This is a genomic window from Calothrix sp. NIES-2100, from assembly GCF_963875285.1.
In the GTDB taxonomy this organism is placed as follows: Bacteria; Cyanobacteriota; Cyanobacteriia; order Cyanobacteriales; family Nostocaceae; genus Aulosira.
This window is the reverse complement of record NZ_CAWNLA010000001.1, coordinates 6,962,375-7,020,045: the sequence shown is the minus strand read 5'-3', so window position 1 is coordinate 7,020,045 and position 57,671 is coordinate 6,962,375. Positions and strand designations below refer to the sequence as shown.

Annotated in this window: 53 protein-coding genes (2 of these 53 running past the window's edge); 33 read left to right on the top strand and 20 right to left on the bottom strand. The window is 41.5% G+C overall.

All coding sequences use genetic code 11. The features are described from left to right. Together AACU32_RS28585 and AACU32_RS28580 are read left to right on the top strand one after the other, a co-directional pair. A protein-coding gene (locus AACU32_RS28585; protein ID WP_096604646.1) for a pilus assembly protein PilO crosses the window boundary here: on the top strand, positions 1–310 show its final stretch. It extends 449 nt beyond the left edge of the window; the window shows 310 of its 759 coding nt (coding positions 450–759); its start codon lies off the left edge, out of view; its stop codon occupies positions 308–310. Between the two features lie 182 nt (positions 311–492). Continuing rightward, positions 493–2,838 carry a type IV pilus secretin family protein gene (locus AACU32_RS28580; RefSeq protein WP_096604644.1) on the top strand — a complete coding sequence of 782 codons (2,346 nt, stop codon included), beginning with the start codon at positions 493–495 and terminating at the stop codon, positions 2,836–2,838. Positions 2,839–2,954: 116 nt separating this feature from the next. Here AACU32_RS28580 and AACU32_RS28575 read toward each other — a convergent pair whose 3' ends face one another. After that, positions 2,955–3,305 carry a DUF760 domain-containing protein gene (locus tag AACU32_RS28575; RefSeq protein ID WP_096604642.1) on the bottom strand — a complete coding sequence of 117 codons (351 nt, stop codon included), beginning with the start codon at positions 3,303–3,305 and terminating at the stop codon, positions 2,955–2,957. 241 nt (positions 3,306–3,546) lie between these two features. Next, a complete protein-coding gene (locus AACU32_RS28570; RefSeq protein WP_339378345.1) occupies positions 3,547–3,855 on the bottom strand; it encodes a hypothetical protein in 309 nt (102 codons plus the stop codon). Between the two features lie 158 nt (positions 3,856–4,013). Between AACU32_RS28570 and AACU32_RS28565 the strand changes: the two genes are divergently transcribed. From AACU32_RS28565 to AACU32_RS28555, 3 genes are read left to right on the top strand one after another with little or no spacing between them, the layout of a single operon-like run. After that, positions 4,014–5,579, top strand: coding sequence for an NACHT domain-containing protein (locus AACU32_RS28565; RefSeq protein WP_096604640.1), 1,566 nt, complete (start codon positions 4,014–4,016; stop codon positions 5,577–5,579). A gap of 1 nt (position 5,580) precedes the next feature. Then, positions 5,581–5,745: a hypothetical protein gene (locus AACU32_RS28560; RefSeq protein ID WP_339378344.1), complete on the top strand. Its 165-nt coding sequence runs from the start codon at positions 5,581–5,583 to the stop codon at positions 5,743–5,745. 1 nt (position 5,746) lies between these two features. After that, positions 5,747–7,768 carry a WD40 repeat domain-containing protein gene (locus AACU32_RS28555; RefSeq protein ID WP_096604638.1) on the top strand — a complete coding sequence of 674 codons (2,022 nt, stop codon included), beginning with the start codon at positions 5,747–5,749 and terminating at the stop codon, positions 7,766–7,768. Positions 7,769–7,809: 41 nt separating this feature from the next. On the opposite strand, the gene AACU32_RS28550 is transcribed toward AACU32_RS28555, so the two are convergent. Beyond that, on the bottom strand, positions 7,810–8,373 hold the full coding sequence (locus tag AACU32_RS28550; RefSeq protein WP_096604636.1) for a Uma2 family endonuclease: 564 nt from the start codon (positions 8,371–8,373) through the stop codon (positions 7,810–7,812). Positions 8,374–8,574: 201 nt separating this feature from the next. On the opposite strand from AACU32_RS28550, the gene AACU32_RS28545 reads away from it, so the two are divergent. The 10 genes from AACU32_RS28545 (at position 8,575) to AACU32_RS28500 (ending at position 20,104) form a co-directional block, all read left to right on the top strand. Next, a complete protein-coding gene (locus AACU32_RS28545; RefSeq protein WP_096604634.1) occupies positions 8,575–9,759 on the top strand; it encodes an ATP-binding protein in 1,185 nt (394 codons plus the stop codon). Positions 9,760–10,274: 515 nt separating this feature from the next. Beyond that, a complete protein-coding gene (locus AACU32_RS28540) occupies positions 10,275–11,492 on the top strand; it encodes a hypothetical protein (RefSeq protein ID WP_096604632.1) in 1,218 nt (405 codons plus the stop codon). Positions 11,493–11,738: 246 nt separating this feature from the next. Then, positions 11,739–11,936, top strand: a complete 198-nt coding sequence (locus tag AACU32_RS28535; protein ID WP_339378343.1) for a hypothetical protein — start codon at positions 11,739–11,741, stop codon at positions 11,934–11,936. A 73-nt stretch (positions 11,937–12,009) separates the two neighbouring features. Continuing rightward, entirely contained in the window at positions 12,010–14,190 is a 2,181-nt protein-coding gene (locus AACU32_RS28530) for a serine/threonine-protein kinase (protein ID WP_096604630.1), read from the top strand. A gap of 84 nt (positions 14,191–14,274) precedes the next feature. Next, positions 14,275–15,243, top strand: coding sequence for a PP2C family serine/threonine-protein phosphatase (locus tag AACU32_RS28525; protein ID WP_339378342.1), 969 nt, complete (start codon positions 14,275–14,277; stop codon positions 15,241–15,243). Between the two features lie 162 nt (positions 15,244–15,405). Then, positions 15,406–16,689, top strand: a complete 1,284-nt coding sequence (locus tag AACU32_RS28520; protein ID WP_096604628.1) for a vWA domain-containing protein — start codon at positions 15,406–15,408, stop codon at positions 16,687–16,689. Between the two features lie 72 nt (positions 16,690–16,761). After that, positions 16,762–17,460 (top strand): FHA domain-containing protein, encoded by a 699-nt coding sequence (locus AACU32_RS28515; RefSeq protein ID WP_096604626.1) that lies wholly within the window; start codon positions 16,762–16,764, stop codon positions 17,458–17,460. Between the two features lie 48 nt (positions 17,461–17,508). Then, positions 17,509–17,823: a hypothetical protein gene (locus tag AACU32_RS28510; protein WP_096604624.1), complete on the top strand. Its 315-nt coding sequence runs from the start codon at positions 17,509–17,511 to the stop codon at positions 17,821–17,823. A gap of 47 nt (positions 17,824–17,870) precedes the next feature. Then, entirely contained in the window at positions 17,871–19,250 is a 1,380-nt protein-coding gene (locus AACU32_RS28505) for a hypothetical protein (RefSeq protein ID WP_096604622.1), read from the top strand. Positions 19,251–19,300: 50 nt separating this feature from the next. Then, positions 19,301–20,104 (top strand): DUF4058 family protein, encoded by an 804-nt coding sequence (locus tag AACU32_RS28500; protein WP_445223196.1) that lies wholly within the window; start codon positions 19,301–19,303, stop codon positions 20,102–20,104. 83 nt (positions 20,105–20,187) lie between these two features. On the opposite strand, the gene AACU32_RS28495 is transcribed toward AACU32_RS28500, so the two are convergent. The 5 genes from AACU32_RS28495 to AACU32_RS28475 form a co-directional block, all read right to left on the bottom strand. Beyond that, positions 20,188–23,226, bottom strand: a complete 3,039-nt coding sequence (locus AACU32_RS28495) for a PAS domain S-box protein (protein WP_096604618.1) — start codon at positions 23,224–23,226, stop codon at positions 20,188–20,190. Positions 23,227–23,589: 363 nt separating this feature from the next. Further along, positions 23,590–25,317 carry a succinate dehydrogenase/fumarate reductase flavoprotein subunit gene (locus AACU32_RS28490; protein WP_096604616.1) on the bottom strand — a complete coding sequence of 576 codons (1,728 nt, stop codon included), beginning with the start codon at positions 25,315–25,317 and terminating at the stop codon, positions 23,590–23,592. A gap of 179 nt (positions 25,318–25,496) precedes the next feature. Further along, positions 25,497–25,814, bottom strand: a complete 318-nt coding sequence (locus tag AACU32_RS28485) for a hypothetical protein (RefSeq protein ID WP_096604614.1) — start codon at positions 25,812–25,814, stop codon at positions 25,497–25,499. 206 nt (positions 25,815–26,020) lie between these two features. Then, positions 26,021–27,814 (bottom strand): WD40 repeat domain-containing protein, encoded by a 1,794-nt coding sequence (locus tag AACU32_RS28480; protein WP_096604612.1) that lies wholly within the window; start codon positions 27,812–27,814, stop codon positions 26,021–26,023. A 411-nt stretch (positions 27,815–28,225) separates the two neighbouring features. After that, positions 28,226–28,591: a hypothetical protein gene (locus AACU32_RS28475; RefSeq protein WP_096604610.1), complete on the bottom strand. Its 366-nt coding sequence runs from the start codon at positions 28,589–28,591 to the stop codon at positions 28,226–28,228. 488 nt (positions 28,592–29,079) lie between these two features. On the opposite strand from AACU32_RS28475, the gene AACU32_RS28470 reads away from it, so the two are divergent. Next, positions 29,080–34,701 carry an ATP-binding sensor histidine kinase gene (locus tag AACU32_RS28470; RefSeq protein WP_096604608.1) on the top strand — a complete coding sequence of 1,874 codons (5,622 nt, stop codon included), beginning with the start codon at positions 29,080–29,082 and terminating at the stop codon, positions 34,699–34,701. A gap of 13 nt (positions 34,702–34,714) precedes the next feature. Here the strand turns inward: AACU32_RS28470 and AACU32_RS28465 are convergent, their stop codons facing one another. Together AACU32_RS28465 and AACU32_RS28460 are read right to left on the bottom strand one after the other, a co-directional pair. Next, entirely contained in the window at positions 34,715–36,106 is a 1,392-nt protein-coding gene (locus AACU32_RS28465) for a cytochrome P450 (protein ID WP_096604606.1), read from the bottom strand. Between the two features lie 115 nt (positions 36,107–36,221). Beyond that, positions 36,222–37,238, bottom strand: a complete 1,017-nt coding sequence (locus AACU32_RS28460; protein WP_096604604.1) for a terpene synthase family protein — start codon at positions 37,236–37,238, stop codon at positions 36,222–36,224. A 157-nt stretch (positions 37,239–37,395) separates the two neighbouring features. On the opposite strand from AACU32_RS28460, the gene AACU32_RS28455 reads away from it, so the two are divergent. Together AACU32_RS28455 and AACU32_RS28450 are read left to right on the top strand one after the other, a co-directional pair. After that, positions 37,396–37,575, top strand: coding sequence for a hypothetical protein (locus AACU32_RS28455; RefSeq protein WP_339378341.1), 180 nt, complete (start codon positions 37,396–37,398; stop codon positions 37,573–37,575). Between the two features lie 811 nt (positions 37,576–38,386). Continuing rightward, complete coding sequence (locus AACU32_RS28450; RefSeq protein ID WP_096604602.1) at positions 38,387–39,064, top strand: SDR family oxidoreductase; 678 nt, start codon at positions 38,387–38,389, stop codon at positions 39,062–39,064. 134 nt (positions 39,065–39,198) lie between these two features. Here the strand turns inward: AACU32_RS28450 and AACU32_RS28445 are convergent, their stop codons facing one another. From AACU32_RS28445 to AACU32_RS28425, 5 genes are all read right to left on the bottom strand, one after another. Beyond that, positions 39,199–39,636, bottom strand: a complete 438-nt coding sequence (locus tag AACU32_RS28445; RefSeq protein WP_096604600.1) for a secondary thiamine-phosphate synthase enzyme YjbQ — start codon at positions 39,634–39,636, stop codon at positions 39,199–39,201. 8 nt (positions 39,637–39,644) lie between these two features. After that, entirely contained in the window at positions 39,645–40,814 is a 1,170-nt protein-coding gene (locus tag AACU32_RS28440; RefSeq protein ID WP_096604598.1) for a pyridoxal phosphate-dependent aminotransferase, read from the bottom strand. A gap of 9 nt (positions 40,815–40,823) precedes the next feature. Continuing rightward, positions 40,824–41,162, bottom strand: coding sequence for a carbon dioxide-concentrating mechanism protein CcmK (locus tag AACU32_RS28435; protein ID WP_096604596.1), 339 nt, complete (start codon positions 41,160–41,162; stop codon positions 40,824–40,826). Positions 41,163–41,301: 139 nt separating this feature from the next. Next, positions 41,302–41,856, bottom strand: coding sequence for an exonuclease domain-containing protein (locus AACU32_RS28430; RefSeq protein ID WP_096608219.1), 555 nt, complete (start codon positions 41,854–41,856; stop codon positions 41,302–41,304). Positions 41,857–42,040: 184 nt separating this feature from the next. Continuing rightward, the gene (locus AACU32_RS28425; RefSeq protein ID WP_096604594.1) at positions 42,041–42,490 is read right to left on the bottom strand and encodes a hypothetical protein; all 450 of its coding nucleotides are present in this window, start codon (positions 42,488–42,490) and stop codon (positions 42,041–42,043) included. A 197-nt stretch (positions 42,491–42,687) separates the two neighbouring features. Between AACU32_RS28425 and petN the strand changes: the two genes are divergently transcribed. The 3 genes from petN to AACU32_RS28410 all read left to right on the top strand — a co-directional run bounded on the left by petN (position 42,688) and on the right by AACU32_RS28410 (position 46,348). Then, positions 42,688–42,777 (top strand): cytochrome b6-f complex subunit PetN, encoded by a 90-nt coding sequence (gene petN, locus AACU32_RS28420; RefSeq protein WP_010998401.1) that lies wholly within the window; start codon positions 42,688–42,690, stop codon positions 42,775–42,777. A gap of 7 nt (positions 42,778–42,784) precedes the next feature. After that, positions 42,785–42,946 carry a hypothetical protein gene (locus AACU32_RS28415; protein WP_096604592.1) on the top strand — a complete coding sequence of 54 codons (162 nt, stop codon included), beginning with the start codon at positions 42,785–42,787 and terminating at the stop codon, positions 42,944–42,946. Positions 42,947–43,204: 258 nt separating this feature from the next. Further along, positions 43,205–46,348: a GAF domain-containing sensor histidine kinase gene (locus AACU32_RS28410; protein ID WP_096604590.1), complete on the top strand. Its 3,144-nt coding sequence runs from the start codon at positions 43,205–43,207 to the stop codon at positions 46,346–46,348. Between the two features lie 101 nt (positions 46,349–46,449). On the opposite strand, the gene AACU32_RS28405 is transcribed toward AACU32_RS28410, so the two are convergent. Beyond that, positions 46,450–47,349 carry a DUF4351 domain-containing protein gene (locus AACU32_RS28405; RefSeq protein ID WP_096604588.1) on the bottom strand — a complete coding sequence of 300 codons (900 nt, stop codon included), beginning with the start codon at positions 47,347–47,349 and terminating at the stop codon, positions 46,450–46,452. Between the two features lie 182 nt (positions 47,350–47,531). On the opposite strand from AACU32_RS28405, the gene AACU32_RS28400 reads away from it, so the two are divergent. Together AACU32_RS28400 and AACU32_RS28395 are read left to right on the top strand one after the other, a co-directional pair. Beyond that, positions 47,532–47,804 (top strand): hypothetical protein, encoded by a 273-nt coding sequence (locus tag AACU32_RS28400; RefSeq protein ID WP_096604586.1) that lies wholly within the window; start codon positions 47,532–47,534, stop codon positions 47,802–47,804. Beyond that, positions 47,791–48,144, top strand: coding sequence for a type II toxin-antitoxin system PemK/MazF family toxin (locus AACU32_RS28395; RefSeq protein ID WP_096604584.1), 354 nt, complete (start codon positions 47,791–47,793; stop codon positions 48,142–48,144). The genes AACU32_RS28400 and AACU32_RS28395 overlap by 14 nt, the downstream gene beginning before the upstream one ends. Here the strand turns inward: AACU32_RS28395 and AACU32_RS28390 are convergent. Next, on the bottom strand, positions 48,141–48,269 hold the full coding sequence (locus AACU32_RS28390) for a hypothetical protein (protein ID WP_339378340.1): 129 nt from the start codon (positions 48,267–48,269) through the stop codon (positions 48,141–48,143). The two genes, AACU32_RS28395 and AACU32_RS28390, sit on opposite strands and share 4 nt — an antisense overlap. Before the next feature lie 485 nt (positions 48,270–48,754). Here AACU32_RS28390 and AACU32_RS28385 point away from each other — a divergent pair, with 485 nt between their 5' ends. Continuing rightward, positions 48,755–49,060 (top strand): hypothetical protein, encoded by a 306-nt coding sequence (locus AACU32_RS28385; RefSeq protein ID WP_096604582.1) that lies wholly within the window; start codon positions 48,755–48,757, stop codon positions 49,058–49,060. Between the two features lie 114 nt (positions 49,061–49,174). Next, a complete protein-coding gene (locus tag AACU32_RS28380) occupies positions 49,175–49,576 on the top strand; it encodes a hypothetical protein (RefSeq protein ID WP_096604580.1) in 402 nt (133 codons plus the stop codon). A gap of 122 nt (positions 49,577–49,698) precedes the next feature. On the opposite strand, the gene AACU32_RS28375 is transcribed toward AACU32_RS28380, so the two are convergent. Beyond that, complete coding sequence (locus tag AACU32_RS28375; protein ID WP_096604578.1) at positions 49,699–51,102, bottom strand: NAD(P)(+) transhydrogenase (Re/Si-specific) subunit beta; 1,404 nt, start codon at positions 51,100–51,102, stop codon at positions 49,699–49,701. Beyond that, the gene (locus AACU32_RS28370; protein ID WP_096604576.1) at positions 51,099–51,392 is read right to left on the bottom strand and encodes an NAD(P) transhydrogenase subunit alpha; all 294 of its coding nucleotides are present in this window, start codon (positions 51,390–51,392) and stop codon (positions 51,099–51,101) included. The genes AACU32_RS28375 and AACU32_RS28370 overlap by 4 nt, the downstream gene beginning before the upstream one ends. A 70-nt stretch (positions 51,393–51,462) precedes the next feature. On the opposite strand from AACU32_RS28370, the gene AACU32_RS28365 reads away from it, so the two are divergent. Beyond that, entirely contained in the window at positions 51,463–51,918 is a 456-nt protein-coding gene (locus AACU32_RS28365; protein ID WP_339378339.1) for a methyl-accepting chemotaxis protein, read from the top strand. Here the strand turns inward: AACU32_RS28365 and AACU32_RS28360 are convergent. Then, positions 51,873–53,036: a Re/Si-specific NAD(P)(+) transhydrogenase subunit alpha gene (locus AACU32_RS28360; RefSeq protein ID WP_096604574.1), complete on the bottom strand. Its 1,164-nt coding sequence runs from the start codon at positions 53,034–53,036 to the stop codon at positions 51,873–51,875. The two genes, AACU32_RS28365 and AACU32_RS28360, sit on opposite strands and share 46 nt — an antisense overlap. Before the next feature lie 813 nt (positions 53,037–53,849). Here AACU32_RS28360 and AACU32_RS28355 point away from each other — a divergent pair. The 7 genes from AACU32_RS28355 to AACU32_RS28325 form a co-directional block, all read left to right on the top strand. Continuing rightward, on the top strand, positions 53,850–54,362 hold the full coding sequence (locus tag AACU32_RS28355) for a DUF2808 domain-containing protein (RefSeq protein ID WP_096604572.1): 513 nt from the start codon (positions 53,850–53,852) through the stop codon (positions 54,360–54,362). A 176-nt stretch (positions 54,363–54,538) separates the two neighbouring features. Then, positions 54,539–54,673: a 50S ribosomal protein L34 gene (rpmH, locus tag AACU32_RS28350; RefSeq protein ID WP_096604570.1), complete on the top strand. Its 135-nt coding sequence runs from the start codon at positions 54,539–54,541 to the stop codon at positions 54,671–54,673. Positions 54,674–54,697: 24 nt separating this feature from the next. Beyond that, positions 54,698–55,120 (top strand): ribonuclease P protein component, encoded by a 423-nt coding sequence (rnpA, locus tag AACU32_RS28345; protein WP_096604568.1) that lies wholly within the window; start codon positions 54,698–54,700, stop codon positions 55,118–55,120. Beyond that, positions 55,107–55,496: a PH domain-containing protein gene (locus AACU32_RS28340; protein ID WP_096604566.1), complete on the top strand. Its 390-nt coding sequence runs from the start codon at positions 55,107–55,109 to the stop codon at positions 55,494–55,496. Before rnpA ends, AACU32_RS28340 begins: the two co-directional genes overlap by 14 nt. Before the next feature lie 237 nt (positions 55,497–55,733). After that, positions 55,734–56,879: a membrane protein insertase YidC gene (yidC, locus tag AACU32_RS28335; protein WP_096604564.1), complete on the top strand. Its 1,146-nt coding sequence runs from the start codon at positions 55,734–55,736 to the stop codon at positions 56,877–56,879. A 2-nt stretch (positions 56,880–56,881) separates the two neighbouring features. After that, positions 56,882–57,403: a R3H domain-containing nucleic acid-binding protein gene (locus tag AACU32_RS28330; protein ID WP_096604562.1), complete on the top strand. Its 522-nt coding sequence runs from the start codon at positions 56,882–56,884 to the stop codon at positions 57,401–57,403. 128 nt (positions 57,404–57,531) lie between these two features. Beyond that, positions 57,532–57,671, top strand: partial view of a YceD family protein gene (locus AACU32_RS28325; protein ID WP_096604560.1) — the 5' portion only. 370 nt of this gene lie beyond the right edge of the window; 140 of the gene's 510 nt are visible here — the first part of the coding sequence; it begins with the start codon at positions 57,532–57,534; the stop codon falls past the right edge of the window.

Sequence of the window (57,671 nt, the reverse complement as noted above, 5' to 3'; positions counted from 1 at the left end):
ACCCATCACTGATGATAGCCTCGGATCAGCGGTAAAAGGTAAGCTGAAAGGCCGCACTATTAATATTCAAATTGTCGGTAATTATGAACAAACGCAATCAATTTTGCGTAATATTGAGCGTTTACAGCCATTGTTGATAGTTAAAGACTATCAATCTAACTTGGAGAGAGCAACTATTCAAGAGTCAAAAGAAAATGGAGTGCAGAAAGTGAAACCTGCATTTCTGACTACAATTTTCCAGTTACAAGCATTAATGCCACTTACTCCAGAGGAAATAGCAGCAGCTGCTGCTGCTCCTGCCAAGAAGTAACATCGTAATTCGTAATTACTGTCGCGTAAGGGTTTTAGAAGTTTCAAATGGGTAGCTTATTTACACGCCCTAGTCAGCGCCCCTAACCCCTAGCCCCTACCCCCGTTCTGGATAGAGAAGGTTGCAACATACCTACTCAAAAATTATTTGTCAACAAGGTTTTATCAGGTGAGGAATGAACTGTGAAACAGCTTCACGGTAATAGTTTATTATTGGGTACTGCTGCATTTATCTTTTTGGCAGCTCAACCAGTTTGGGCAGACACGACCCAAATTACTGACGTACAGCTAAATCCAGTTGATGGTGGAATTAATGTTGTTTTAAAAACGTCTTCAGGCTCGCGCCCGCAAATTTTCACAACAAAAAGAGGGAAAACTCTAGTTACAGATATTATTAATACTCAACTACGTTTACCACAAGGCAATAATTTCCGTAAAGACAACCCCACATCAGGAATTGCCTCCGTTGAAATTGTTCAGCTTGATGCCAATAGCATCCGGGTGGTGGTAACTGGAAGCGATAATGCCCCTAGCAATCAACCTGTAGTACGACAAGACAATGGCATCACCCTCGGCTTTAGTCCCTCTACAGGTACCACAGCATCAACACCAACGCCAACAACACCAACGCCAACAACACCAACGCCAACAACGCCATCTACTAGCACCTCATCCCAACCCGGCAAAAAGCCAGATGTTCTTGTCCCTAATCCGGAAGTGACAATTGACGGGAAACCTGCACAGCCAGCTGGCCCTGGTCAACCCCCAAACCAGGGGCCACCATTCTTACCAAGAGCTGTAGCTCCACCAGTGGGGGATATTGCTATCTCCAATACCGATGCTTCTCCAAGTACCATTGACCTAGGAACTCAAGAACGTGTCCCTCGGTTAGTACTAAGAGATGCTCCCGTGCGGGAGGTTTTATCACTACTAGCCCGTGCGGCTGGTCTTAATCTGGCTTATGTAGGCGGAGAGGGAGCAGGTGGTACTGCTGTTAATGGACAAGCAGTCTCTCAAACCATATCCCTAGATATAGAAAATGAACCAGTACAAGATGTGTTTAATTACGTCTTGCGCTTGAGTGGTTTAGAAGCGAACCGAAGTAATCGCACTATTTTTGTGGGCGCAAAATTGCCTACTTCCACTCGTGATACGGTGATGCGTAGCCTGCGACTCAATCAGGTAACGGTGGGTGTCGCCCTCAACTTTTTAGTCGGTTTGGGTGCAGAAAGTGCTATTAGCCGTGAACGACAAGTTACTAGTGTCAATGCTGTACCTGTGGGTAATTCAGCCGCCGCAGTCACCCAAACTCAGACAACTACCGAAACCAGAGTTGAAACTCAACGGGTTGATTTTAGAGACTCTAATCCATTACTTAGAGGTTTACAGGCATTAGGAGATGAGCGGACTAATTCCCTAACTTTAATTGGTTCTCCTAGGCTAATTGATATTGCGATGGCTCAACTGACTCAGCTTGATATCCGTCGTCGTCAAGTGGTGGTTAACGTCAAAATTGTGGATGTGAATCTCACCGGCACCCAGGATTACAACACTAGCTTTTCCTTTGGGGTCGGTAACAACTTTTTTACCAATGACGGTGGTGCAGCATCTCTGAGTTTTGGTGGCTCTAGACCTGCGACTGCTTCTGAAGTGGCAAGAAGTGTGACTGATTCACCAATCATTACCAACCCAATTACAGGTGAGCCATTTCTAGGTGATAAATTCTTTAACCCACCAGCAGGTAGCAGACCATTAGCTGATGCTCCTTTAGACCCCAATGGAAATCCGCTACAACCTGGTATCACAGCCTTTGAACCTGGAACTCCGGGAACAGGTACAACCGCTGGAACTCCTGATACATATACATACTCTCTACCAACGTTATACAAGTTCCCCAAACGGTTACTCGCTAGTTTGCAGGCTCAGGTGACAAATGGTAATGCCAAAATTTTGACTGACCCAACTTTAATTGTGCAAGAAGGTCAGCAGGCTCTTGTCAATCTGACTCAGGAAGTTGTAGGGAACATAACTATTCAAACAACTGATACTACTGGTGGTTCTAGGACTGAGAGAACAATAAATAAACAAAAAGTTGGCTTAACGTTGAATGTGAAAATTGAACGGATTGATGACAATGGTTTTGTTTCTCTATCGGTTGCTCCCACTGTCAGCGCACCTTCAGCTGCTGAAAATACAGGAAACGGACAAATCATTTTAGTGTCGGAACGTTCTCTGACTTCTGGGATGATTCGCTTGCGAGATGGTCAGACGCTGATTCTCTCAGGTATTATTCAAGACCAAGACAGGACAAGTATCTCTAAGATTCCTATCTTAGGCGATCTGCCTTTAATTGGTTCGCTGTTTAGAAAAACTAACAGAACCAATGAACGTAGAGAGGTGATTGTATTGCTCACACCTCAAATTATGGATGACTCCGAGCGCTCCTCTTATGGCTATAACTATAATCCTAGTCCAGAGGTGCGGCAGATGTTGGAACGTCGCGGTTGGCAACCTTCTAACAAGCGATAAGACTAATTCGTAATTCGTAATTCGTAATTACTATGAGGGATTGCGAGGGATCAGATCCCCGACTTCTTTAAGAAGTCGGGGATCTTACAGATCTTGCAACTTCACTAGTTGTAGCATTATGGCTGTTCGGTGTCTTCGCTTTTTACACCTGTCAGTTGTAATGTTTTTTCCATTTCTAGCCGTTGTTCGACGTTGCACAGGAAATAGCCGTCTACCATTGCAGAACCTAAAAGTCTGCCTAGTTCATCGCGGCTGGTGGTGATAACGGACTGATATTTTTCATTGGGTAAGTTACCTAACATTTCTACAATAGCTCGTTGAATTAAGCGCAATACTTCAGGTGAAGAGGGTTTAGAAAGTTGAGCAACTATTTCAGGATTCAAAGATTGTACGTATTGCAACAAATTATTGTTGTGATTTGTTTGGGATTCAAAATAATCTGGCTGGCGATGGGAAAGGTTACTCATGACTTTTATCTCTAGTGGCGCTTTATTTATTAATCAATTTATCTGGTTATTGATTTTAATAAGGTCAGTGAAACCGAACTTTTAAGGAAGGGTTTGTTCTACTCTGGCTTTTGAGATAGATTGCATGACAAAGAATGCAATTTTTGGAAAATTACAGCAAAAAATTTAACAATTTTATTATTTCAGAATGTGTTGGGCGATCGCATGATGTTTGAGGTTAATGTTTTTGGTGCGATCGCCCTTAGCCATATCCCTGTTCTTGAGGTGTTAAAATTAGCCATTGCACCGCAGAGGCGCAGAGTTCGCAGAAAAAGAGAGTGCGATCGCCTTTTTTACTCGAAGTTTCGAGTCTAGAAGCTGACGGTTGAGGTTTGGAAGGGGAATGTTCGTGTTCGGAAGGCGAAGTTTCGTGTTCGGAAGGCGAAGGTTCGTGTTCTGAAGGGGAACGGTGAGGTTCTGAGGCTGAAGTTTGGTGTTTTTCAGTTGAAATGTCGCGATCGCAACACCTCTTACCGTCTTCTTTGCGCCTTTGCGCCTTTGCGTGAGGCAAAAATATCTATGTAAAATCGAACCGCGAAGGACACGAAGGGCACGAAGGAAGAGATAAGAGGAAGCTAAGGCTGTAATATGGCTTTACACGGGCTAATTTTTGTCATCATTCGCTAGTATAGGCTAAAGGTGTAAAAATTATACTAGCTCTTAGCGAATATGAGTATTGATATTGTAGTTAACGCACTTAAAAATATTGCTAAACCTGCGGCTTCTCTAGTAATTAATCAAGCTCAACGCAATGAAACTGTAGTCAGAACTTTAAAACAATTCAATTTTGACCCAGCACAACCACCCAAAGATGTCGATGGTGTTTATGTCTACTCTTTAATTGAGTATGGTGTGGATAAGCCAGAAGCTATGCTGAATCTTTTTCGGGAAAGAGAGGTAAAAAAAGCTTTTTGGAGTGCTTATACTGCAAATCATCCTTTGGGTTTTGTCAAGGAAGTAGAAAAGTTTTTGCATAGTAATGATTTAGCATTTGATATCCGATTGAAAAGAATTGAATTGCGCTCGGAGTTAGAGGAGTTTGGGGAAATATTTATTAAAGTTGCTAAAAGAAGTAAATCTAAGGATTTTGAACCTTTCCCAGAATGGAATTTAGACGAGTATCCAACGGAATTTAAGTCATTAATTAAAGAAAAGATTCGCTCGTTTTGCGGTCGTAAGTTTGTTTTTGACGCATTTAAGCAATTTTGTGACAAAAATCGTAGTGGTTACTTCACAGTGCTGGGGGATGCGGGGATGGGGAAGAGTACCATTGCTGCTAAATATGTCTGGGATTATAAATCACCATGCTATTTTAATATTCGCTCCGATGGTCGCAATCGACCAGAGTTATTTTTAGAGAGTATTCGCAAACAATTAATTAAGAATTACCAGTTGCAGAATGTCGAGAAGGCTAATTTAGCAGATTTACTAGAACAGGTTAGCAAAAAATTAATTAATGGTGAACGTCTAGTAATTGTAGTTGATGCTTTGGATGAGGTGGAACAAGAAGCTGGGGGGAATCTTTTAGATTTACCGCCGTCGCTTCCTGAAGGTATTTATTTTCTGCTGACTAGAAGACCTTATACTATAGATAAAAAACGCTTGTCTGCACCAGATGTCTCTGTAGAGGAGCTAGATTTAAGGGACAGTCAGTATGCTAATTTGAGCCGTGAAGATATCAAGGAGTATATTCGGTTCTTTTTGCATGACGATCCAGACTATAAAAATGCACTTAGACAATGGATGCAAGACCGCAATATTTCAGAGAACGATTTTGTTGAGCAGGTAGCAACTAAGAGCGAAAATAATTTCATGTACCTGCGCTATGTTGTGCCAGGAATTGCTAAAGGTGACTATAATGACCTAAGTTTAAAGCAATTACCCGATGGTCTTCAGGACTATTATCAAGTTCATTGGCAACGCATGGGGATGGATAAAAACACTCAGGATATAAAGGTGTTTATCCTGTTTGTTTTAGTGGAGATTGGCACACCAATTCCCTGTGATATGATAGCGGCGATTACTGAACAGAAAGAAGAAGATGTGGAAACAGTTTTAGATGAGTGGGTTGAGTATTTGAAGCCGCAAGATTTAGCAGGCGAAATCTGCTATAGCATCTATCACGCTAGTTTTTTAGATTTTTTGAAAATGCAACGGAAGCTAAATCCTAAACGCACTCCATTTCAAGAGGTTAATCAACGCATTGCAGACTACCTTGTAAAGAGGATGGCGTGAAATGGGAGAATTTTCGTCAGCATTACTTGTAGGTTGGGTTGAGCAACGCAACCCAACACAACTCTACCCACAAACAATAGTTGGGTTTCACATTCGTACCCCTACAGGGAAGCAAGCTACAACCCAACCTACTAAATTACCTAGATTCACAAGTGGGATAGCGTGAAATGGGAGAATTTGCTGACAAGTTTGCGGCACAAAGTCCTGCTTTTCAACGTGCTTACTTGGTTAGTTTAGCGCCAAACCTGGTGAAGTCGGGAAAATTAGAGAAGTACTACCAAACCCTGACTGATTTTGATTTCATTAATGCCAAAATTAACCATCCTGAGTTTGGGGTGCAGGCTTTAATTGAAGATTATGATTTGATTGATGGTGCTGAAACATTAAATTATCCAGAATACAACTCTGAAAAGGTCAAAAGTCTCAAATTGATTCAAGGAGCATTGAGAATATCAGCGCATATTTTAGCAGGGGATAAGCAGCAATTAGCCAGTCAATTGTACGGACGGTTACTACATCAGAAAAAGTCAGAAGAAATTCAGGTATTATTGGCACAAATAAAGCAAAAGACTACTACTCCTTGGCTGCGTTCCTTAACCCCAAGCTTAACGCCACCAGGAGGACGCTTACTCCGCACTCTCAATGGTCATAGTGATTGGGTAAAAGCCGTCGCTGTCACCCCTAATGGTAAACAAGTGATTTCTGCTTCTTTGGACAATACGCTCAAAGTTTGGGATTTAGCAACAGGGGAAGAACTATTCACTCTCAATGGTTATAGTCAATCGCTAAAAGCTGTCGCCGTCACCCCCAATGGACAACAGGTGATTTCTGCTTCCTCCGACCACACCCTCAAAGTCTGGAATTTGACCACAGGGGAGGAACTATTCACCCTCAATGGTCATAGTTATTCGGTAAATGCCATCGCTGTTACCCCTGATGGGCAACAGGTGATTTCTGGTTCCGATGATAAAACCCTCAAAGTCTGGAATTTGGCTACAGGGAAGGAAATATTCACTCTTAATGGTCATAGTTTATGGGTAAATGCCGTCGCTGTTACCCCCAATGGGCAACAGGTGATTTCTGCTTCTTGGGACAACACCCTCAAAGTCTGGAATCTGGCAACAAGAGAACAATTATTCACTCTCAATGGTCATAGTTTATCGGTAAATGCCGTCGCTGTTACCCCCAATGGGCAACAAGTGATTTCTGCTTCTTCTGATAAGACTCTCAAAGTCTGGAATCTAGCAACAGAAGAAGAACTCTTCACTGTCAATAGTCATAGCCAATCAATAAATGCCGTCGCCTTTACACCCGATGGACAGCAGGTAATTTCCGCTTCCGATGACAAAACCCTCAAAGTCTGGAATTTGGCTACAGGAAATAAACTATTCACCCTTACTGGTCATAGTGACTGGGTAAATGCTGTCACTGTTACCCCCAATGGTAAACAGGCGATTTCTGGTTCCACTGACAAGACTCTCAAAGTCTGGAATCTAGCAACAGGGAAGCAAGTATTTACTCTCTATGGTCATAGTCACTCGGTAAATGCCGTCGCTGTCACCCCCAATGGGCAGCAGGTGATTTCTGGTTCCTATGGCAAGACTCTCAAAGTCTGGAATCTGGTAACAGGGAAAGAACTCTTCACTCTCTATGGTCACAGTTACTCGGTAAATGCCGTCGCTGTCACCCCTAATGGGCAGCAGGTGATTTCTGCTTCTTCTGACAACACACTCAAAATTTGGAATTTGGCGACTGAAAAACAAGGATTTTTTAGCTGTATTAGGAATCTGATAAGCAGAAGAAAACTCTTCACACTTAATGGTCATAGTCGTTGGGTAAATGCCGTCGCCGTCATCCCCAATGGACAACAGGTAATTTCTGCTTCCTGGGACAACACCCTCAAAGTCTGGAATTTGGCAGATGGTCAAGAACTATTTACCCTTAATGGTCATAGTTCCTATGTAAGAGCCGTCGCTGTTACCCCTGATGGGCAACAGGTGATTTCTGCTTCCTGGGATAACACTCTCAAAGCCTGGAATTTGGCAACAAGAGAGGTCATCGCCACTTTCACAGGGGAAAGTCCTCTTCATTGCTGTGCAGTTGCACCAGATGGTATGACAATTGTGGCAGGAGAACAATCCGGAAAATTGCATTTTTTGCGTCTTGAGAACACGGAGAGTAATTCGTAATTCGTAATTCGTAATTCGTAATTAGGAAATTACACAATATACTAGTGACCAAGGATTTCGTTGACGGTTATGTTTACGTCTGGAAATGCTGTAATTGATAAGTTTTGACCGCTAGTGAACTTTTGCACGATTTGATATCCTGCGGGGGTGGGTTGTTGATAAACTTCGATAATTTGCTCGTTAATATCTACTAGCCAAACTTCAATTATGTTTGCTTGTGCATATAAAGGAATTTTCTGTTCTCGGTCATACTCAATAGTTGAATCAGCTACTTCAATTAATAAAAAAATATCCTGGGGTTGGGGGTGTGCAGTGGCGTAAAAATCATCACGGGGTTTAAGTAATGCTACATCAGGCTGAGGTTGTGAGTTATTGTCCAGTTCAACAGGGTCTTGAATAGCAATGAGAACCCTATCCCTTAACTTAGTAGACAAGAGTTTGTTTAAGCACTTCACACAAGCAGCGTGTTTTGTTCCAATTGGCGACATCTCAATAATTTCTCCCCGTATCAGTTCTACTCGGTCATCTGCTGTGAGAATCCCGGACTCAATCATTTTATGATATTGCTCAACTGTAAACTTTCGTCTTAGTAATTGCACAGTCATGACTACCTCCACTGTTGGTTTAATGGTAATGCAAAATTCAATCTACCTTGTCATTGCGAGTGGAGCGAAGCGGAACGAAGCAATCGCAAGGGGCTGGGATTGCTTCGTCGTTCCTCCTCTCTTCGAGACGCTACGCGAACGCAATGACACTTGAAATTTAATTATGTTTGCCTACTTATCTTTTAATTATTTCTCACAATTATGAATTCACTACCCAATACAATCAATTCCAGAGGACATCCCACAGAGTTTGAACAAATTATTACAGAAAAAAGCGATAATTTTGTCGGGCGTGAATTTGTATTTACGGCGATTGATGAGTTTATTCACCGTTATCGCCGGGGTTATTTCACTGTTGTTGGCGCACCGGGTAGCGGTAAAAGTGCGATTTTCGCCAAGTATGCGACAGATCATCCTGATGTTGTTTATTACAACGTGGAAGTTGAGGGGAAAAATCGCGCTGAGGAGTTTCTGAAGGTTGTTTGTCATCAATTAGTTGAGTGGTTGCAGAGTTGTAGCACCCCACCCCAGCCCTCCCCGCAAGCGAGGAGGGAGTTAGATGTGCAAGACTTCGCTGCGTTGGCGGGGGGAGTGAGGGGGGTTGGGGATAATGCGGGTGAGGGGAGTTGGTTTTTGTCTGTGCTGCTTCAGCAAATCAGTGATGAGTTGGAACCTGAGCAAAAATTAATTCTTATTATTGATGGATTAGACCGCATTGATTCTAATAGTCAATCTCCTGGGACAAATTTATTTTATCTTCCCCGCTATCTCCCAGATGGGGTTTATTTTCTCCTCACACGCCGACCTTTTTTGAGGGAAAAATCGGGTTTATTAATTGAAACGCCGTCACAGAGTCTTGATTTAGGACAATACTCAGAGGAAAATTGGCAAGATATTCAAAGATATATTCAACAATTTACCCTTCGGCTACGCTCAGGGTTAACTGACGAAAATATCAAGTCTTGGTTGAGCGATCGCCAAATAAACGAGGAAGAATTTTGCACTAGTCTTGCTGCTAAAGCGGAAAATAATTTTATGTATGTCAGTCGAGTTTTAGCTGCGATCGCTCTGGGTTTTGATCCGCAAGCTTTGAATGACAATCAAGTTCCACCTGGTTTAGATGCATATTATCAGCAGCATTGGCAAAAAATGATGACTGCGATTCCAGATGAGGATTTTAGCCAAGCTGTGTTGAAGGTTTTAGTTCAGCAACAGCAGCCGATTTCTGTGGAAGCGATCGCACAAATAATTGATGGGGATGAATTTGATGTTGAGGAGGTGTTAGAAAGTTGGTTTGAGTTTTTACGTCAAGAAGAAATGGGGGGAGAGAAATATTACAGCTTTTATTATGGTAATTTTCGCGATTGGTTGGCAGAGAAAGTTTGAGTTGAGATGCGATCGCTTAATTAAGAAGACGGGGAGACGCGGGGAAGGGGAGACGCGGAGAGTGGCGGAATGTGGGGTGGGCAATTCCTAGCAAAACCCGGATAATTAGAAGGTGATCGTGGAAAAACGAACCGCAAAGGGCACGAAGGGCACGAAGGGAAGAGGGTTTGAGAGAGATTTTGGGTGAGTGGTGAAGGTTTTGGTGAAGGCGATCGCACTGGTTAGTAGCAAAACATTATTGATCCCCCTAAATCCCCCTTAAAAAGGGGGACTTTGAGAGAATTTTCCCCCCTTAAAAAGGGGGGCTAGGGGGGATCTAGAGGTACTGACAATCACATGCAACTGCTTTTTAAACAACCTTTTAGCCATCACACGGGCTACTGCTAACGAAAAGTAAAAATCTTCAATATTAGTTAAGTAATAGTTGTTATAAAACAAAGATGCAGATAATAGTTGGTTAGCGGATAGCGATCGCTCTTTACCTCAACAGCCTCTTTGATACAGGAGTCAGCGCTGTGACAGATGAAATTGATCAACTTTTAGCTGACTGGAAACATAAAATCAAAGTTGTCAGCCAAAATCTTCTGGAATTACAAGAATTACCAACATATCAGCGGCTTTGTGGTTCTCCCGGCTATCCCAAAATTGATTTGACGGGAATTACGGCGACACGGGTAACTCCCGCACTGGAGGCGATGAATGATTTGTTTCAATATTTCGACTTATTAGTGCAGGTAGTAGAGAAGGCGAGTAAGTTACGCCAGGAATTACCACGGTTTTTGGTGAGTGAACAGAAAGTTGAGGAGATTAAACAACTGTTAATAGGGGCTTCAATTGAGTTACCATCTGTGCATACGCCGCTTGCACAAAGAGAATTACTGAGTGCTACTCACATAGCCAATGCGATCGCACCTGCGCAGTTATTACAAGTGATGAATCATGCTTTTTCTGTGGCTAGGGATGCGGTTTTAGCTGTGGATACTGCGTGGAATCATCTAGATTACATCTTGGCTGACGCTGAATCGCAAATTTACTCGCTGCAAAATTTAGCCGAATCCCTAGATCCCAATACTCTTGATGAATTGGTGCAAAGTCAAACAGCGATCGCATCTTTGCGTCAACGGGTAGAACAAGATCCTCTGGGGGTGAGTGCAGAGGTTGAACAACAGATTCAGCCGATGTTGGTAAAAGTGAAATCGGTTGTGGAACAAGCACTCAAACAGCAACGCCAAATCAGAGAGAGATTTGCGATCGCACAGAATTTGTTAGAAAAATTAACGGCGCTTCATTCAAGTTCTCTGGCTACTTTTGCGGAAAGCCAGGAAAAAATTGTGGATTATTTAATACAGCAGCCGCCATTGACAAATGGGGAATTAGATGCGCTCACTCAATGGTTAAAAAGGTTAGAAACTAAGCTAGCAGAGGGTTTAGTCAATCCCGTGATGTTCGGTTTAGATAATTGGATGAAGAAAACTCAAGAGTACATAGCATCGGAACAACAAGCATATACTGCTAATAGCACTCTTTTAGATAGTCGCCGGGAGTTACGGGGACGCTTGGAGGCGCTGAAAGCTAAAGCACTAGCAAAAGGATTGATTGAAGATGGGAAATTATCCGATTTAGCTGAACAAGCAAAGCAACTTTTATATACACGCCCTACTGTTTTAGATAAAGCTGCGGAATTAGTGTCTCAGTATGAGAAGCGGTTGAATGGAATGGGGCATGGGGCATAGGGCATTGGGCATAGGGCATTGGGCATGGAGGATGATGGGATGTAGTTTGACTACGTTCACTAACCAAGGGATGAGGGGGACAAGAGATACAAGGGGCGTGGTGAATTTATGATGGTTGTTGCATCTTTGGGGTTGGATAATGAGCCTTTGAGGTTGAAAGTTGAGCCTTTGAGGTTGAAGGTTGAGCCTTTTATCCTCGAAGTTGCACCTTGAAACCTGAATGTTGAGCCTTTTATCCTCGAAGTTGTGCCTAGAAACCTGAATGTTGAGCCTTTTATCCTCGAAGTTGCACCTTTTATCCTCGAAGTTGTGCCTAGAAACCTGAATGTTGCACCTTTTATCCTCGAAGTTGTGCCTAGAAACCTGAATGTTGCACCTTTTATCCTCGAAGTTGCGCCTTTAATACCGAAACTTGCACCTTTAAGCTTACTCTTTAACTATTAACCCTTAACCCTTAACCATTGACCATTGACTATTGACTATTGACCATTGACCATTGACCAATCAGGAGATTTAAATGAACAGCGATCGCTGCACGCGAAATGGATGTACTGGCATTATTGAAGATGGCTATTGTAATGTCTGTGGGTTGGCGGCGGTGAAATCTCTCAATGTCAGCAGCCAGAAGCAAAGCGCAACTATTACAGTTAGAAGTTCACCGGTGACTACGGGTACAGGTTCCTCACCGTTAACTAACCGTTCCAAAGGTTCGCGGCGTAGTAGTGGTACTTCAGCCCGTAGTAGCCGCAGACAGTTGGGGGCGGGGTTAATTTCTGTGCCAGAATTACCTTCAACTGAGCCAGAAAAGGCGATTATTCCTAACCCAATGGTGCCGGAGAATAAGCGCTTTTGCAGTAATTGTAATAATCCGTTGCGGCGAGAAAAGGGATTTTGTAGTAAGTGCGGACAGAAGTATTCGTTTATTCCTAGCTTGAATCCTGGTGATTTGGTTGTTGGTCAATATGAAGTCAAGGGCGCGATCGCTTATGGTGGTTTAGGCTGGATTTATCTTGGCTTTGATAAAACTCTATCTCGTTACGTCGTTTTAAAGGGACTGCTAAATACAGAAGACGCAGCTAGCGCCGCCGTTGCGGTTGCAGAAAGACAATTCCTCGCCGCTGTCAAACACGCCAATATCGTGGGAATTTACAACTTTGTCAACCACGGTACTGAGGGCTTTATTGTCATGGAATATGTGGGCGGTAAAACCCTCAAGGATATTCGCAAAAGTCGGGGGGCTTTACCAGTCGCAGAAGCGATCGCTTATATTCATCGCATTCTCAGTGCTTTTGCTTATTTGCATTCTTTAGGCATGGTATATTGCGACTTCAAACCAGACAATATGATGGTTGAAGGCGGCGATGTGAAGCTAATTGACTTAGGTGGTGTGCGCCGGATTGATGACTTGGATGGTGATATCTATGGCACAGTGGGTTATAGTGCCCCAGAAGCAGGTGAAGGCCCGACAGTCGTTTCTGATTTATTTACTGTGGGGAGAACCTTGGCGGTACTGCTAACTGATATTAAAGGCTTTAGTAGAGAACACCTTTACACATTACCTAGTCCCGAAGAAGAACCGCTATTTGCTCACCAAGAGTCACTGTATCGCTTCTTAATTAAAGCCACTGCGGAAAATCCCGATGATCGGTTTCAGTCAGCCGATGAAATGGCTGATCAGTTATTGGGTATACTGCGGGAAGTTGTCGCGATTGAAACTAATGTTCCCCGTCCATCTAGCAGCAGTTTGTTGGGTGGAGATATGCTGGCGCTGACTTACAGTGGTAGTTTTGACCCGATTAAACCAGAGTATGAACAATTACCTATACCAATCTTAGATTCTAGTGATGTTGCTTTTAATGCCGTAATTAACGCCAGTGCGATCGCCGATCCAGTCAAGCGGGCTGTAAGTTTAGATGTAGTTGTCAAGCAATTTCCTAATTCCAGCGAAGCATTATTGCGATTAGCCAACGCCCTCATTGATGCAGGTGATTTTGAGGAAGTAGAGCCATCTTTAGCTAAAATCGAAGAAAAAGACCCTTGGGATTGGCGAATTTTTTGGTATCGGGGGCGGGCGTTGATGGCGCAGAATAAAGCCATAGAGGCACAAAAAGCCTTTGATCAAGTTTATTTTGATCTACCCGGAGAGTTAGCGCCCAAGTTAGCGCTGGGGTTAGCCGCAGAACAGGCGCAAAATTATCAACTAGCAATTAAGATGTATGATTTGGTATCGCGTACCGATCCCAGTTATGTAACAGCCGCCTTTGGTTTAGCACGTTGTCTGTGTGCAACTGGCGATCGCAAAGGTGCAGTCGCCGCCTTAGAACGTGTACCACCAGCCTCTAGTTTATTTACGCGATCGCGAGTTGAAATTGCTCGGACTTTAATAAACCGCGATCGCGCTGTTCCCAATTTACAAGAACTGCAATCAGCTTCCACAGCCATTGAAACACTTACCTTGGAAGGAATGGATCGCTATCGTCTAACTAAACAAGTTTTAGAAACAGCTTTGAATTTACTCACTTCCAAGCAACTCCAAGCCGCTGGCGATCTGAAAATTCTCGGACAACCCCTGCAAGAAAAGCATCTGAGAAAAGGACTAGAAAAAGCCTTGCGAGATATGGCACATCTTTCCAGTGGAAAGGAGAAAATTCACTTAGTTGATGAGGCAAATCGGATACGGCCGAGAAGTTTAATTTAGGCAGGGGGGACAAGGGAGACAAGGAGGACAAGGAGGACAAGGAAGACAAATGACAAATGACCAATGACAAATGACCAATGACAAATGACTATTATGCAATGCTTAAATTGTGGTGCTTCAGTTCTAGCAAGCGATCGCTTTTGTGAAGAATGCGGTACGCCTTTAACTGCCAGTAAACCGCCAACAGCTACACTAGGCTGTGAAAAATGCGGTGCGGGAATCGATGCAATTGATGCAGATGGTTACTGTAGTAATTGTGGATTTCGCCGAGAACCGAAAAAGGGCGATCGCTTAGAAGTAATAATAAATTCAGAATTAGCAGGAGTGAGCGATCGCGGTTTTAGACATCACCGCAATGAAGATTTTTTGGCTCTACAACATATAAATAACTCTCAGGTAAATATTCTCGTAGTTTGCGATGGCGTTTCTAGTGCCGATCAACCTGATTTAGCCGCTAAAACTGCTGCTGAAAGTGCGTCTTTGGAATTAGCTAATGTTTGGCAAACAGGGGATAAACCAGAGGTAGCGATTAAATCAGCCTTTGCGGCTGCTATCAACTCTATATGTAATATTCCTTATATATCTAGTGTAAATTCCGATCCACCATCAACTACCATTGTGGCTGCGATCGTGCATAACCACACCGCCACTATTGGTTGGCTGGGTGACAGCCGTGCTTATTGGATTTCTGCCAACGTTGCCCAACAATTAACACAGGATGATTCCTGGTTATATGAGGTGGTAGCCGCCGGGGAAATGACTGAAGCTGAAGCCAGAAAATCTCCTAAAGCTCATGCGATTACTCGCTGGCTAGGAGCAGATGCGGTTGCAGATGCTACACCATCAATAGTGAATTTTCCGATTCCTGGTTCAGGATATTTGCTGCTGTGTAGTGATGGATTATGGAACTATACCCCTGAACCTTGGCAATTAGCTCAATTAGTGGAGCGATCGCCCGGTAAGGATGCAATTAGCGTCTCTCGTAGTTTGGTGGAATTTGCCCGACAAAGTGGTGGACATGACAATATTACCGTTGCAGTTCTGGCTTTTTGACACTCCCCTAATGGTCTATGCCATTAATTTATGATGGATACGTAATCAGCACCGAGCGTGTTGAAGATCAGGACTGAAGTCCTGACTACGAAGAAATAATCTAACCATAATCATTACTGTGGCGGACTACTAGCCCCTAGCCCCTAACCCCTAGCCCCTAATATGTCTAACCAATTTAAAGCCGAAGTTTTTCAAAACCAATATTTACACCAAGGTGCCAAAGAAGTCCATGCCATCATGACTGTCAGCGTGGAAAAGGGTGATGGTGTAGCCGCTACTCCCAACACTGGTAGACTTTTTGGCATTATCTGTGATGTCTCTGGTTCAATGGGTGGCGGGAAAATTCACGCTGCTAGAGATGCAATGGTGAAAGTTGTGAGTTTGCTACCAGAGGAGGCATACTTCTTTATTGTGACTGGCTCAAGTAAAGCGAGTGTAGTTTTCCCGGTATCTAAAGCTACTCTGGAAAAGAAAGCGGAGGCGATCGCTGCAATTAAAAAAATCCTCGCTAATGGTGGTACTCTGATGTCTACCTGGCTAACTGAGGCGCTGGCACAATTCAAAAAGAAACCCGATGCAGTGCGGCAAGCATTACTGCTCACCGATGGCATGAACGACGATTCAGATGAGCAAGCATTGAACAAAATTTTACAGCAGTGTGAAGGTGTGTTTCAGTGCGATTGCCGAGGCGTTGGGACTGATTGGCGAGTTGCTCAACTGCAAAAAATTGCCGGTAAACTCCTGGGTACAACTGATATCATTCCCACTGCGGCGATGATTGAAGCTGATTTTCGGGCAATTCTCGAAAAAGCCATGAGTAAGAATGTTAGCGATGTCACCATGCGTTTGTGGACACCCCAAGGAGCCAAAGTACTGTTCTGTAAACAGGTGAGTCCGGATATTGTTGACCTTACCCAGCGTGGTAAATCTATCAAACCGCAGATTTTGGACTACCCTACTGGTGCTTGGGGTAGCAACGAGTCCCGTGATTACCACTTCTGCATTGAGGTGAATCCTGGCAATGTTGGTGATGAAATGTTAGCAGGTCGAGCCAGTTTAGTTTACACCCTCAACGGTACAGAAACAAAAGTCGCAGAAGCCCGGATTTTGGCAACCTGGACAGACGATGAAGCCAAATCTACCAAAATTAATAAGCGAGTTGCTCACTACACAGGACAAGCAGAACTTGCTCAGTCGATTCAGGAAGGATTAGAAGCTCGTGCTAGGGGTGATATTGAAGTTGCTACCGCCAAATTAGGCAAAGCTGTGAAATTAGCTCATGAATCTGGGAACGAAGCCACAGCCAAACTACTCAAAACAGTGGTTGATGTCCAGGATGCGCCTACAGGTACAGTGCGGATCAAGAGAGAAGTAGCCAAGGAAGACGCGATGGCATTAGAAACTCGTTCTACTAAAACCACTCGCATTCCCAAATCTTCAAATTAGTCATTTGTCATTAGTCATTTGTCATTTGTAAATACAAAAGATTAATTGCAAACAACAAAGTTCAAAGCAAGTATGTCTATATATAAATGTCCTAAAGGTCACGAATCAACCGAATCAGATTTTTGTTCAGAGTGTGGTGCCAAAATTCTTGGCATACCTCAACAAACAATAGCTAAAAATGCCATAAATATTGAAACCTGCCCAGATTGCAGTGCTACCCACGAACCCAATAGCGGCGACTATTGCGAGATTTGTGGTTACAACTTTGTTACCAAGGCTCATGGGGAATTAGCGATCGCCAAAACTCCAAAGCAAGAGGATAAGATAACACAAAGACAAAGTTCTGTCCCCGCGTCTCCTCCTCTCCCCGTCCCCCCGTCTCCCTCTACTCTCCAATCTCCCACCGCTTGGCAAGTGGTGGTGACAATTGACCCATCCCTCCGTCATCCTGACAGCCCAGAACCCCCAACCGATCAAGCACCGATCATATTTCCTCTAGAAAAGGCAACTAACCTTATCGGTCGCAATAGCCAAGTCCGGGCAATTCACCCAGAAATTGCGCTGGATTTTGACGATGCTGTCTCTCACCGTCATGCTTTATTAAATCGTCAAGCAGATGGAACATTCACGCTGCGCGATATTGGCTCTTCTAACGGTACACAATTCAAAAACGTAGAGTTAAAACCAATGGTGGATATCCCCCTACAAGATGGGGATGAATTTACTTTAGGACATTGGACAAGAGTTGCTATTAAAGCTATCCGGGGATGAGAGAAGGGGGACAAGGGAGACAAGGAGGACAAGTTGCGTGGTGAATTTATGATATCTTTTGAGCCTTTGAGCTTGGAAGTTGAGCCTTTGAACCTGGAAGTTGCACCTTTGAGCTTGGAAGTTGCACCTTTGAACCTGAATGTTGAGCCTTTGAACCTGGAAGTTGAGCCTTTGAACCTGAACGTTGCACCTTTGAACCTGAATGTTGAGCCTTTGAACCTGAACGTTGCACCTTTGAACCTGAATGTTGAGCCTTTGAACCTGAACGTTGCACCTTTGAACCTGAATGTTGAGCCTTTGAACCTGAATGTTGAGCCTTTGAACCGGAATGTTGCACCTTTGAAACTAAAATTTCGAGCTTGACTCTTGACCAATGACCAATGACCAATGACAAATGACAACTAACCAATATGAGTAAAATCATCGCAGTCTCAAGTAAAGCAATACGCGGACTTACTACTCCCCAATTGCTTAAGGGTGGTTTATATTTAACCTGGGCAACCAGCGTCTTACTCCTAATTGCTATTATTAGCGGCGTTCAATCACAGAGACAGGCTATCAAAACTGTTGGTCAAGATTCCACACCAAGTATCGTGACTGCTCAACGCCTCAAAGATGGGCTTGCTGGTATGGACGCTAATATTGCTAACGAACTGCTAGTACCAACAGGGCAAAACCAAGATGCTGTTAAGGGTTACGAAGAGCGATACGAAAAAACTGCCGAAAGGCTAGTAGCTGCGGCGGAAAATATTACCTTTGGCGATAAAGAGCGCAAACCAATCGAGACTATGCAATTGGAGTTAGGCAACTACATAGCAAAAATCCAGCAAGCCAGAGACGCTCACGCACGCGCAGATATTAATGCAACGCTTACGGCTTATCGTGCAGCTGCGGAAATTATGGATAAAACGCTGCTACCAAAAGCCGATGAATTAGACAAAGTAAATCTGCAAGCTTTAGAAGATACCTATTTTGACAAACAAGTTGCAACCAGAAAATCGCTGTTTTCTATTTTCCTAATTGGTTTGGCACTAATCGTTGTTCTGGGTTGGCTTCAGCTATTTCTCAGCCAACGGATGCGTCGCACCTTTAATCCGCTGTTGTTGATAGCAACTGCGATCGCTATTGCCTTTTTAAATTATACAGCCGGGGCTTTGCTTTCTGCTTCCCAAAATCTGAGAGTGGCGAAAGAAGATGCTTTTACTTCTCTGCACGCCTTGCGCCAAGCTAGAGCGATCGCTTATATCGCCAATGCTGCCGAAAGCCGCTATTTGCTTGACCCAGCTTTTGCTACTAACCACGAACAAGTTTTTTTCCAAAACCTAGCGAAAATTGCCCAAATCCCCAATGGACAAACATTTGATTCAGTAGTAGAAGCCTATAAATCCCAGGATAAAAAAGTCGATGGGTTTACAGGCTACTTAGCTGAGCAATTGAACAATATAACTTTTGCAGGTGAAAAAGAAGCGACACTAGCAAATCTTTCCAACTTGGGAACCTATATTAAGATTGATCAGCAGATTCGTCAGTTAGAGAAAAGTGGCAAACATCAAGAAGCGATCGCTTTATGCTTAGGTAACAACCCAGGACAGTCAGATTGGGCATTTGAGCAGTTTAAAGCGACTAATCAAAAAGCCTTTGATATTAACCAAGCAGCATTCGACAAAGCCATTGTGCAAGGCTTGCGTGATGTCGAAGGTTTCGAGATTACAACTTCAGTGGCGGTGAGTGCGATCGCGCTTTTAAGTTTATTTGGGCTAATGCCACGTATCAAAGAATACTCTATTTAAGAAGACAGAGGGGAAATAAGCAATGACAAATGACAAATGACCAATGACCAATGACAAATAAACCTATGAATTCTCCCTTTCCTGGAATGAATCCTTATTTAGAAAATCCTGTTTTTTGGGCAGAAGTACATCATCGATTAATTACAGCCATAGCAGACACTATTGAGGAAAATATTCCCCCACAATATCGAGTTGCAATTGAACAACGTACTTATTTAAGTGAGAATTCAGATTCGGTATTAGTTGGTATACCTGATGTTTCTGTTTTTTCTCAACAAACATCTCCTCAGCAATACGCATCAACTGCTACTCAAATATCTACATCAGAAGGTATCACAGTAATGCTACCTTTACCTGAAAATATTACAGAAAATTATTTAGAGATACGAGAAGTTTCTACAGGGTTTGTAGTTACTGCAATTGAAGTTTTGTCTCCGAAAAATAAGCGCCAAGGTGAAGGGAGAAAAGCCTATGAAATGAAACGCAATAAAGTTTTAGCTAGTCTTTATAACTTAGTCGAAATCGATTTACTCCGCAGCGGTAAACCTGTAACAATTTTAGGTGAATTTCCCGCAACAGACTATCAAATTATTGTTAGTAAAAGTGCAACACGTCCTCAAGCAAAATTATACGCATTTAGCATCAAGGAACCGATTCCCGTATTTCCATTACCTCTACAGTCAGAAGATACAGAACCAGTTTTAGACTTGCAATCTTTATTAAATGGTATATACAATCGTGCCAGATATTACTTAGCAATTGATTATAACCAGGAACCAGTACCACCTCTAAAATCAGAAGATGCTGCATGGTCTGATACACTTTTACGCGAACATGGATTAAGGACTAATTAGCGAAATTTTGAATTTATTTGGACTTTGACTAATAAAAAATGAAAGGCACGTAGGACAAATTCCCAATGCCCCATGCCCAATTACTATTTCAAATTGGCATAAATTATAGGCATTTCAATGATAAATTTTGTCCCTTGTCCTGGTGTAGATTCACACCACAACTTACCACCATGCTTTTCTGTAATAATTTGATAGCTAATAGATAAACCCAAGCCTGTACCTTTACCAACTGGCTTTGTCGTGAAGAAAGGATCAAATAGACGTTGGCGAATTTCTTCTTTAATTCCTGGGCCATTGTCAGCGATACAAATTCGCACCCAGTTCTTATTGGTTACCTCTGTTTGAATCGAGATGATACTCGGAGTGAGAGCAATTCCTGTTTGTAATTGTTGTTTAATGTAATCTTCTAATGCATCGATCGCATTACTGATAATGTTCATAAATACCTGATTCAATTGTCCCGCATGGCATTCCACCGGCTGTAAATTACCATATTCCCTGATAATTTGTATCTCTGGGCGTTCTGAATGTGCTTTCAAACGGTTGTGCAGGATAGTAATGGTGCTATCAATGCCATCGTGAATATTGACATCTTTAACTTCGGCTTCATCCAGGCGTGAGAAGTTCCGCAAAGAAAGCACAATTTCCCGAATTCTTGTAGTTCCTAAACGCATGGATTGCAGGGCTTTAGTCAAGTCTTCAATGAGAAATTCTATATCGATAGATTCGATTGCATCGGCAATTTCTGCGGGTGGCTGGGGATAGTACTGCTGATAAAGTTCTACGATATTTAATAAATCTTGAGTATATTCACTAATATGGGAGAGATTACCATGAATAAAGTTAACAGGATTATTAATTTCATGGGCAACACCTGCGACCATTTGACCCAGACTGGACATTTTCTCGCTTTGAATCATCTGGAGTTGGGTTTGTTTTAGTTCTTGCAAGGTATTTTCTAGTTCTTTGGTTTTTTGTTGGAGTTTAATTTCCGCTTGTTTGCGATCGCTCAAATCGCGTAAAATACCCTGCAATCCTATGACTTTACCATCAGCATCTTTGATTGGTGAGACATTCGATGTCACCCACCCCCAAGTTCCATCTTTTCTGGGATGGCGAAATTCCATCCCCGCACCACTGTTACCTGTCTCAATAATTTGATTGATAAATTCCATAACTTCAGGTAAATCATCAGGGTGAACCAATGGTACAAACGAGCGATTTAACCATTCGGAAACTTCATAACCAAAAATGTCCTCAAATTTTGGAGAAATATAAGTGAGGGTGCTATCTAATTGAGAAGACCAAATCACATCATTAGCATCTTCCACAAGCCTACGGAATTTAGATTCACTTTCAGCAAGGGCAGTTTCCATTTGTTTGCGTAAGCGAAGCTCCTCGTAGAGATCGCTAATGTCCCGCATAATTCCCTGAAATCCAATTATTTTACCCTGAGTATCCTTGACTGGGGAAGCATTAGAATTAACCCATCGCCAACTTCCATCTAAACATTTGTGGCGAAATTCTACTCCAGCTGCTTTCTCGCCCGTCTCAAAAACTTGATTGAGTAAAGCTACTGCGGCTGGTAAATCTTCTGGATGTACCAAAGGTGCAAAGGGTTGTCCTAACCAGTCGGATGATTTGTACCCAAACATGACTTGGAATTGGGGTGAAAGATAGGTGAGAACTCCATCCAACGTGGAAACCCACAGCATATCGTTGGCACCTTCTACAAGGTTGCGGAATTTAGCTTCGCTTTCAGCAAGTGCAACTTCAGCACGCCGACGTTCACTAATATCTCGAATTACCCCCAAGGCATGAATTTTACCATTGTAAAGACTAGGGCTAGCGGTCACCTCAACATCAATCAACGTGCCATCTTTACGCACATCTACTGCTTGAGTGCGGAATTGACTACCTGCTTGAATTGCGCCGATAAATTCTGAAAATATTGGCAGACTATCTGGATGGATAAATTCTGGCGGCTTAAGTCTCATAAATTCTTCTTGAGAATAGCCATGCATCTGACAAACAGCAGTATTAGCTATGACAATATTTCCTGTTTCCAGTTCGATAATGTTGATTCCATCGCTGACATTTTCAAAAATGGTGCGATAGAGAGATTCTTGTTGCGCTAGTGCGTTTTGAGCTTGTTTGCGTTCTGTAATTTCTGTGGCAGTAACTACAATCTGATGGATGCGTGAACTACTATCTTTTAAGGGTGTAACACTTAAAGACCACCAAGTTTCTTGACCGTTAGCACAGAAATGTTCTTCAAAAAAGTTAGTCTTGCCAGAATGGACAGCCGCCGCATAGTGCTGACGGTAAAGGTTAGCCATATCTTTTGACATAGCTTCTGCCAAAGTTTTGCCCAAGAGGCTTGTCATTGATTGCGTCCTGGTACGAGCGATCGCTGGATTATAATCGACAAAGCGGAACTCTGTACCATTATCCAAAACATCTAAGACAAAGATGCCGTAGTCTACACCCTCCCAAACACTTTGTAATAGCTGTGTTTGCTCCAAAAGACGCTGTTCTGTGGATTTGCGTAAGCGAATATCGCGGCTAATAGTTGCTAAACCAATGGGTTGCTTAGTAACCGGATCTTTGACCACAAACAGGGTATAGTCAATTGGAATCGACTCTCCAGTGATGAAATGGCGAAAATGCAGTTCACTTTGCCAATAACCCTCCTGCATCACAGTCGGTAAAATGCTTTGATGGAGAAATTCCAGGTCTTCAAAGGCGATAAATTCACTGATATGTTTGGTTTTAACTTCCTCCATATCTTTGAGTCCAACCAACTTCATTCCTGCTGGATTGAGGTAAAAAGGTTCTCCCGCCATTGATGCAATGCCAATAAAATCAGCACTGGCTTCAAGAATTGTGATCAAAGCTTGGCGTTCTTCCCTAGCTTGCTGGAAAAAGTTCTCAGCTTCTAATTCTGGATTTGTTTGTTCTTGAGACGATGTTGACTGTCGCAAATTTGCCAACTCTTGCTCTAACTGCGCCACCCTCTGACGGAGATTGATTAATTCTTGCTTCAGCGTTGCTTCGCTCTCAGTTTTTAGAAGTCTGGATTCTCTGGACATTTCGTCATGAGTGGAAGAAAGCTGAGTCATATCTTTGAACCCGTGGCAAATTGATTTTTCTGAATGTTCTACTTCTACTTAATCTAGAGTTCCCTGCTATGAGTTCAAGTAAACAAAAATTAGCTGATTACGCTCCATTCCTGTTGATACCTGGTTAAAAAAGGAATGCGGCAAATACATCAGTAGGAGCGGGTTCATTAATATTTTCGTTAACAATTGAGGCTATCTGTGAACCCGCCCTTACTAAATCGGTGAAAGTTTCGACTAAGTAAGTCGGCGGGAATAAACCAAACTATGTTGCGCAATGTAAACATGCTTGAAACCCTTACCAATGACCAATGACAAATGACAAATGACAGACCTCGCCAGTTGTCTTTAATTGCGCCGACCTACTTAATATTTCCGCTCTTTTGGCTCAAACATGGTAATCGCTACGGGACGATACTGAATATCAATACCGGCGGGTGAATAATAAGCCATTGTGTGCTTGAGGAATTTGTCATCATCTCTTTGGGGATAATCTTCGCGGAAGTGTGCGCCCCGACTTTCTTGACGATTCAATGCTGAGGCGAGAATTGTCTGCCCTACAATCATTAAACTCCGCAATTCCAAGGCTTCGACAATTTCTGTATTCCAAGAATTGCCTTTATCGTCTAAATATATTTGTGGGTATTGCTGTTGCAGTTGTGCGAGTTTATCTAACCCTTGCTGCATGACTTCTGCGGTGCGGAAAACGCCGCAGTATTGAGTCATGCAATCTTGGAAGGCTTGGCGGACTTGGTTAATCCGGTATTTTCCTGGCTGTTCTAGTAAAGCTTGGATTTGTTGCTTCGCTTCGTTAATGTAACGTTGTGCATCTACCGTCGGTAATTTGCGGTTTTGCACAAATTGCGCGATCGCTGCTCCGGTTCGCTTGCCATAAACTACACATTCGAGTAAGGAATTACTACCTAGGCGATTAGCACCATGCACGGAAACACAAGATGTTTCCCCAGCCGCAAAAAATCCTTCGACAAATTCATCACCACCACTACGGACTTTGCCATCAATGTTAACTGGGATACCACCCATACAATAGTGAATTGTCGGGCGGACTGGCATAGGTTGAGTCACAGCATCAACACCGACTAAGCGATGGGCTTCTTCCCAACAGAAGGGAACGCGACTCATAATTTTTTCTTTACCCATGTGGCGCAAGTCAAGGTAGACAAAGGGCCCCCCTGCACTCCCATCAGGATGAACACCACGCCCAGCGCGGATTTCGTAGGTAATCGCCCTTGAGGTAATATCACGGGGCGCTAGTTCCATGCGACTGGGTGCGTAGTTTGCCATAAAGCGATCGCCTTCGGAATTAATCAAATACGCCCCTTCGCCCCGCACTGCTTCGGAAATCAGCACGCCTACCGGATATAATCCAGTGGGATGAAATTGCACAAATTCCATGTCTTCTAAGGGCAAACCTGCGATCGCTGTCATTGCCAAACCATCACCAGTTGAAGCGTAATCATTCGATGTGGTGTTATAAACGCGACCATATCCACCTGTGGCAAACATCACCGCTTTCGCCCGTAATACTTCTATATGCCCATCTAGCAAGTGATACATCACCACACCTTTCGCCTGTCCCTCTTCCAAAATCAGGCGCATTACGTACCATTCTTGGTAAACTTGCACACCATACTTTCGTAAGTTGTTTACCAACTCGTGCAAAATTGCGTGACCAGTCTTATCAGCAGCATAGCAAGTACGGTTGTGGGAATGTCCGCCAAAAGCCCGTTGGGCAATCCGCCCATCAGGTAAACGGGAGAACAACACGCCCATATGTTCCAAATCAACTACCACATCTGGTGCTTCTTGGGCAAGAATGGCGACAGCATCTTGATCTGCTAAATAATCAGAACCCTTGACAGTATCAAATGCGTGTGCTTCCCAACTATCTTCAGAATCCACATTTTTTAACGATGCAGCCATCCCACCTTGCGCCGCTACCGAGTGCGAACGAATGGGGTGAGTTTTCGCCACCACAGCAATATTTAAACTGGGGTTAATCCGGGCAATTTCTACAGCAGCACGACATCCCGCCAAGCCGCCCCCGACAATAATTACATCATGTTCCAGCATAATTAATTTTTAATAGCCTATACAAAGAAATTCCCTGCCACAGGACAGGGAGATAATTGCGATTTTGGATTGTAATTTGAGATTTTGCATAATTTCGGTAACTCGTCGCTGAGATATTTATATTTCTTAAGCCAGACGAATCGATCCCAAACTGCAAATCTCCACTTTATAAAATCTGTTCAGCTAGTTGCTTGTACAGGTTTTTGTTGAGAAACATTACCTGGGATGGGTTCAGTTTTTGTTCCTGGCTGTACAGCAGTTAGTTCAATATGATTTAACAATGTAGTTACAAATGCAAATAACAAGAAAGGCAGCGATAGCAGAACTACGAGGCCTACAGTAGCTAAAGCATAAACTGGTCGTCTAGCACCCATCAGTGCCAATGCGGATGCCAAACTAATGGTAATTGTAATTAACCAGACAATGATTTGCCCGTAGATGTCACCAAAGGTCAATGTACAGACAAATCGATAGTTTTGAATATTATTCATGTTCATTAGATTCGCCTCAAGTCTCTCCTATAGGTTCTACCTTAGAACCAGGTTTGGCTAGTGGTCAATTTCTCAATATTTTTCCAAGGTTTGTAATATTACTTAATAATCAATGGGCATTGAGCATTGGGCATGGGGCATTGATCATTTCTTCCTTGTCTCCCTCATCCCCCTCATCCTAGTTCCCCTAGCCTCTAATCCCTAGTCCCTTTTCAACTCCGCTGCCAAATTTTAATTGTCTTATCCAAACTTCCACTGACTAACATTTCGCCGGAAGTAGTAAAAGCTACTGCTGTTACTGTGTCAGTATGCCCTGTAAAAGTACTGAGTAGTTCCCCAGTTTCTAAATGCCACAATTTGATAGTTTTATCAGCACTACCACTAGCGATAATTTGCTCATCGGGACTCAGGGCGATCGCGCAAACTTCATCCCGATGTCCTTTGAGGGTACGAAGTAATACCCCTGTTTCTAAATGCCAAATTTTAATTGTCTGATCGCGACTGCCGCTGACGAGTAGTTTAGCATCTGCGCTGATCGCTAGGGAACGAACGATGTGAGAATGTCCCATGAGGGTGTAAAGGGGTTGCACATCTTTTAAATCTGTCACACCTGCTAGGTGGGAAGTACACCAGACTTTGATTTTGCGATAGCTACCGGTGACGAGCGTTTGACCATCTTGGCTTAATACTAGAGAATGGGCTGCTGTATCATCTAAAGAAAGAGCGATCGCTACCTGACGCTTCATTAAATCCCAAAACAGAATTTTGCGATCGTCGCCACCAGTAGCTAACATCCTGCCATCGGGAGTAAAAGCAACGCATCTAACTACGCCATTATGCTTGTGCAAGATATCTATCAAATCTAATGCACCTACATGCCAAATCTTAATTGTGGAATCTGCACCCACACTGGCTAAAGTTTGTCCATCGGAACTAAAAGCCAAGGAATTGACTTCATCCACTAACCCAGATACCACCCAAGGAGACTCTTTTAATGTCTCGATCAATTCTCCTCTAGATAAATCCCATAGCTTGGTTTCGCCACGACTCCCACTAGCTAATATTGGTGGTGTTCTATCGAGATTACAACTGTTAATGTTGGCTGTCGGTGTTCTCGCAGAGTAAGCAAGGCAATTAATTCCTCTAGTATGCCCTTTCAATGTCTGCCAGTATTCCCAGTCACCTATAATACACTTTAGGGGATGCTCAGATGGTACAGTCTCAACTTGTTCTGCGATCGCTCTCTCATTCACCACCAACGCTATATCTTTTTTGTTGACTAGTGATTCTAAATACCAATTTAATCCACCTGCATACAACAAATTATTCGGAGTAATAGAGATTTGTTGTTCAGTAAATTCAATTTGATTACTAGGTAAAAAGCCAGTAATTACTACTTGCTTTTCGTATCCTAATTTACTATATCCAGGATAAAACAAAGAGAGAAAAATTAATACTTGGTGTCTTTGCAAATCCTCTTGAGTAACTAACCACTTAATTTTATTTTTCTTAATTCCATTAAAACTTTCGCCATCAGCAGCGTAAACTTGAATACTCACATTTTGGTTAGCTGTGAGTAAATAAGAAAATTTACTGTCACTACGTAAATTTCCTTCATCATCTAAAACCATATTTTTGATCGGATCTTGGAACACCTTTTTCACTAACTTCGCAAAACGTTCCATCATTACCCGATCAACAATTTGCTCGCGCAAAACATAATCTTGGGCTTGTTGTTGAAAGTATTCGCCAAAGGGTATCGTCCAATCAGGCGGTTCTGGATATTCAGGTGGTGTCGGTGGTGGATTTTTGGCGAGAATTTCTGCTTGTTGGCGAGATAATTCGATTAGTTTCGCCAATGGCTCCCCCGAAAACGTCATAATTTCACTGTGACAACCTTTAATTTGACTTTTCAGTAAAGATAAGTCAGATGTTTTCAGTTTTTTCACACGTTGTAGAAAATCAGCTTGTTGAGCTTTTAGTAAGCTAATCCAATCCATTTGCATTAGAGCCGCACACTATTGCATACCTAAGGTAACCTATACCAATACAATGAAGGAAAGTTAATCATCTTGATTGATTAAATTTCAGTAATCCTAACAGTCAAATAGAATACATGATTAACCATGCATTCACGGTAAAGATACACCTAGAGCAGAGCCTTAACATACCATAAACTGATATGGCTGAGGTATAGAGAGTTCGTTGATGTCAGACCATTCTAACTATAATAAAGAACCACATACTGTTTCGATGGAAACATTTCCATCAGCAAGGAATAGTGCAATTCCCAGCTGACAAAAACGGTAGCCGCAGTGATACTCTATTATATTTATGTCAAAATTATCTGATGTCGCTGGCTCTAGTGAATACGATATCAGATCTGTATAAATAAGAAGATAAGTCAAATTTTAAGCTTAATGTTCAGGAAGTGTCTGTTGATTGCGTTCGCTTGCTTCTAAATTTTTGAATTTCATCTGCAAATCAAAGTCATTGCTGCTAATAATTGTTTCTAAATTCGCTATTCGTGTTTCTAAAAGTTCTATCTGCTGTTGTTGCAAATATTTAGGTTGAGATTTTTTATCATCAGGACGCCATACAGCCACCGTACCAGCAGCAGCACCACCAATAGCAGCTAATGGAAGAATCGCACCACTTCTGGTAACTGCTGAAAGCGGAATGCATAATGCGAGGATTCCTACTGTCGTTCCCCAGATTTTTGAGGTAGCAGCGACTCTGACATCGTGGGATGACTCGTGGCTATTTTGTGATTCTTTTGCCATAACTTTATCCTATATGAGTTATTTTCTAGGTTCGCACGATCGCCTGTAAAAATACCTCCTACGTTTGGGTTAAGTATATTTACTCGATATGCGCGATCGCATTCTTAATGATTGATTCCAGACTGTAAACAATTTACGTGATTTTTGAAACATTTAAACTTATTACACTAGGCGCGGAAATAAACCTACCCTTACAAAGGTGACTTTTGCGTATCGGTACTAGCGGTATCTCCCAAACATAGCCAATCCTGCACTGCTATTTTTTCATCAAATAACTACACCCATCAGGAAGTTCCCGCAAATATATTTTAAATTAATAACTTATGTTAATGGATGACAATTCTTCTGAGTTAACTATATGTAGCTTGTGGTACTTACTAAGTTACACAAGAAGTGTGTTTTTCCAGAAATTTTTTTAAGTTTTCATGATATTCGCTATAGTTACATGGGAATAATAACTAGACCCAAGTATATAAAACTAACGTCCAATGTCCGTATTAAGCAATACAATAAATCATATTGTCGGCTATCGCATTACAGAACAAATTTACTCAGGTAGTAAAACCGTTGTTTATCGGGGTATTAGAGAAAAAGACCACAAAAGAGTCGTCATCAAACTGATGCAGAATGAATATCCTACATTCGCTGAAATTGCTCAATTCCGCAATCAATATAACATCACCAAAAACCTCGACCTAACCGGTATAGTCAAACCCTTAAACTTAGAAAAGTATCGTAACGGTTATGCCTTAGTTATGGAAGACTTTGGCGGTATTTCCCTCAAAGAATGGCAATTTTCTCATCTGAAAACAGCAGAAAATTCTGTTTCTCTTGATGAGTTTTTTTCTATCGCCATCGAAATTACATCCATCTTGGAAGGGTTACATCGCGATCGCATTATTCACAAAGATATCAAACCCGCCAACATCCTAATTCACCCCGATACAGGGGAGATTAGAGTCATTGACTTCAGTCTTGCTACCCTTTTACCTAGAGAAATTCAATTCCTGACCAATCCCAACGTCTTGGAAGGAACCTTGGCTTACATTTCTCCCGAACAAACGGGAAGAATGAACCGAGGTATCGACTACCGTACCGATTTTTATTCTTTGGGTGTTACCTTCTTTGAACTTCTCACCGGACAGTTACCCTTCAATACAACTGACCCGATGGAGTTAGTTTATTGCCACATTGCCAAAGAACCGCCACAAGCCAACCAAATTAACTCTAATATACCGCAAATGTTGTCTTTGATCGTCGGTAAGCTGATGGCAAAAAATGCCGAAGACCGCTATCAAAGTACACAAGGGCTGAAGCATGACTTAGAAAAGTGTCGCTATTTGTGGGAAGATACGGGAACGATTCCCGCCTTTGAGTTGGGAGTGCGCGATTTTTCCGACCATTTCCTCATTCCCGAAAAACTCTATGGTCGTCAACAAGAAGTAGAAACCCTACTTGCTGCTTTTGAAAGAGTCGCAGGTGGTACAACGGAAATGGTATTAGTCACAGGTTTCTCTGGAATTGGTAAAACTGCTGTAGTGAATGAAGTTCATAAACCAATTGTCCGGCAGCGTAGTTATTTCATCAAGGGGAAATTTGATCAGTTCCAGCGTGACATACCTTTATCAGGATTAGTACAAGCCTTTCGCGATTTAATTGGGCAATTACTCAGTGAAACTGATGCCAAAATTCAACAATGGAAAACCAAAATCTTGTCAGCATTGGGTGAACAAAGTCAAGTAATTACTGATGTCATTCCCGAACTAGAACTAATTATTGGTAAGCAACCTGAAGTGACCGCACTTTCTGGTAGCGCCGCCCAAAATCGCTTCAATTTATTATTCCAGAGATTCATCCAATTATTCGCAACAAAAAAGCATCCTCTGGTAATTTTTTTAGATGACTTGCAGTGGGCAGATGTGACTTCCTTAAAATTCATTCAACTATTAGTAAATGAAAATAAATCTTCCCAACTTGTAGGTGAGTCTGGAAAGCCAGCAGAAATTTCTGGTGGAATGCTGCTAATTGGTGCGTATCGAGATAATGAAGTCTCAAATGCACACCCACTTTATTTAAAACTACAAGAGATTGAGAAAACGGGAGTAGCAATTAATACTATTAATTTGGCACCTTTAACTCAAAGTGATTTAAACAATTTGATTGCTGATACTCTTCATTGTCAAGAATCAGTTGCTGCTCCTCTCAGTCAAATGGTGTTTGCCAAAACTAAAGGTAATCCCTTTTTTAGCAATCAATTTCTGAATAGCTTGCATGATGACAATTTGATTAAGTTCAACTTTAATGGTGGATTTTGGCAGTACGATTTTGTCAAAATCAAAACATTATCTCTAACCGATGATGTTGTCAAATTCATGGCAATCCAAATAGAAAAATTGCCAATACATACTCAAAAAGTCTTGATGTTAGCAGCATGTATGGGCAATGAATTTGACTTAAAAAATCTGGCGATCGTCCATGAAAAATCAACCCTGGATACATCATTAGACTTATTACCTGCATTACGGGAAGGGTTAGTTTTAGCTCAGAATGATGCTTATAAGTTATTTCAGGATGAGGATGATTCGGTAATAAACGATCATCAGCGAGGGCAGCATTTACAAATTCCAGATTTCCAATTTCCTAAATATAAATTTGTACATGACCGGGTACAGCAAGCAGCCTATTCTTTAATTCCGGTAGCTCAAAGAAAGCCAATTCATTTAAAAATTGGACTGTTGTTATTAGGTAATATCCCCATTGCCGAACGAGAAGAAAAGATTTTTGAGTTGGTTAATCAGTTCAATATTGCATTAGAGCTAATTACTAACCAGTCTAAACGCGAGCATTTAGCTGAGATGAATCTAACTGCTGGACGTAAAGCCTTGGCTTCAACAGCTTATTCATCTGCGCTTAATTATTTAAATATTGGCATCGGATTACTAACTGATGATAGTTGGGATAACAAATATGATTTAACCCTAGCTTTGTATGAAACAGCAGCAGAAGCAGCATACTTGGCTGGTGAATTTGAGCAGATGGAGGAATTAATAGAAGTAGTTTTGGCAAAAGCGAAAACATTACTAGAAAAAATAAAAGTTTATGAAGTTAAAATTAAAGCCTATGGAGCGCGAAATCAAGCACTAGAAGCTATCACAACGGCACTAAATGTGCTGAAAAAATTGGGGGTAGATTTTCCTGAAAATCCCAGTCCGTCTGATGTTCAGTTAGCAATGACCGAAGTAATGTCAAATATGGCTGGAAAGCAGATTGAAGAATTAATTTACCTACCAGAAATGACCGAAGTTACTCCGCAGGCAATTATGCGTATTCTATCCCATGCACTTTTTTTTGCCTATTCAGTAAGTCCTGAATTATTCCCCCTAATTGTCCTTAAACAAATCAACTTATCACGCAAACATGGTAATGCTCCATTGTCTGCTTTTGCATACGTTCTGTATGGGATGATCCTTTGCAACGCAGTCAAAGATATTGAGTCTGGCTATAATTTTGGCAAATTAGCTTTGAGTCTATTGACGAAATGCAATGCTAGAGAAGTTCAAGCAAAAGTTATGGAGGTATTTAATGGAGGTATCCGGCATTGGAAGGAGCATCCTAGAGAAATTTTAAAACCTTTACTGGAAACTTATTCTGTCGGACTGGAAACGGGAGATTTAGAATTTGCCGCCATTGCTATCCAGTTTTATTCGCTCTCCTGTTATTTCATAGGTAGAGAATTGACAGGATTGGAACGTGAGATCATAACTTACAGCAATGCTATTGGTAAAATCAAGCAAGAAAGAGCGTTTAAATGGAATGAAATCTATCGCCAAAGCGTTTTAAATTTACTAGGATCTGTGGAAGATCCCTGTCGTTTAGTCGGTGAAGCATACGATGAAGAGAAAATGCTACCGCTTCATTTAGAAACCAAGGATGGAATCGGGCTTTTGCATTTATATGTCAGCAAACTACATCTGTGTTATCTATTTCAGAATTTCCGTCAAGCAATTGAAAATGCCACCCTAGCAGAAAAGTATTTAGATAGTGGTACAGGACAACTACATATCCCTCTTTTCTATTTTTATGATTCTCTAGCACAGCTTGCGGTGTATTCTGATGGTATTTTAGATGAGCAAAAGCGCATTCTTGATAGAGTACAAACCAATCAAGAACAGATACAACGCTGGGCACACTTCGCCCCAATGAATTATTTGCATAAATATTATCTTGTAGAGGCTGAGCAGCACCGCGTTATTGATCAATATCTTGAAGCAATGGATGCGTATGATCGCGCCATTAATCTTGCTCAAGAAAACGAGTACATTAATGAAGAAGCCCTCGCTAATGAACTGGCTGCTAGATTCTATCTCGAATGGGGTAAAGAGAAAATAGCCCAAACCTATCTCACCGATGCTTATTATTGCTACATGCGCTGGGGAGCAAAAGCTAAAGTTGATGATTTGGCAAAACGCTATCCCCAATTACTTGCATCTGTACTTCAGCAAGAAAAACTCAGCCTGCAAATAAGTGACAAAATTTCCACTTCTACTTCTCAATCCCTATCAAACCGAAGTAGTCAGCGAACAGTCATCGGTTCTAAAACAAGTATTTCCGACTCGCTGGATTTAGCATCTGCGATCAAAGCCTCTCAAGCACTCTCTGGAGAAATTGAGATGGAACAACTACTTTCTAGATTAATGCAGGTTGTGATGGAGAATGCCGGAGCCTCTAAATCTGCTTTCATTTTGAATGAGGGTGATAAGTTGGAATTAAGCGTCATTGCTGTTAGTTCCAGTTCAACTGTTAAGCCCATCTCTACACAGTTTCCGTCAATTGGTGTGGAGTCTAGCAAAGATGTTCCCATTACGTTGATCCAATATGTTAAACGCACTAAAGAAGTCTTTGTTGTTGATGATGCTCAGACTGTTACTTTCTTAGCAGGCGATCGCTACATTATTCTTGAGAAGCCTAAGAGCCTCTTGTGTATTCCAATTATCAATCAAGGTAAATTGTTGGGGATTATTTACCTGGAAAATCATCTAACTACGGGAGCATTTACACGCGATCGCGTCGAAGTCTTGAAACTCCTCACTACTCAAGCAGCAATCTCCCTAGAGAATGCTATTCTCTACAAGAATTTAGCCCAAGCGAATCAAAACTTGGAAGAAAAAGTAGAAATTAGAACACAAGAACTGCACAACAAAAATCAACACTTGCAACAAGCTCTGGAAGACGTAAAACGCACCCAAACCCAATTAATTCAAAGTGAAAAAATGTCTTCTTTGGGTCAAATGGTGGCAGGAATTGCTCATGAAATTAATAACCCTATCAACTTTATTCATGGCAATGTTAATCATGTGAGTGAATATGTCAAAGATTTGCTAAATTTACTTGCTATGTATCAGTATGAATGCACCAATCCCTCAGATTTAATTGAGGAAAAAGCAGCAGAAATTGATGTTGATTTCTTAGCGGAAGACTTGCCCAAAGTTCTCGATTCCATGAAAATTGGCAGTTCACGCATCCGGAATATTGTTTTAGGCTTACGCAATTTCTCCCGCCTGGATGAGTCGGAAATGAAGGCTGTTGATATTCATGAAGGTATTGAAAACACCTTAATGATTTTGCAGCACCGACTACAAGAAAAGTGCGACCGTCCGGAAATAGAAGTCATCAAAGAATATGCAAAAATCCCCGAAGTAAGTTGTTATCCTGGTCAACTTAATCAGGTATTTATGAATATTTTGAATAATGCAATCGATGCTTTGGAAGATTCATTAGCCAATAGTCAACACTTCGACAAGCTCAGTGCATCGCAGTCAATAGTAAAAGATACTGAAACATTGACTAAACCACAGATTTGCATTTCTACTGACCTAGTAGGCGCGAATACCCTGCGGATTCGCATTGCTGATAACGGTTCTGGGATGACAGAAGCAGTGAGGAAGAAAATCTTTGACCCATTTTTTACTACTAAACCAGTCGGTAGTGGTACGGGGTTGGGATTATCTATTAGCTATCAGATTATTGTGGATAAACATAGAGGTCAGTTAACCTGTGATTCTACCCCCCAAGAAGGAACTGAATTTGTGATTGAGATCCCAATCCAGTAATGAGACGACTAGACTAAGGAGCGGTTGTAGTTGCCATAGGTATTAGCGATTTTTGACGCACACGCCGCCCCTTAATTACCATCTTGACTGCATTAGCAGGCGCAAGGGTAACGCCTCGACGTTGAGCTTTTTCAGGTTGACTACTTTCTAGCTCTAGTTGATAGCCAGATAAAATTGTTGCTAATACTAATTTCATCTCAAATACTGCCAAAGCTTCACCGATACAACGACGAACACCAGCACCAAAGGGCATATATTCATAAGGAGAAAATTGGCGATCTAGAAATCGCTCTGGCTGAAATTCCTCAGGGTTTGGATATAAACTCTCACGGCGATGAGTGAGATAAATGCCACCAACTATTACCGTGCCAGGTTCTATAGGATGTCCTAGTAATTCAACAGGTTCCTGCACTACTCTAGGTAGGGTTGCCATTAAAACAGGGTATATCCGCAGAGTTTCATTAATGACATTGGTCAGGTAAGGTAGCCGGACAATATTCATGGGGTCTGGATAATCACCCAGGGTATGAAGTTCTTGTAGTAATTTTTCACGAATTTCCGGCTTGTAATGAATCCAATATAATGCCCAAGCTATTGCCGTTGAAGTAGTTTCATATCCTGCCAACAAAAGCGTTATTAACTCATCACGCAACTCTTGATCAGTCATAGAGTTGCCCGTCTCATCCTTAGCTGACATCAGCAACGAAAGGATATCGATGCGATTGGGATCTGACTGTTCCCGGCGCTCACGAATTTCAGCGTAAAGTAATTGATCAATTCGCTGCCGTTGGTGCAGAAACCTTCCCCAAGGACTCCAAAGGCCTAAATCTTTCTGCAAAAAGGGTACTAAGAGGAAGCTAGAAGTTAGTGGTGACTTAAAGACATCCATCATCAAAGCCAATAATTGCTTAAGCGCACAGTAGCGCTTTCCTTCATGTAAGCCAAAGACAGCCTCTAAGATGACTAGCAGCGATATTTCTTGTACTACATTACGAGCTGAGAAAGATTTGTTTAGAGGTAACTGGCTAAAAACCTTTTCAGTAATATTGTAAATTAAAGAACCATAAGCTCGCATTCGCTCTCCGTGAAAAGGAGGCATCAAAAGTTGTCGCCGTTGTTTGTGGCGATCGCCGTCTAACATAATCGTTGAAGTATTTCCAATTAATGGTTCAAAAACGTTGTTAGCTTCACCGAGAGCTGCAAACTTTTTCCTATCATTGATAAAAACTTCCCGAATTACCTGCGGATGATTTACAAAGACTACTGGACAACCATAACCAACTATATCAGCAGTAAAAATATCCGGATATTTTTTGGCTGCCTTTTTCAGGTATTGAACAGGATCAACTATCCATTGAAGCTTTTGAATTAAAGAGGGAATCGGAAGAGGATTTGGTAACGGCATCTAAATTTTACCTAACGAAATCAACTTGCAATATTTGAGATGGAATAACCCCCTTTGGCTAGGGGTTATTTTGGTCATTGGTATTAATTATTAACGGCAATGGTATAAATCTTGATTAAGCTGCTTCCTGCGAAATATCCTGATTGGAAATTTGCAGTTCAACTGAAGATTTAACCAACTCTAGTTTTTCATTATTCTGATAGCGATGAGATTGAAAATACCAATCGAGGTTGCCACGTATCCAGCTATGCATTCCTAATATATATTGTTCGACTTCAGCGTCTAATTCTTTGCCAAAAGATGGCAGAGATAATTCTAAATTCATCATGGCTTGTATTTCTTGATCGTGGATTTCAGCAGCACGCTTGATTGCTACATCTAGAGGAAGTTGTTGCTGATAATGTAGTACAAGTACTAGATTATGAACATCATCACTTGCCATTTCTCTGGGAACTGAGAAAATATCGTTACACCAAGCAAGAATATTAATTGTCATCTCTTTGAGTTTTTTGACGATGTCGTGCTGGCGTAAAGCATCGGGAATCATCAAATGATTGCAAAATTCAATCAGTTCAACGGTAATATCGCCCGCTGAACTTAAGCTACGTATTTTGATATAAGTATCAATATCAGGTGTGATTCCCTTTTCCCGGTTAGCTGCTTCCTGCACACATCCGTCAAAATATCCCTGAAAACTCTGGATAAAGTGTTGGAACCATTCTACTTTTGCTATTTTCAGCATCCGCTTTCTTAAGTCAGCTAGGGCATAAGTGAGGGATATATCATTGCTGGTTAGTTCAGCCCCATTTAATATTTCAATAAATCTTTTGTGATAAGTTTCTAAAACTTCAGGTTTTTCACCTAAATCTGACATATCGCATTGGTCATCCCAAATAAACAGCCAGCTGAACAGGTCATTTGCAATGTTAATTTCTTCAAGTTCGCAAAAAGGATACGCACCGGCAACTAGTAAATAAAAGTTTGATTTGCAGAAACGTCGATAAGATGATTCATTTGCTAAAAGATTGAAGCGAAGTAGCCATTCGATACCATTGCCCTCTAGAATATCAGCATACTTATTGATCTGATATGGAAATGGGCAATATAAATCTGGGAAAATGAACTTTTCCATAAATCCTCTGTGATTTGATCGTCACGATTAAAAGACACAAACAAAATATTTGCACAGCACAAATTTACAGGCTGTATTGATAGGATTTGCCTAGCAAAATTTGTGATTTAATGCGAATTTTAAGAATAGATAATCGAGATTATCTGAGCATCTTGAATTGCTGAATTTCATAATTAGCGATCGCACTCTAAAGTCCATTCTCTGTATCGTCAGCTTGTCAGCAATCTTGACTAATACCCAATTAGTACGAGCAGCTTTAAAATTAGCGATCGCCTGGGCAAAAAAATCTTACAATTATCACCAAGAGTCGTCAGCCAAAATAGAAAAATTATGTTGATTTGTGTTCTAGGAATTGAGGTGAACTATTGATAAACAAGCATGTTGTTCTAGAACATCAACATCTATTCTTAAGAGAATACACAGCCCGATTTAGCAAAGATAATCTGTCCCTCCTTAATTACTTAGAGATCCAAATACACCTTGATAACAATTATCTTCAGTCACACAGAACAAGTTAAGTTCTGATTAGCCATTAAGCAAGCGCTTTTTTTGGGAAAAATTAAATCTCATACTACTTTCCCAACAGTTCGTAAATAATATTTACATCTGCTGATGGCAGTATGTAATATTGATAATTTAAATCTCCCAAAATTAATTTGTAAAACAATTGTTTAATTTTTTATTAAAAAAAGTATCCGTAATTCTGTGTAACTATTTAAAATAATTACATTTATAAAACACTTGGTAGTAAATCATACTTAAATTACATGATAGTTAATACTTTGTCCTCTGTAGTCTGGAAAGCTATATATATCTGCTTGGCAATTAAGCTTATGTGATAAATATTGCTAATTAACACGTAACTTTATGTATAGCTCCTGACAATAATATAAAGTTTTACTTATTTAATAAGTTTTTAAAATTATTAAAATTAATATTCTTAAGTAATTTAACGTACATTGATACTTAAAAATTAATACTTAAATGTCAAGTAAGCATGACATAGTTTTTCATTAAATGTTGTTTTTTGTCAGCAATTTATGTAGTTACGTCAGTCCTTGATAGCTGTAGTACAGCATTGTGCCGATCCTTTGATAACATCTTTGAAATGTCAGCAATTCAGTCCTGAGAGATAAATAACGGTAGCTATGACAAAGGCATCTTACATTTTTCTGGGTGGAGCCAGTCGTGGTGTTGGTAGAGAAATTGCCAAATACCTAACATCACAACAGCTAAAAGTTAAAGCACTGCTGAGAAAGCCAGATGCTGCTGCTGATTTAGAAGCGCTAGGTATTGAGGTGGTTTTTGGAGATGCTTTGAACGTAGGCGATGTAGAACATGCAATACAGAAAGATGTACCCATCGATACAGTTATCAGTACTATAGGTGGTTTACCTGATAATGGTGAGCGTCCTGATTACCTTGGCAATAAAAATCTGATTGATGCAGCAGTCAAAGCTGGGGTACAAAAGTTTATTTTGGTTACTTCCATCGGTACTGGGAATAGTGTTGGTGCTTTGTCTCCTCAAGCTTTAGCAGCCTTGAGAGAAGTTTTGATTGAAAAAGACAAGGCCGAACAACACCTCATAGCCAGTGGACTTACCTATACCATCATCCGTCCTGGGGGGCTAAAGTCGGAACCTGCAACTGGTAATGGAGTTTTAACTGAAGATACGCGGATTGTTGGCAGTATCCATCGTGCAGATGTGGCGCAGTTAGTTGTCCGTGCTTTAAATTCTGAACGTGCTAATAATAAAGTTTTATCAGCAGTAGACAAAAACCAGTTATTTGGGCAAGCGGATTTTGCGGAGTTTAGTTTAGATTAGTTGCAAATGCGATCGCACCAGCCCCTAAACAAGATTATGACGGAATTCATCACAGGGGTTGCGAGGGGTGAGATCCCCGACTTCTTGAAGAAGTCGGGGATCTCGCAGCACATCAAAATTAATGTGCTAGATCGCTACTCACCAGAAATTTGCACAAACACTGTCCGTTGACGCGGGCCATCTAACTCAAAAAATAACACTGATTGCCAAGTTCCCAAAGCTAATTTTCCCTCGACAATGGGAATAACTTCGCTAGTGGTTAACATCATTGCCATTAAGTGGGAGTGCGCATTCATCGGTTCATCTTCTGGTACAACCCTTAAATGCAAATCGTTATGTAAATATCGCTCTGATTCTGGTGCTAATTTCCGCAAAAAGACTTTGATATCTTCTAATAAGCGTTCTTCATTTTCATTGATAGCTAAAGCCGTTGTTGTATGTCGAGAAAATATTAAAGCTTGTCCATTTTGAATCGATGTAGAATTAATCAAATCCTGAATTTGGGGCGTGATGTTATGAATATTAATTCCTGCGTCAGTTGCAATTTCTATTAGCTGATTAATAATTGCCATATTTTCAATTACGACCCCAATATGGTTTGTAAGCCTTGAACTAATCTTTCTATACCTTCCTTTGCTGTTTGTTGTTGCAGCGCACCGTAAGCAACCCGCAGATAACATCCATCTTCCATCCCAAAGGTTGTACCAGGAATAACTGCTACTTGATGTTCTTGGATGAGTCTTTTAACTAACTCAAAAGCATTCATTTGGGTATGAACTTTGAGGAAAAAATAGAAAGCGCCATCGGCTCTTGTAATAGTACATAAGCCTTGTAAGCGATTGAGAGATTCCAATACTAATTGTCGCACTTGAGCTATCGCCCCAATATGTACTTGAAAATATTCGTCTGTGGCTTGTAATGCTCCTAAAGCCGCATACTGAGAAATTACTGGCGCACAAATCAAAATCGTATCTTGGACTTTTTTGACAGCATCTAGCAGGTGTTGGGGAATCACCATATAACCGATACGCCAGCTAGCAAAACCATAGGCTTTAGAAAGGCTGTAAAGGGAAATTGTGTAGTCACTGCTACCAGCAAAAGCGCCTGGTGATACGTGTTTTACCCCGTTATAGGTAAAGTATTCATAGGCTTCATCGCTAATATGATAAATACCGCGATCGCCACAGATTTGATTAACTGTGCGTAAAGCTGTTTCTGGATATACCACCCCTGTAGGATTATTCGGTGAAATCGTCACCACCGCCCGGGTTTTGGGTGTAATTGCAGAGGCGATCGCATCCGGACGCAGTTGGTAATTTTCATCCGTCTCTACTAATACCGCACGACAACCCGCCATTGCGATCGCCATTTCATGGTTGAAATAGTACGGCTTATTCAGAATAATTTCGTCGCCTGGGCTAGTAATTGCCAGAATAGCGTTCATAAACGCCATATTGCTTCCCGCTGTCACCACTATGCAATTTTCTTGATTAATTTCAATCCCATTGAAAGCTTGTAACTTTGCGCTTAAAGCTGCTACTAATGGTGGAATTCCCTCAACAGCTTTGTATAAATTATTAGTTGGTTCCGCGAGGAATTTGGCTAAAAAGTCTATAGATGACTGGGGAGGATTGTAAGAAACAACACCTTGTCCTAAAGAAATAGTTCCGGGGGAGTTTTTAATGAGTTCCCCAACAACCGGAATGATTGGCGATTGTACCACCTGCATACGAGATGTGAGGGATTTCATATCAAGTTTTTACGCTGATAGGGGCGGAGGAAACCGGATATCGGCATTAAATTGCTCAACATTGGCACTGCGATGAATCGGTAACACATATTCTAAATTTTCATGGGGACGGGGAATAAGATGATGGGAAAGTACCTCGCCGCCATTAACCCGCCCTACCGCCGCTAATCCTGCGACTACAGCAACATTTACCTCACCCACTTCCCCCCGAATCAATACAGTAATTCTTCCCAAATCAGTATTTTCATACCCTACCAGAGTGACGCGGGCAGCTTTACACATAGCATCCCCAGCTTCTACTGCTGCGGGTATGCCATAAACCTCAATCATTCCCAGTGCCAATGTCATACTGCTAACAAAATCGATGAGTGTAAACTACAATTAGCAGGAATTGCGGCAACAAGGGTAATTTCAGTAGGGGCGGGTTCACAAATATGCTCATTGAGCAACGACGATCTGGGTAAACCCGCCCCTACTACTTTATACTTCAGTTGAGTTTCATATATTTATAAATAGCTGCTATATTGCGAGCATCATCAATACCGCGATGGTGTGTACCTTGCAACTCTAACCCTAGATGATCGAGAGCCTGTGCCATCCCAAATTTTTTGGATACACCAAGATATTCTGAGAATTTTTCTTTAATATTTATATGCTCTGAACTAAAAGGGTAAGGAATTTTATGATATTTACAATCTTGAATAAATTGATTTTTATCGTAGTTTCCCCAAGAACAAAAAATATGATTAGGAAATAATTGCATCCATTCTTTGAATAACTCAATCGCTTCCGGGAATTTGGGTGCTTGTGCAATATCTTGCTGTTGAATACTAGTTAATTTTGTACAAAAAGTTGTTAATTGTTGATGTCTTACAGGCTGGATGAATTGTTGAAACTCGGAATCAATTTCCCATGTGCTGCGATTGAGCATCACTGCACCAATTTCGATGATTTCCATTTCATGTCTGGGAACTTTGCCAGCGTCACAACATGTAGCTTCTAAATCTATGATCAGATAATAATGGTCACTTTTAGGTGTCATATTAATAAGTAAAGATATGTAAGTTGTTGAACTGCGTACACCAGGATACATGAAAAAACTTCTAATACCCCTCCTCGCTTGCGGGGAGGGGTTAGGGGTGGGGTATTATTTTCAAGTCAGTCACGCAGTTATATTAATAATATTTCATCTAATACTACATATATTACATAAATGATTTTTGAAGTCAATAGTCTGTTGGGATTGAGGGAAAAGGCTTGATCCAGCCAAATTGCATAGCGGTATCGATCGCCTTAGCCGCGATCGCAAACGAAAATACACTCTCACCAGTTAAAACTAGATAAGGTAAGAGCGTAGCCATAGAATTCCAGCCAACTTCAATCTGAGCTAACCCCCGCACCAAGCCAAAAGCCAACACACCACCAGATTTCAGATGAGGATTTTTGTCTTTGCGGATTATATAGCGGTAGGTAGCACCAAACAACAAACCAGAGAAACAAGCGATCGCCCCACTCAACACAAAATCTAAATTTAACGGCTCAATTTCCAGACTTATGAGTGTCGGAAAATACTTTGCCAGCACGATAGTATTGACAAGACTAGTAATGATTAAGGCTAAAAACAGCGAAAAACTGCCAAATATGCCAGCCTTCAGCGATTCTAGACGTTCTAACATCAATTGAGGCTCGAAAATTCTTTTCACAATATTGCAACGCCAATGAGGGGAATGGGGAAAGGGAGACAAGGCGGACTATTGACCATTGACCATTGACCATTGACTTTTGACCAATGCCCAATGCCCCATGCCCAATGCCCCCTTTCCCAGTATCATAAATATTAGAACCGTTTTGTAATTATTTTAAAAGTGGGACTATGGCGATTTTGACACTGGGTTGGGTATCACTCTTGGTCGTGTTTACTTGGTCAATTGCAATGGTAGTTTGGGGACGTAACGGATTATAGAGGCATCGTGGAAAATCCAGTCCTGAGTATTTTGGCCTTGCTTGCCGTACTGCTGCTAGTCGTAGTGACTTTTGGTGTTGGTTATTTAACCTTGGCTGACTGGCGCGATCGCCGTCGTCAAGAAAATGAAAAACGCGAAATCAAAAGCACCACTCCCAAGCGACGGTGATTTCCTGCTTTTCTTTGATCAATAATGCTTCTGTAGGGACACGATGCGATCGTTGTCCCTATCCTATATTGTTATACTTACTACTTGGTAATAAGTATAAAATTTATTTTGTAATATTTATCACTATATTTAGTTAACATTGCGAATTGATCTGAAAATTTATAACTTAAGTAAGATATATTTGGATAGCTGTTACCTTCAAAGTAATTCAGGGAATTATGAAATAGAAGACTTTCAATATTTAAAGTCCTATTCGGCATGGAAAACTTCTCTACCCTCAGATCAACACAACCGAATTCAGAAATAAAAGAATATCAAAGCGATCGTTCTCTCTACCAAGGTGACAAGCAGAAAGCTTTATCTAAAGTCATCGCCCGGATTCGCCAGTCTTTGGATGTAGACACTATATTCAAGACTACAGTTACGGAAGTACGCCAACTTTTAAATAATGACCGAGTTGGGGTGTTTCGTTTTTACCCTGAATTGGGATGGGAAGGAGAATTTATTTATGAAGATGTGGGGACACAATGGAATTCAGCACTAACAGTTAAACTACATGACCACTGCTTTGCTGAAGAGTTTGTCCAACTTTACCAGCAAGGCAGCATGAATGTCATAGCTGATATCTATGAAGCTAGTATTAGTGATTGTCATATCAAAATCTTAGAAAGATTTCAAGTCAGAGCTAACATTGCAGCCCCCTTAATGAAAGGTAAAGATTTATGGGGATTACTTTGTATTCATCAGTGCGGTGAACCCAGGCAATGGCAAACATCAGAAGTCGAATTTGTACAACTCATAGCGGAACATCTAAGTGTTGCATTGCAGCAAGCAGATTATCTAGAACAGGCGAAAATACAATCTGCACAATTAGCAAAAGCAAAAGCCAGAGCAAAAGTAGCAGAATGGCAGAAAACCATCGCCATAACTGTAGAAAAAATTCGTCAGTTTCTTGATTTAGAAAGTATTTTTCGCGCTAGCACCGAAGAATTGAGAAAACTGTTGAATACTGACCGTGTTGCTATTTACCGTTTTTATCCAGATTGGAGTGGTGAATTTGTATTTGAATCGGTAGCAGCAGGTTGGACTTCTTTAATAGAAGAACAAGTGCAAAGACCGGAATTGGGTGAAAACGTCAGCGAATGTAGTGTCAAAGATTTAGCTGAAACTCCAGTAGTAGATACTTATTTACAGGACACAGAGGGTGGTAATTTTGCTAGAGGCGAAGTCTACCGTATTTGTAATGATATTTACAACTCAGGCTTTAGCGACTGCTACCTGAAAGTTCTCGAAAGCTATCAAGCAAAAGCCTATGTCATCATTGCCATTTACCACGGTCAAAAGCTTTGGGGTTTGCTAGCTGTCTACCAGAACGACAATAAGCGTGATTGGCAAGAAGATGAGGTTTACTTGCTCACCCAAGTTAGCACCCAACTGGGTGTAGCATTGCAGCAAGCAGAATTCTTACAACAATTGCAGACTCAAGCAGCACAACTCACCAAAGCCGCTGAAAGACAAAGGGCGCTGGCGAATACCGTGGATAAAATTCGTCAGTCTTTAGATATTGATACCATCTTTAAAGCTACGACTCAAGAAGTGCGACGGCTGTTAGAAGTAGAACGAGTATCAATTTATCGCTTCTACCCTGACTGGAGTGGTGAATTTGTCGCTGATTCCTTTGCTGACGAAGGGACAATAGCAGTTAGACCACAGCCAGCGATCGCCCGTAATCTTTTACCAGGAACACCACCAAACAAACAACCGCGTAATGAAGTGTTTGTACCAATTTCTCAAGGAGAAAAACTTTGGGGATTGTTGGTAGCTTATCAAAACTCCCAAGCACGTTATTGGCAAGATGAAGAAATCAACTTACTGGCGCAAGTAGGTGTGCAATTAGGGGTAGCAATACAACAAGCAGAAACCTTAAAGCAAGTACAATTACAAGCACAGCAACTTGCTCAAGCTGCGGAAAGAGAACGGGAAGCAGCCGAACGAGAACGCAAAGCTACCGAAAGGGAAAAAACATTAGCTGCAACGGTAGAAAAAATTCGCCAGTCCCTTGATCTTAATACTATCTTTGCTACTAGTACTCAAGAAGTCCGACGGCTTTTAGAAGTTGAGCGAGCAACAATTTATCGCTTCCGTCCTGATTGGAATGTAGAATTTGTTGCTGAGTCATTAGCCCAGAATTGGACAGCTAAGGAGGAAGTAGTACCTTTAATTATTCAGGAATACTGGCAACAAACTCAAGCAAGAGACTATGCTAACAGTAAAATTTTAATTATTAAAGATATTTATAACACCGAAGATTATACAAATCAGATTACTCTGCTCAAACCAATCGTGGCTAGAGCATATATGATTGTACCGATTTTTCAAGGTGAGAAACTCTGGGGATTGTTGGCGGCATATCAAAATACCAAAACCCGCGATTGGCAACAAGATGAAATTGATTTGCTAGTACATATTGGCAATCAATTAGGAGTAGGAATTCAGCAAGCAGAATTACTAGAACAGACTCAGCGCCAAAAAGAAGAACTGAAGAAGACTCTGCAAGAATTACAGCAAACACAAAGCCAGCTGATTCAAAGTGAAAAAATGGCAGGTTTAGGACAGTTAGTGGCTGGTGTAGCCCATGAAATTAACAACCCGATTAATTTCATCTATGGTAATATCACCCATGTCGCTGAATACGCTGAAGACTTACTAAAGTTGCTGCATATTTATCAAAAAAACTATCCTAATCCAAAATCAGAAGTGCAAAAGCAAATAGCAGCACTAGATTTCGATTTTATTGCTAAAGATTTGCCAAAAATTTTGAATTCAATGACTGTTGGCGCAGAACGCATCAGTGAATTAGTACTTTCACTACGTACTTTTTCCCGCTTAGACGAAGCAGATATGAAGCCTGTCAATATCCATGAAGGTATTGACAGTACTTTGTTGATTTTACAACATCGTCTGCAAGCAAAGGCTGATTCTATTGCTATTGAGGTAGTAAAAAAATATGGCAAATTACCAGAAGTGGAATGCTATGCTGCTCAGCTAAATCAGGTATTTATGAATGTTATTAGTAACGCGATTGACGCTTTGGAACATTCAAAGAGCAAAGAAAAAAACTTGGATAATCCGCAAATTAAAATTCGGACAGAAGTAATAGATAAAACATCAATTTTGATTCGGATTTTTGACAATGGTTGTGGGATTCCAGAAAATGTGCGATCGCGGATTTTTGATCCTTTCTTTACGACAAAAGAACCAGGTAAAGGAACTGGCTTAGGACTATATATTAGTTATCAGATTGTTGTCGAAAAACACGGCGGGACAATCACATGTGTTTCTGAACCTGGTAAAGGTTCTGAATTTCGCATAGAAATACCGATCAAATGTGCAGTTAGTTAACAAATTTTACCTAGGCGATCGCCATTATAGAGAATCCTACTCTCAAAGTGCGATCGCTCCTAAATTTTTGCTGTAGGCTTTGTGAATACAGAGGATGTATTTCATTGTGACTGTTGCAACCAAGCCACTAGATCAGCTTCCGAAGAGAAATCTAGTAAAACTTCTGCTAAATCCTCTAATTGAGTTGATGATAACCTACGCAATTGCTCTTGTAATTCCGGAGTAATCTCACCAATTCGCCTTGTTAATAGACGCTGAATTACTTTCAATTCTCCTTGTTGTATCCCTTCCTCCATCCAACTTGTGACAATTTGCATAACTACCTCTTGTTGAATTGGTTCAAATTGAGCAATTTCAGTCTGGAAAATTTCTTTTTCTCGAGCATTTAGCCGTAGGTAGGTGTCAATAAACCCGGAAATCAGTTGTACTCTTGCTGGATCTAGCTGTAACGTAGCTAATAGACGCAGACACTCAGATTTTACTCTGGGGCGGTCTTGTGGTGCTATATTCATTTTAGCCATGAGCGCACTAGCTACGGGATTCTGTTGTTGCAAGTATTCTCGCCAATTCAGCCGATTCAACTGGATGACATCATAGTTGAATTGCAAAACAACTTTATTGGGAAATGCTACCTGATGAAGGTTGGGTTCAGTTTTTTTAGGGCTATCGTAGGAAAATAAGGCGATGGGATAAACGGGGAGAGCGTATTTTTCATACAATCTGGCAAAGTAGCGATACATCCGCAAATCAAAGGCTTCTTGATAATAAGCTTGATGTTCTAGATGTACGAGAAAGAAAGATTCTTGTCCTCTAAATCTGGCTTTGACTACTAAATCAGTTTCATATTTTTCACCAGCCGTAACATCAGTAAATACTTCTTTATCAAGGAATGAGATGGAGTCTCTTTCCAGATAAACGGTAATCTCTGGGAAAAATAGCTCGATAAATTCCCAGAAGAAGGTGGTGAGCAGTTCTTTAAATAGGCGATCGTGGTCTATCATAGTTAGATTTATATCATTTAATTTAATAGCGATCGCTTTTTTGTCTCACGCATAGACGCGGAGCGGCTTCCCGCAGGGTAGGCGCAAAGGCGCAAAGCGAGAAGACAAGGGGCGATACCTGCTGTAAGCTGTGCTAACGCATACTGTTAACCCTATAATTTCATTAGTATGAATGAATTAACATGGAAACTCAGGAAATTCTCCAAGCACTTGAAAATCTAAGTGTAAGCGATCGCCTAAAAATAGCTGAAGCAGCTTTGAAATTGGTACTTCAAGAGCAATATTCACTTACTAAAGATGAGCAAAAACGCCATTTAACACTAGCTGCAATGACAGCGATTGCAGATTATGCACCTGATGGTGAATTAAATGTCTTTTCTGATTTGGATGGAGAAGATTTTTACGAATATCCAGATGAAGACTTACACAACTCAGGGACTTATGTACAGAGGTGAAGTCTGGTTAGTGAATTTAGATCCAACTATAGGGACGGAAATTAGCAAGAAACGTCCTTGTATCATAGTAAATGATGATGCTATTGGAATTTTGCCTTTGAAGGTGATTGTCCCGGTTACGGATTGGAAAGAAAGATATGCAATTAGACCTTGGATGGTGCGACTGGAAGCAAGTGCAGATAATGGTTTAGCTAAAGTTTCTGCTGTGGATACTTTTCAAATCCGTTCAGTTTCAGAAACCAGATTAGTGAAAAAACTTGGTCATCTATCCAATTCAGAAATGCAACTAGTTTCTCAAGCATTAGCTGTGGTTTTAAATCTTTCTCAACCAACAAATTAGCGATCGCATTTTTGCGCGTGAAAGGCGATCGCTTTTTTTGGTTCACGCAAAGGCGCAAAGGCGCAAAGTAAGAAGAGGGCGATCGCATTTTTGCGCGTGAAAGGCGATCGCTTTTTTTGGTTCACGCAAAGTCGCAAAGGCGCAAAGGAAGAGGAGAAAGGGCGATCGCACGGTGAAGTTTTGCAAGTGATCGCTTTTTTTTAACGAACCGCAGAGGCGCAGAGGACACAGAGGAAGAAGAGAGCGATCTCATGATAGTGGGTGAGTGGCGATCGCTTACCTTAAGTACTATAAATAGGTGGGTGGGGAAATTTATAAGAATGTCATTGCGAGTGAAACTGAGTTTAACGAAGCAATCACAAGGACTTTGACTGTTTTAAATTTTATTACATAGTTTAAATTAATTCTTGCCTATCTAACTACTTACTTTAATTAAAGATAGAATCTTGTTGTAACATATAAATCCGTTTATAATTATCAGTTTTATTCTTTTCATGAATAGCCAATAGAAACCAAAATGAATCACAATAAGAAACCAGGATGTTTATCTACTATCTTATACTTATTATTTTTACTATGCTTTTTATATTGTATTTATATTAATTTGTTTATGACTATTATCATCTCTTTCTTTTGTGTTTTTCTAGCTGATATTATAACTCAGGTAATAACTGGAAAAAATTCCGAGCAAGTAAAAAAAGATGATAAAGCTAAAGACCTCAGCTTAAACTTAACGTTAGCAATTTTCCTTTCAATCATAACATTTGGTTATTTTTATGTAATGTTGAATCCCCAGCAATTTGAAAAGTCTTCCTACCAAAAATATCAAGAATGTATGGAAGAAGATAAACGGGAACGGGGTAAACATATGTATAGTGGTGGTATTTACGCGAAAGAGTGTGACCAATACAAATAACGTTAAATATCATGCACACAATAAATAAATTATGTTTATTAGATTGGACTAAGTAAGTTTTTTATTTATGTTACATTTGGAATTATGTAAATCTAGTTCTAAAATTCACAAAAAATGAGAGTTACTACCAACTTATATCCTAGTTTTTCCGTATCTGATTTTGAGCGTAGCTTGGCGTTCTATGATATTGTAATGGCAACATTGGGGGTTACACGCTGGAATGAAATTGAAGCACAAGGTAGACATGAAGCAGAATACGGTTTAGATGAAGATTTAAAAATGTTGTCAATTGTTGAATCTCCAGACTATTCTTCAGAGACTACTCAACTTTTTAGCAGTTCGCTTAGTTTGAGAGCAGGAAATCAGATTGCAGTAGATATGTTTTTTACAACTGCTATTGCAAACGGCGCTACTGAAGTTGAAAAGCCTGGTTTCAGCGCAGACGGCTCCTATACTACTTCTGTTAAAGACCTAGATGGTCATGAAATTGGAGCTTATTGGCTTAACTCAAATTGATTACCCTAATTTACAAGATTTTTGACTTGAGTAAAAAACTTGCCTTTAAATTCTCAAATCAAAAGGCAAGCTAACTCTCTAGTTATTTCTTTACTTCGCGCCCTTCGTGTCTTCGCGGTTCGTTAAAGCTGCTTCACTTCCGAAACCAACTTCGCCACCATATCCTTCGCGCTACCAAAGAGCATCGTAGTTTTATCCTTGTAGAACAACTCATTATCTACACCGGCAAAACCTGTACTCATCCCGCGCTTAATTACAATTGTCTGTCTCGCTTTATCTACGTCCAAAATTGGCATACCATAAATCGGGCTATTTACATCAGTACGCGCCGCCGGATTTACCACATCATTAGCCCCAATTACTAAAGCTACATCTGCTTGTTCAAATTGGGGATTAATATCATCCATGTCATACAACTGGGTATAAGCCACATTCGCCTCAGCCAGCAACACGTTCATGTGCCCCGGCATTCTCCCAGCAACCGGGTGAATGGCATACTTAACATCAACACCCATGCGTTCTAGTTGATCTGCCAATTCCCGCACGCTATGTTGTGCTTGAGCAACCGCCATCCCATAACCAGGCACAATTACCACAGAACGGGCATAACCCAACATCATCGCGCCTTCTTCCGGATCGATGCTGCGAACTGTTTGATCGGTTGCACCACCAGCCGCCGCACCACCAGCCGCTTCGCCTGTACCAAAAGCGCTGAACAGCACGCTAAATAGGGAGCGGTTCATTGCTTTACACATAATTTCGGTGAGAATGATTCCGGAGGCTCCCACCAATGCCCCAGCGATGATTAACATATTATTCATCACCACGAAACCTGCGGCAGATGCTGCTATCCCTGATAAGGAGTTCAACAGCGAAATTACCACAGGCATATCGCCACCACCAATGGGGATGACGAACATTACACCCAATATTAAGGAAACAGCAACTACTGCTAAGAATATGGGTAGGCTATCTGGTGTGATGATTAAGTAGGCACTACCGACGATATAAGCACCCAGCAGTAAAAGGTTAAATGGTTGTTGGAAAGGAAATGTAATCGGGGAACCGCTGATTAAACCTTGCAATTTGGCAAAGGCGAGAAAACTACCTGTGAAGGTAACACCACCGATTAACACATCCAAAAGCATGGAGATGTTGATATCAAGGGGTACAGGTAAGCCAGAATCCAATAACCGCCAGAATTCCGCAACAGCGACTAATGCGGAAGCTGCACCACCCAAACCATTGAGTAAACCCACCATTTGGGGCATTTCCGTCATTTGGACTTTGTAAGCTGCGATCGCACCAATCCCCGATCCGATCGCCAAGCCTAACAAAATCATCTCGTAGTTCAACACATGCTGATCTAGCATTGTAGCGACAATTGCCAGCAACATCCCCACGGCGGCGACAACATTACCGTTCCTCGCTGTCGCAGGTGAACCCAGCTTTTTTAAACCCAGGATAAATAAGGATGCAGCGACTAAGTACGTTAACTGAATCCCAGTTGGTAGAAAATCGCTCACGCCTTAATCTCCTTTTTCTTAAACATTTCCAACATTCTGTCTGTAACTAGGAAGCCACCGACAACGTTGACTGTCGCTAGTACTACGGCAATTAAACCGAGAATCACTGACACACTTGTTTCTCTAGCACCAGAAGCCACGATCGCCCCCAGTACAGAAATCCCAGAAATCGCATTCGATCCCGACATTAAGGGAGTGTGTAAAGTAGGCGGCACTTTGTTGATAACTTCAAACCCAATAAAAGATGCCAGCACAAATACAAACAAAGCAGCAAGTAATGCCTCTGTCATGAAATCAAAACTCCTTGTGTAAATGGGCATTGGGCATTGGGCATGGGGCATTGGGCATGGGGGCAGGGGAATGAGGGTTCGCAACTCCGTGAATGAGGCTTTGAACTTCATTAATCAAGTTCGTAACTCCGTGAATGAGGCTTTGAACTTCATTAATCAGGTTCCCAACTCTGTGAATGAGGCTTTGAACTCGATTAATCAGGTTCCCAACTCCGTGAATGAGGCTTTGAACTCGATTAATCAGGTTCGCAACTCCGTGAATGAGGCTTTGAACTCGATTAATCAGGTTCGCAACTCCATTAACGAGTCTTTGAACTCGATTAATCAGGTTCCCAACTCCGTGAATGAGGCTTTGAACTTGATTAATCAGGTTCCCAACTCCGTGAATGAGGTTCTGAACTCTATGAATGAGCCTTTTTACTCAAATCCCTTTCCCCCATGCCCCTCTGCCCAATGCCCCATGCCCCATGCCCCATGCCCCTATCCCTTAACTTTCAAAGCTGCTAATGCTTCACTGACTCGTTGATTGCGAATTTCACCTGCATGGGTGACGCAAGCTGCATCAACGATGTCATCGCTAAAGTCTACGTGCAAAGCTTTTTCTTTATTAATCAGCAATTGCATCAATGATGTGAGGTTTTTGGCATACAATTGGCTGGCGTGGACGGGCATTGATGATGGCAAATTGATCGGCCCGATAATGGTAATGCCGTTGTACACGATGTCTCTACCAGGTGAGGTGCAGGCGCAGTTACCACCCTGTTCGGCGGCTAAATCTACGATTACTGAACCGGGTTTCATCTGTTTCACCATTTCTTCGGTAACTAGTAATGGTGCTTTTTTCCCTGGTACTTGGGCGGTTGTGATCACCACGTCAGCATTTTTAACGTGTTCGCTGACAAGTTCTTGAGTACGTTGTTTGCTAGCTTCGGAAATTTCTTTGGCGTAGCCGCCAGCTGCAACGGTTTCTTCTTCGAGTTTGACTTCGACGAATTTTGCTCCTAAGCTTTGGACTTCTTCTTTGACGGCGGGACGAATATCAAAGGCTTCTACCACTGCACCCAAGCGTCTAGCGGTGGCGATCGCTTGCAATCCGGCTACGCCTGCTCCCATAATAAATACTTTCGCTGGAGCGATCGTGCCTGCGGCTGTAGTCAGCATCGGGAAATATTTCGGTAATGCAGCGGCGGCAATTAATACAGATTTATAACCCGCTAGGGACGCTTGTGAAGATAAGGCATCCATGCTTTGCGCCCTGGTAGTTCGGGGAATCATTTCCATACTCAAAGCTGTAATTTGGCGAGCTGCCAATTGCTGCACCACCAAAGGATTACCTAAGGGATTTAGGAAGCTAATTAATACAGCTCCTACTTTGAGAAAATCAATTTCGGAACGTCCATTTTCCCTTTCTTGTGGAGAACCGACTTTCAATAAAATATCAGCTTCACCCCATAATTTAGCAGTATCAGCGATAATTTTAGCTCCTGCTGCTTCATAGGCAGAATCACTAAAAAACGATCGCTCTCCCGCACCTGTTTCTACCCAAATTTCTAACCCTTGTTTTACCAATCGGGCAACGATATCAGGAATTAATGCTACGCGCCGTTCACCAACTTCGATTTCTTTGGCAACTGCTATTCTCATGAAATCTCCTGAAGATAAATACCTAATCTTTGCCAAATATGCTATTTCTTTGCTGCCCTATTCCCCGCTTTCATGCTGCATATGCCGGGAATTTCAGCCATTGTTGAAGAAAGGATGAAGGATGAAGTAAGAATTTGTACAAGCCTCGATGCAACTTGTTTGATGTTTCTTAACCCTGGCAACACAAAACTTCAACTTTTCGCATTATGGTCGCCTTAATTTCATACTTCATCCTTTATACTTCAGCCTTTTTTTCTGTGTCTTCAGCTTATTTTCGGGATGGGAAAATTTTGTATTCTTCTATTAGATAGTGCAATATGCATCGAATTAGAAAAACTTAAGAATTTCTCAACTAAATTCTGAAGGGTTACTACTGGGATTCCCGCTCTGTTTTCTCAATTTAACCCAAGTTAAAGAGCGATCGCTCATTGTATCACTCAATTTTTATCACAAAACTCTTACAAGTTAGATACACTTATACATATTCAGAAACACAATCTCATCCCAACTGTGTTTCTATCTATGTTCAAAAAGACAGTTCGTCTTCCTTTCTAGCTTTGTAGCTAGGACGCGAGCGTGCTGACTAAGAACCTGGGAAATCAAATTGCTAGTACGTAATGGTAGTGAGGTGAAGAAAAATTATGTCAGAAATATTACTTAAAAAGCTCTTATTCAGATATCCTCAACAAGCGGCACTTCTAACTGGTATTTGTCGTCTATTTTGAGTAAATTCTGGACTACTGTTTAGTGGCAAAGACTAAACTTGTAGTGATTTAAATAACTAACATACTATCTGAGAGAGGAGCTTAAAATATGCGACGTTTACTTTCTACCTTAGCCGTGACTAGCTGTTTGCTAACGGGTTTTCAAGCTGTAAGCTGGGCACAGGGTTTACCAGGATTGACATTATTTAGCGGAGTCAAAGGCGAAAATCAGCTACCCTATCGCCTAGATTTTGGTGGACAAGCTGATGGTTGGGATAGATATATACTAAGAATTCCCGCCCAAAAAATGAAATTAGCTGTAGCGCAATTTGCGATTACATACCCTGATTATTACAAAGGGAATTTTGACCCCAAACAGGTTGAGGTGATGGTCAAAGGCAAAGCTGTTCCCCTTTCCGAGGTGAAGTGGGATAAAGAAGGTCGCGTGATTCAAATTTATCCCCAAGAACCAGTACCAGCAGGTAGTAAAGTGGAAGTAGTATTATCTAATGTCAAAAACCCAAGTTTTGGCGGAATTTACTATTTTAACTGCCAAATTCTTTCCCCTGGTGATGTGCCACTATTACGTTATCTGGGAACATGGGTGATGAGTATTAATTGAGGCAATGGTCAATGGTCATTGGTCATTGGTCATTGGTCAAGAAATTCTAGACTGTGGACTGTGGACTGTTGACTTTTGACTATGGACTCTTGACCAAAATCCCTACATTTCCCGCACAATAGTGATACAATAATAGATTGTGACTTTTTATAGAAATCACGGAAGAGGAGTACAGTATGCAAAGAACACTGGGCGGTACTAACCGTAAGAGAAAGAGAACCTCTGGTTTTCGCGCTAGAATGCGGACTCCAGACGGCAGAAATGTGATCAGAGCTAGAAGAAGCAAGGGTCGTCATCGTCTGAGTGTTTAGGGCAGATTAGGCGAAAGAGCAGCTGTGGCTTTGCCCAAGGCGCATCGGCTAAAATCCCGCAAGGATTTCCAGGCAGTTTTCCGAGAAGGAATTCGGCGACATAGTTCTTATTTCACTTTAAGGGCACTGAAACCGCCGTCTTCGGGTCAGTCTTCTATGGATACTGCCCCTGAAAATACTCAGTTAACCCAGAAAGCACTTCTGGATAGCACAAAATTTGGCATTTCCATTAGCACAAAAGTCAGCAAGCGTGCAGTAGTCCGCAACCGGATTAAGCGGCAGATAACGGTAGCTTTGTATCAGTTGTTGCCCAGATTGTCACCTGGATGGCGGTTAGTGGTAGTTGTGAAACCAACAGCAGCAGAACGAGAGTGCGTAAGCCAAGAATTTCTGCAAGAATTAGAGCAGTTGTTAGCACAAGCCGAGGTACTCAATGGGCATTCGTGAAGAAATTTATTATGAAGGTGGCCCTCACGTTGGGGATTTGATTCTCAATTTGCTAATTGGATTAACTGTCGTCGGCATCCCATTGACAGTTGGTGCAATTGTCAGAGCTTTGTGGCTACGCTTCCGAATTACCGATCGCCGAGTTACCATAACTGGGGGTTGGATGGGACGCGATCGCACTGACGTGATTTATGCAGAAATTGTCAAAATTGTCAAAGTTCCCCGTGGTGTAGGCATGTGGGGAGATATGGTGCTAACCCTGAGAAATGGCAGTCGGTTAGAAATGCGGGCTATTCCTAATTTCCGGGAAGTTTATGACTACATTAACGAAAAAGTGGCTGCCAAAAATCCTGAATATACTACTGCTGCCCAGTAATCAAGTACCATCAACTGCTGAGTCAAACACCTTCCCTTACTCAGCAGCGCCAGTCTGTTGAAGTAGTGAAACCTACTTATGCGGCTGGCTTCTCAGCAATTTTGGCCCAGTTGATTTTAGCATTCACTTTTTCATATCATGGGCGGCTATCCGTAGTTGATGATAGTCCCAGACAAATCATGATTTAGATAAATTAGATTCAGTTAGTTTACAGTACCTCAGGTTGAATTCAGAATAATGGATTTTGGTATCGGGTTTCTCTCGAACAACGTGATGCTGCCGATCATAGACTTTTTCTATGGTATTTTTCCCAGCTATGGATTGGCGATCGTTGCTTTAACATTGATAGTCCGCTTTGCGCTCTATCCCCTGAGTGCTGGTTCCATTCGGAATATGCGGCGGATGCGGATTGTGCAGCCTTTGATGCAAAAGCGGATGGCAGAAATTAAGGAGCGTTATAAAGACGATCCGCAAAAGCAGCAAGAGGAAATGGTCAATGTTCAAAAGGAATTTGGCAACCCTCTAGCTGGTTGTTTACCATTGCTGTTGCAAATGCCAGTGTTGTTGGCGTTGTTTGCCACTTTGCGGGGTTCACCCTTTGCTGGTGTCAACTACAGCGTTAATCTGCAAATATTTCCCGCCGAACAAATCGAACGAATTCAACCTCAAGCCTTTGCTACTGCTCCCCAAAACATCTACATTGCTGATGGGGAACATATTCCCGTGACTGCGATTCTCCCCGGAGGCAATAAGTTAGCAGTAGGAGAAAGCACTAAGATACAATACCAGACTGTTGAAGGCAAACCATTTCAGGTGCTTTTGGCAGAACACCCAGAAAATAAATTGATTCCTGAATGGAAAATTACCAAAGGCGAAGACAGAATCAAAATTGACGCTGAGGGCAACATAGAAGCCTTACAGCCAGGAGATGTGACACTTCAAGGCACTATTCCTGGATTAGCAGCAGATAAAGGATTCCTGTTCATTGATGCCTTAGGTAGAGTAGGCGCACAAGATCCCGACGGCACAATCCACTGGGATATTGTGGGAATGGTGATCTTTTTTGGCATCAGTCTCTACGTCAGCCAACTTCTTTCCGGGCAAAATTCTAGCGGTGGTAACCCACAGCAGGAGACAGTCAACAAAATTACCCCTGTCATCTTTTCGGGGATGTTTTTGTTCTTCCCCTTACCAGCTGGGGTTTTGATGTATATGGTAATTGGGAATATCTTCCAAACTCTGCAAACCTTTATTCTCTCACGCGAACCCTTACCGGAAGAGTTGCAAAAAATCGTAGCAACCCAAGAAAAAGAAGCAGCAGTGGCAGAACAGAAAGCATTGCCATTTGAGCCAAAAAGTTCTAAGAAAAAGGCTACAAATTGATCATGAGCAACAATCCCATGCAGCGAGGGCAGGAATGGTTAAAAACATTGCTGCTCCTTACTGGGGTATCTGCTGAGGTTGAGGGTAATTTAGAACCAGCTCAACCTCAGAGCGGCGACTCCGAAGAACCAGATAATTACTGGTTGACAATTGATGAAACCAAACTCAATCCTGAACAAATCAGCATTTTGATCGGGGCTGATGGATCAGTTCTAGATGCAATTCAGTACCTAGCTAATTCAGTACTGAACATCAACCAACCACCAGAAGACCAAGCTTCTTATACCATTGAGTTGAATGGCTACCGAGTCAAAAGAGAAGCCGAAATTCGCACATTAGCAGAGGCTGCTTCGGAAGAAGTGCGAGCTACAGGGAGAGAAGTAGAAATAAAATCCCTAAGTTCCGCAGAAAGGCGGCAAATTCATACATTTTTAAAAGAATTTGCTGATTTAGAAACCTTTAGCCGAGGAAAAGAACCACATCGTCATCTTGTAGTTCGTCCAGCGATGCTCGCACCTGAGTAGAGATGAGGGAGACAAATTACTGTTGACTGTTGACCAGGGTCGCTAAAAGCTAAAATATAGATCTTGTATCAGCAATTTTGCTGGTAATTACACTAATTTTCGTTTAGTGAGGATGTCTCACAAATCCTATGGACGCAATTTTTATTCCGCAGCTCACCAAAGCCCCGGAGCGGACAGAGGAAATTCAAGTTAAGGATTTTCTGCCTGGTTTGGAAACTTTGACCCCAGTTCGCGGTGTAATCCTGGTGCAGCATCATGGTAATTACTT

What these genes read in the sequence shown, in the direction of transcription:
- AACU32_RS28575 (WP_096604642.1), bottom strand. Translation starts at nt 3,305, where the DNA reads ATGAGTAACCTTTCCCATCGCCAGCCAGATTATTTTGAATCCCAAACA.
- AACU32_RS28565 (WP_096604640.1), top strand. Translation starts at nt 4,014, where the DNA reads ATGAGTATTGATATTGTAGTTAACGCACTTAAAAATATTGCTAAACCT.
- AACU32_RS28560 (WP_339378344.1), top strand. Translation starts at nt 5,581, where the DNA reads ATGGGAGAATTTTCGTCAGCATTACTTGTAGGTTGGGTTGAGCAACGC.
- AACU32_RS28555 (WP_096604638.1), top strand. Translation starts at nt 5,747, where the DNA reads ATGGGAGAATTTGCTGACAAGTTTGCGGCACAAAGTCCTGCTTTTCAA.
- AACU32_RS28550 (WP_096604636.1), bottom strand. Translation starts at nt 8,373, where the DNA reads ATGACTGTGCAATTACTAAGACGAAAGTTTACAGTTGAGCAATATCAT.
- AACU32_RS28545 (WP_096604634.1), top strand. Translation starts at nt 8,575, where the DNA reads ATGAATTCACTACCCAATACAATCAATTCCAGAGGACATCCCACAGAG.
- AACU32_RS28530 (WP_096604630.1), top strand. Translation starts at nt 12,010, where the DNA reads ATGAACAGCGATCGCTGCACGCGAAATGGATGTACTGGCATTATTGAA.
- AACU32_RS28525 (WP_339378342.1), top strand. Translation starts at nt 14,275, where the DNA reads ATGACTATTATGCAATGCTTAAATTGTGGTGCTTCAGTTCTAGCAAGC.
- AACU32_RS28520 (WP_096604628.1), top strand. Translation starts at nt 15,406, where the DNA reads ATGTCTAACCAATTTAAAGCCGAAGTTTTTCAAAACCAATATTTACAC.
- AACU32_RS28515 (WP_096604626.1), top strand. Translation starts at nt 16,762, where the DNA reads ATGTCTATATATAAATGTCCTAAAGGTCACGAATCAACCGAATCAGAT.
- AACU32_RS28510 (WP_096604624.1), top strand. Translation starts at nt 17,509, where the DNA reads ATGATATCTTTTGAGCCTTTGAGCTTGGAAGTTGAGCCTTTGAACCTG.
- AACU32_RS28505 (WP_096604622.1), top strand. Translation starts at nt 17,871, where the DNA reads ATGAGTAAAATCATCGCAGTCTCAAGTAAAGCAATACGCGGACTTACT.
- AACU32_RS28500 (WP_445223196.1), top strand. Translation starts at nt 19,301, where the DNA reads ATGACAAATAAACCTATGAATTCTCCCTTTCCTGGAATGAATCCTTAT.
- AACU32_RS28495 (WP_096604618.1), bottom strand. Translation starts at nt 23,226, where the DNA reads ATGACTCAGCTTTCTTCCACTCATGACGAAATGTCCAGAGAATCCAGA.
- AACU32_RS28490 (WP_096604616.1), bottom strand. Translation starts at nt 25,317, where the DNA reads ATGCTGGAACATGATGTAATTATTGTCGGGGGCGGCTTGGCGGGATGT.
- AACU32_RS28485 (WP_096604614.1), bottom strand. Translation starts at nt 25,814, where the DNA reads ATGAACATGAATAATATTCAAAACTATCGATTTGTCTGTACATTGACC.
- AACU32_RS28480 (WP_096604612.1), bottom strand. Translation starts at nt 27,814, where the DNA reads ATGCAAATGGATTGGATTAGCTTACTAAAAGCTCAACAAGCTGATTTT.
- AACU32_RS28475 (WP_096604610.1), bottom strand. Translation starts at nt 28,591, where the DNA reads ATGGCAAAAGAATCACAAAATAGCCACGAGTCATCCCACGATGTCAGA.
- AACU32_RS28470 (WP_096604608.1), top strand. Translation starts at nt 29,080, where the DNA reads ATGTCCGTATTAAGCAATACAATAAATCATATTGTCGGCTATCGCATT.
- AACU32_RS28465 (WP_096604606.1), bottom strand. Translation starts at nt 36,106, where the DNA reads ATGCCGTTACCAAATCCTCTTCCGATTCCCTCTTTAATTCAAAAGCTT.
- AACU32_RS28460 (WP_096604604.1), bottom strand. Translation starts at nt 37,238, where the DNA reads ATGGAAAAGTTCATTTTCCCAGATTTATATTGCCCATTTCCATATCAG.
- AACU32_RS28450 (WP_096604602.1), top strand. Translation starts at nt 38,387, where the DNA reads ATGACAAAGGCATCTTACATTTTTCTGGGTGGAGCCAGTCGTGGTGTT.
- AACU32_RS28445 (WP_096604600.1), bottom strand. Translation starts at nt 39,636, where the DNA reads ATGGCAATTATTAATCAGCTAATAGAAATTGCAACTGACGCAGGAATT.
- AACU32_RS28440 (WP_096604598.1), bottom strand. Translation starts at nt 40,814, where the DNA reads ATGAAATCCCTCACATCTCGTATGCAGGTGGTACAATCGCCAATCATT.
- AACU32_RS28435 (WP_096604596.1), bottom strand. Translation starts at nt 41,162, where the DNA reads ATGACATTGGCACTGGGAATGATTGAGGTTTATGGCATACCCGCAGCA.
- AACU32_RS28430 (WP_096608219.1), bottom strand. Translation starts at nt 41,856, where the DNA reads ATGACACCTAAAAGTGACCATTATTATCTGATCATAGATTTAGAAGCT.
- AACU32_RS28425 (WP_096604594.1), bottom strand. Translation starts at nt 42,490, where the DNA reads ATGTTAGAACGTCTAGAATCGCTGAAGGCTGGCATATTTGGCAGTTTT.
- petN (WP_010998401.1), top strand. Translation starts at nt 42,688, where the DNA reads ATGGCGATTTTGACACTGGGTTGGGTATCACTCTTGGTCGTGTTTACT.
- AACU32_RS28410 (WP_096604590.1), top strand. Translation starts at nt 43,205, where the DNA reads ATGGAAAACTTCTCTACCCTCAGATCAACACAACCGAATTCAGAAATA.
- AACU32_RS28405 (WP_096604588.1), bottom strand. Translation starts at nt 47,349, where the DNA reads ATGATAGACCACGATCGCCTATTTAAAGAACTGCTCACCACCTTCTTC.
- AACU32_RS28400 (WP_096604586.1), top strand. Translation starts at nt 47,532, where the DNA reads ATGGAAACTCAGGAAATTCTCCAAGCACTTGAAAATCTAAGTGTAAGC.
- AACU32_RS28395 (WP_096604584.1), top strand. Translation starts at nt 47,791, where the DNA reads ATGTACAGAGGTGAAGTCTGGTTAGTGAATTTAGATCCAACTATAGGG.
- AACU32_RS28385 (WP_096604582.1), top strand. Translation starts at nt 48,755, where the DNA reads ATGACTATTATCATCTCTTTCTTTTGTGTTTTTCTAGCTGATATTATA.
- AACU32_RS28380 (WP_096604580.1), top strand. Translation starts at nt 49,175, where the DNA reads ATGAGAGTTACTACCAACTTATATCCTAGTTTTTCCGTATCTGATTTT.
- AACU32_RS28370 (WP_096604576.1), bottom strand. Translation starts at nt 51,392, where the DNA reads ATGACAGAGGCATTACTTGCTGCTTTGTTTGTATTTGTGCTGGCATCT.
- AACU32_RS28365 (WP_339378339.1), top strand. Translation starts at nt 51,463, where the DNA reads ATGAGGGTTCGCAACTCCGTGAATGAGGCTTTGAACTTCATTAATCAA.
- AACU32_RS28360 (WP_096604574.1), bottom strand. Translation starts at nt 53,036, where the DNA reads ATGAGAATAGCAGTTGCCAAAGAAATCGAAGTTGGTGAACGGCGCGTA.
- AACU32_RS28355 (WP_096604572.1), top strand. Translation starts at nt 53,850, where the DNA reads ATGCGACGTTTACTTTCTACCTTAGCCGTGACTAGCTGTTTGCTAACG.
- rpmH (WP_096604570.1), top strand. Translation starts at nt 54,539, where the DNA reads ATGCAAAGAACACTGGGCGGTACTAACCGTAAGAGAAAGAGAACCTCT.
- AACU32_RS28340 (WP_096604566.1), top strand. Translation starts at nt 55,107, where the DNA reads ATGGGCATTCGTGAAGAAATTTATTATGAAGGTGGCCCTCACGTTGGG.
- yidC (WP_096604564.1), top strand. Translation starts at nt 55,734, where the DNA reads ATGGATTTTGGTATCGGGTTTCTCTCGAACAACGTGATGCTGCCGATC.
- AACU32_RS28330 (WP_096604562.1), top strand. Translation starts at nt 56,882, where the DNA reads ATGAGCAACAATCCCATGCAGCGAGGGCAGGAATGGTTAAAAACATTG.